Below are 55960 nucleotides of genomic sequence, written 5' to 3'. Positions count from 1 at the left end.
AAATACCGTTCCAACAAAATGCAGCTTACTTGAGCAAAGCGCCTATCTGAACGGCAGATTAACGCGCCGTTCTATTTACCCCGAGCGTGGCCGACCGTTCAGGGACTTGCCCTGCTCGAGAAAGGACTGGTTGGCCGGAACTGCCAAACGGTGTTCGGCCAGAATCTCCGCCAATCCTGAACCGTCAGGAGAGAGGCGCGAGCGGGCAGGAACGACGATTGCCGTTTGACCGTTCCACGCCGACATCGCGGGGGCTTCGCGCGTTCACGCGCCGTCGACACCGAAAGCGGCTTTGCCGCTCTCAGTCCCTCACACACCGAGGTCTGAGGCAGAACGCCGGATCCGACCCTTATCCCTTGGTCGAGCCGGCACGGGAGGCGAGTTCGCGCAAGGTGCGGCCGGCGGCGACGCCCTTGACCGGGAGCTTGCGGTCACGCTCGAATTTCTCGATGGCCGCTCGTGTGCCGGGGCCGAGGACGCCGTCGGCGACGAGCGGTCCGTAACCGAGTTTCACCAGGGCGCGCTGTGCCTGCGCCACGGCCTGATCGGGTTTCGGCGTCACCGACGCCGTGGTTTCCCCGGCCTTGATGATGTCGGCGATGACATCGCGCTTGGTCGACGCTGCCGCCGGCGCGGGCTTGGGCGCGGGTTTGGCCGCCTCGATGGCCAGCGCGGCTTTCGGCTCGGGAGCGGTCTCGGGCTTCGGCACCTCGATCTTGCGCGGCGCGGCTTCCGCCAGTTTCGCCGGCTCGGCTGTCTGGCCGGATGCCGGCTTGGCGGCGGTGGTGCCGGCACCCTTGCCGAGGGTGGGGAAGAGCGGCGCGGGGTGGCGGCCACCCTGGTAGCCGAGCGCATTCAGGGCGACGGCCGCCACCGCGCCGATGGCAACGACCGAGCCGAGGACTTCTCCCGGCTGGCGCAGGCACAACCGCCCGAACCCGCCGACGGCTTGCACGACGTTCCGGAGCCAGCCGGAGGCGGGCCGCCGGGAGGGACCGGAGGCGGGTTTGCGGCGGGGCGCGGAGGCCTGCGCCGCCCTGGTCGGCACGACGATCTCGCGCTGGTCGCGCTTCGGCAGCGGTTCGCGCATGGTCTATCCCCTCGAACGCAGACGACGGCCCGACAGATCGAGCCGGGAACGGAAAACCGGCCCCGGCGAAACGCCGTGCCGGTACGGAATGCGCGCGCCTCGTCCGGGGCATCGAAGCCGGGACGAGGCGCGCGTGGGGCCTTGGAGGTCGCGGAGATTTCTCATCCCGCGCGCTGCATCGGTATGTAGCGTTCGCTCACCGCCTCGGGTGCGGGGTCGAACAGCCCCATCGGTCGGCGCACCGGCACCACCGTCCCGTCGAGGCTCGGCAGCGGCGCCGAACGGCGGATGCCGGTGCGGATCGGGGCCGGCGGTGCGGTGCTGGACCCGCGCCGGCAATCGAGGGGAAGCGTCACGGTCACGCTGGTGCCCTGGCGTTCGGCGCTCTCGATGGAGATGCTGCCGCCATGGAGGCCGACGAGGCCCTGCACCACCGAAAGACCGAGCCCGGTTCCCTCATGCGTCCGGTCGTAGCCGCTGCCCGCCTGGAAGAACGGCGCGCCGATACGCGGCAGGTCGTCCGCGCCGATCCCGATCCCGGTATCGGCCACGACGATGTCGAGATGCGCCGCGCTGCGCCGGACGGAGACCTCGATCCGCCCGCCGGGCGCGGTGAACTTCACCGCGTTGGAGAGGAGGTTGATGAGCACCTGACGGCAGGCGCGCGGATCCGCCATGATGTCGATCCCCAGCCCGTCGGTGCCGCGCACCAGGGTGATCCCGCCCTGGTCGGCCCTCAGCTGCATCAGGTCGCAGCAGGTCCGCACGAGCGCGCCGACATTCACCACCTCGGGGACGTAATCGAAATTGCCGCTCTGAATGCGCGACATGTCGAGGAGCGCGTTCACCACGTCGAGGAGATGGCGACCGGAACTGCCGATGATCTCGGCATATTCGCGGCTGCGCTCGGGCCCGAGCGTCATGGAGCTTTGCCCGGCGAGGACCTCCGAGAAGCCGATGATGGCGTTGAGGGGCGTGCGCAATTCGTGGCTGACGGTGGCGAGGAACCGGCTCTTGAGGTCATCGGCGCGTTCGGCCTCGGCGCGGGCGCGCTCCAACTCTTCGGCGTGGCGACGATGCTCGCTGACGTCGCGGGTCACGGAAACCACACTCGATCCCTCGATCCCCGACAGGGTGCCGACGATGCAATGGGCCCGCATCTCGGCGAAGATCACCCGCGGCTCGCCTTCGGCGCGCTGGGCGGCCGCGTCGAGATGCAGCCGGAACTGGACGGTGGCGGGCTTGCCGCTGGCCGCCACGTCGCTGATCGTCTGCAGCAGGGCCGGACGGTCTCCCACATGGACGCGGTCGAGCAGGCCGTGTCCGCGCAGGCGCCCCGGTTCGATTCCGACGAAACGTGTCGAGGAGGCGCTCGCATCGATGACGCGACCGTTCCGGTCGTGCCAGGTCACGAGGTCGTCGATGGCCGAGAGCAGCATGCGGTCGCGCAATTCGTTGTCGCGCATGCGGGCCAGCCAGCGGTCCTCGTGGCGCAGATGCTCCAGGGCCTGGGCGGCCACGTGACCGATGGCCGTGATGGCGAAGACCGGCATCGCCAGGGAGCGGGACAGGTCGAGGAGGGGCAGCGATATGCTGCCCGGCGGCAGGAAGGCGACGACCAGGGCGCCGATCATCGCGATGAGGGCGGCGGCCAGCGTCGCGCGGCGTGAGCCGGACACGACGGCCTCCAGCGGGATCGCCACCAGCCAGATCGCGGCGGCGGAATTCACCCCGCCCGACATCTGGGCGAGGCAGACCACGAGGCCGGTGAGACCCGCCGACGAGATCGCATGGGCGACCCAGAGGATCCCGGTCCGCGACAGGAACACGGCGGCGAAGATCGGCAGGATCAGGCTGGCGATGGCCAGCACTTCGAGACCGCTGGGGACGCCCCGCCAGAGCAGATAAGGCGGGAGGCAGGCCATCATCACGATCCCGGTCGCGAGGCGCGACACCAGGAACCGCTCGTGCCGGAACCGCACGGCATCGTCGTCGATCACCGACTCATGCACGAGTCCGGCGAGCCGGAGATCGATCAGGGAAGCCAGGCCGCTGTAGATACGCAATACGCACACGCACAGCGCGAAGTGCCAAACAGGCCGCTTCGTCGCCCCTTGCTCGACTTTGACTCGGGTTCGACTTGAACTCGACTGATGCCAAACCTCGCAGACCCGACTTAAGCGAGTGTTGCGCAGACCCCTCCGATTGTTCGCGGATGCTTTCCGGTCCGTAACCAAGCCTATTCGGCGGAAGGTCCCTTTCGGGGCACATCGCCCGCTATCCACAGGGCCGGGCACCACATGCCGGTTCGCTGAAGGGTGCTGGCAAAGCCATGTTCACCATGGTTCTGGATTTCAGGGCGTGCGTGATGGGGGCTTTACGTTCTGCGCGGAGGCTCGGTCGCACGGGCCCGCTCACGGCCGACACCGAACCAGTCCGGAAAGCCCATGTCGTTCCTCATCCGCGTCTGCCTCGCCATCGGCGCCCTCTCCTACCTCGCCGCCCACCGCGACGATCCCGACCTCGCGGCGCGCATGACGGCGCTGTCGCTGGAGAAATCCGTCTCCGTCGCCTGGGGAGCGTTGCCGGCCGATACGCGCGAGAAGGCCCTGAGCCAAGCCACCGACGGCTTGGTCCGGCAGGTGGCGGGATCTCTCGCAGGCTCGTCGCGCGACACCCTGGCGGAGACGGATCGCCGTCCGGCCTGGCGCGGCGTGGACGACCGTTGATCGGGACGGGAGCTGCCAGACCGGACCGCCTCCCCTTGCCTCAGATCTCGTAGGACGCGGCCTGTCTTCCGCGCAGGACGTAGAGCGAACGGGGATCGAGGCGCAGGCGCGCATTGGGGGGGAACAAGGCCTGCCCGGCCGGGACCGCGCCCGTCGGTCGGGTCGTGTCGAACACGACCATCCACGGCCCGCCGATGACCGGGGCCAGGGTGAAATCGATCGCGTCCTCGGCGGCGTTGATGAGGATCAGCAGGCGGTCCGCGCTCGGTAGGTCGTTGCCGATCTGCATGCCGAAGGCCTGCCGGTGTCCGTCGGCCCAGGCCTCGTCGTCCATCTCGGCACCGCAGGGCGAGAGCCAGTGGACGTCGCGCAGCGGCCCCTCCCCGATCACGGCACCGGTCAGGAAGGTCAGGCGGCGCAGGGCCGGTTGCTCGCGGCGCAAGGCCGTGAGGTTGGCGACAAAGGCCGTGAGGCCGGGATCCGGATCGGTCTCCCAATCGACCCAGTTGATCGCGTTGTCCTGGGCATAGGCGTTGTTGTTGCCGTTCTGGCTCCGCGACCGCTCGTCCCCGGCCAGAAGCATTGGGACGCCCTGGGCCAGAAAGGTCGTCGCCAGCAGGTTGCGCTTCTGCCGCGCGCGAAGGCTCAGAATCGCAGGATCGTCGGTGGGACCCTCGACGCCGTAATTGCGCGAGAGGTTGTGACCGTGGCCGTCGCGATTGTCCTCGCCGTTGGCGTGGTTGTGCTTCTCCTCAAAGACGACGACGTCGGCCAGCGTGTAGCCGTCATGGCTCGCCACGTAGTTGATGCTGGCCAAAGGCGAACGGCCGGAGCCGGAGAAGATCTCCCGCGAGCCGGACAGGGCCTGCGTGAGCTTCGGCAGGATGCCGTGGTCTCCGCGCCAGAAGGCGCGGACACCGTCGCGGAATTGGTCGTTCCACTCGGCCCAGCCGCGCGGATAGGCGCCGAGCTGGTAGCCGCCCATGCCGATATCCCACGGCTCCGCGATCATCTTCGCCCGCGACAGGATCGGATCCTGCGCGATGGCCTGGAAGAACGCCGCCCTGGGGGTGAAATCGTGCGGCGTGCGCCCGAGGCTGGTGGCGAGATCGAAGCGGAACCCCGCCACACCATAGGCGGTCACCCAATGCCGCAGGGAGTCGAGGACGAGCTGCATGACCCGCGGGTGGTCGAGGTCAAGGGTGTTGCCGCAACCGGTGCAGTCGATCTCCTGCCGCCGGTTCTCCGGGTTGAGCTTGTAATAGCTTGCATTGTCGATGCCCCGGAACGACAGGGTCGGTCCGGTATGATCGGCCTCGCAAGTGTGGTTGTAGACGACGTCGAGAATGACCTCGATCCCGGCGGCGGCGAGTTCGCGGATCGCCGCCTTGAGACCACCGGCCCCGGCCGCCCCGAGATAGCGCGGCTCCGGCGCGAAATAGCCGAGCGGCGAGTAGCCCCAGAAATTCACCAGCCCCTTCTCCACCAGGAACCGGTCGTCGGCGAAGGCCTGGATCGGGAGAAGCTCGATCGCCGTCACACCCAGCTTCAACAGGTGCTCGATGATCGCCGGATGGGCCAGGGCGGCGTAGGTGCCGCGCTCCGCCTCGGGAATCGCCGGGTGAAGCTGCGTCAGCGCCTTCACATGGGCTTCGTAGATCACGGTCTGCCCGAGGGGACGACGGATCGGCGTGATCGCGAGTTCGGGCAGGTCGGGGGCCGTCACCACGCCGCGCGGCATGAGGGCCGCACTGTCACGCCGGTCGATCTGGTCCTCGCGCTGGAGGCCGCGACGGTGCCCGTAGAGGGAATCGTGCCAACGGATCCGGCCATGGATCTCGCGCGCATAGGGGTCGAGAACGAGCTTCGCCGGATTGAAGCGGTGGCCGTTGGCCGGGTCCCAGGGGCCGTGCACCCGGTAGCCGTAGAGCTGGCCCGGAAACACGCCGCGCAGATAGCCGTGCCAGACGTCGTCGGTGCGGCAGGGGAGCGGGATGACGCGATGTTCGTGGCGTTCGCCCGGCTCGAACAGGCACAGGTCCACACCGGTGGCGTTCCCGGAAAACAGCGCGAAATTGACACCGCGACCATCGAAATGCGCCCCGAGAGGTCCGGGTACGCCTTCGTCGATGCCGATCATGGAGGCCTTTCGCAGGTGCATAGGCCCAACGAATGCGGGCCGATCGTCGGCGCGGGTCACGCAAGAACGGTACCCCGGAGCCCTGTCCCGCAACCGGCCTGATTGGCCGGTACCGCTCGCCCCGCCGTTAGCAGGACGACGGGGGGCTACTCTGCGGCAGCAGCGGCGCGGGGTGGCTCGCGCTCGACGGTGCGGAAGTTCTCCAGGTCCGTCAAGAAATTCCGCGCCCACCAATCCACATCTTCGCGCGTCATCCGCTCGACCATGGGCTTCCAGCGCTCGATCCGCTCGCCGCGCGGCATGTAGAGCGCCGTGCGGATCGCCTCCGCCACCTCGAACCGGTCATAGGGATTGACGAGAAGGGCCTCGGGCAGCTGCCGGCACGCACCGGCGAATTTCGACAGCACGAGCACGCCCGGATCGTCCGCCGTCTGGGCGACGATGTATTCCTTGGCGACCAGATTCATCCCGTCGCGCATGGGCGTGACCAGGCCGACGCGGGCGGCGCGATAGAGACCCGCCAGGACAGGACGCGGATAGGCCTTCGTCACGTACTGGATCGGAGTCCAGTTCGGCTCGCCCAGCGCGCCGTTGATCTCGCCGACGGTCTCGTTCACCTCGCGGCTGAGTTCCTCGTATTCCGGCACCTCGGTGCGGGATTTAGGCGTGATCTGGAGGTAGACGACGTTGCCGCGCTGGTCGGGATTCGAGGCGAAGAAGCGGTCCACCGCCTCCATCCGCTCGGGCACGCCCTTGGAATAATCGAGCCGGTCGACGCCGATGAGGAGCTTGCGGGTGCGCAGGCCCGCCATCGTCTCGCGGACAGTCTTGTTGGCGCCGGCATTCTCCGCCGCCTCTTTGAACCCGGCGACATCGATGCCGATGGGGAAGCTGCGGATGCGGGTCCGGCGCCCATCGACCATTAGCGAGCCGCCGCCGAGCGGAATGGCCCGCAATTCGTCGATGAGATTGCGCGAGAGGTTGTGGACGTCCGGGTCGGTCTGCAGTCCGATCAGGTCGTAATCGGCGATGCCGCGCAGGAGGTCACCGCTGGCGGGCAGCGTGTTGAACACGTCCGCCGCCGGCCAGGGAATGTGGTGGAAATAGCCGATGGGGTTGGCGATCCCGAGGCCGCGCAGCTCCGATGCGAGCGGCAGCAGGTGGTAATCGTGGACCCAGATGATGTCGTCGGGCTCGATCAGCTTGGCGAGAGCCCGCGCAAAGGTCCGGTTCACACGCTGGTAACCGGCGTAATCCGAACGGGAAAACGCCCCCAGGCCGAGCCGGTAGTGCATGATCGGCCAAAGCGCACGGTTGGCGAACCCGCTGTAATATTCCCGGTGATCCTGAGGCGACAGGTCGACCACCGCGTACTGGACGCGACCGCGATCGATCAGTTCGGGCTCTTCGGACGGATCCTCGACGACTTTGCCGCTCCACCCGAACCACAGACCCTCATAGGACGTGAAGGCCTCCTTGACGGCGACCGCCAAGCCTCCCGCGGCAACGGATTTCCCGCTGTCTTCAGGGATGGCCACACGGTTCGATACGATGACAAGGCGTGCCACTCAGCGGGCTCCGGTCCTCAGCGTGCGGCGCACCATGGGCGCACCGGACAAGATGATTCCGACAGTCAACGCGCGTAACCCGGCGGTGATCCGTCGGATACGGCTACGTATGTTGATAATCCGCCGACCAACCTAGCCGACCGCGCCGCCCGCGGCCAGAGTTCAGCACCATGAATGTCGGTTCGGCGGTGGATCGCCGGTCGGTTCGGCGGCTGTCGAGCGCCAGGATGGGCCCGGTCCGGCACCCAACGTAAGCTTAGGTGAATCCCGTTGGGTCGGCGGTTCCGACCGTTGGCAGCGCCACCGTCCGAGCATTGCATACGCAGCACATTCCCTTCGGAACCGCGTCTGTTTCCGTGATGTTGAAGAGCCACAGGTGACACAGACCACAAGTGATCGAGGAGTATGCGCGTGAACGCAAATCAACCCACTGGCCCGGCATCCGCGGCGAACGCCCCCGGGATCGGCTCCGGCGAGGCTGCTACTCCGACCGGCGATTGGCGGACGCTGAAGGGCGATGTCGAGGGCATCGCCGACGTGGCCGTCGAGCGTGGACGGGGATTCGTCGCCGCCGCACGCGCCCATGCCACCGACTATGCCGACCGCCGCAAAGGTGACGCGGCCCAGTCCGTCAACGACCTGGCGCAGGGCCTGCGGGATTCGAGCAAGTCCTTCGAGGAGCAGCCCAACATCAAGGCGTTCTTCGACAGCGCCGCCGAGGGACTCGAGCAGCTCGGTTCCTCCATCGAGAACCGCAGCTTCGCCGAGTTCTACGACGAGGCGGAAGCCTTCGCCCGCCGCGCGCCGGTGGCCGTCGCCGTCGCCACCTTCGTGACCGGCTTCGTCGTCTCGCGCTTCATCAAGTCGTCGAGCATCGCGCATGACCGCGATGCCCGCGATTCCTTCCGAAGCTAGGCGGGCGCCATGTCGAACGCCCCTCAATCCAGCATTCAAAGCCTCGTCGGTGATGCCCTGCGCGAGACCAGCGAACTCGCGCGTAAGGAGATGGCGCTCTTTCGCAACGAGATGACGAGCAACGTCCGCACGCTGTTCATCGGCCTAGCGCTGATGGTCGGCGCCGGCGTCTTCGGGGTCGTCGCCCTGTTCGTCCTCGTGGACGCCCTGGTGAAATGGCTCGCGACGGTGGTGCATTCGGAAGCCTTGTCCGCTCTCATCGTCGGCGGTGTGCTTCTGGTCATCGCCATCGTCTTCGCCCTGATCGGGCGGAGCACCATGTCACTCTCCACCCTGGCGCCGACCCGCACGACACGGCAGATGCGCCAGGACGCGCGTGCGTTGTCGGAAAGGGTTTCGGGATGAGTGAATCGTTGAACGATCTCGAGAAGGACATCGAGGCGAGCCGTGCCCGCCTCGATCTGACCATCGATCGCATTCAGGACAGGCTCTCTGTCCCGAGCATCGTCGATGACATGCTGGGCAATGTCCGCCGGACCCCGCTGAGCGGTGCCTATGACGGCGCTCTCGATGCGATACGGCGCAACCCGGTCCCCGTTCTGCTCATCGCGGCCGGCATCGGCTGGCTTCTGCATCGCACCGGCAAGGATCGGCAGACGCTGACGAAGCGTCCGGTCATCGATCCCAACGGTGCGCTGCCGGTGACGCCGGGCGTGGCCGCGAAGGCCTACGATCCCGACCAGCCGACCCGCCAGCCCGTGAAGGACCTGGCCGAAGCAAACCAGATCTGAGCCATCACGGGCCGATCGACACCCGACTGATCCGGCAGCGGCATCGCCGCCCCATCCCCATTCGACAGGAGTCGCATCCATGAGTTCCAGCAGCATTCCGGGCGGGCCGAAGAGCTCCCTCCCCGACGATATCGCCGTCTCCGCCGGCCTCCCCCACGGCGACGAGACCGCCCGTTCGCTCCACGACATCTCCGACCGCGCGCGCAGCGAAACACGGACCACGGCCGGCGACCTTCGCCACCAGGCCGGCCACCTCGCCGACGATGCCCAGTCGAAGGCCGAGGGCTATGCAGACCGCGCCAAGGCCGCAGCCCTCGACGCGCGCGACACCGTCAAGGACAAGGCGGAATCGTTGCTCGACCGCGCGTCCGGGACCTATGACGACGCCCGTGAATGGGCGTCGGATGCCCACCGCTCCGGCCGTCGCAGCATCGGCGAGTTCGCCGAGCGCGGAAGCCAGCGCCTCGACCGCGGCAAGACCAATGTCGAGCAGTTCGTCACCGAGAACCCGCTTCTCGTCGGCGTGGTCGGCCTCGCGGCGGGAATGCTCCTCGGCGCCCTGCTCCCCAGGACGCGCCGCGAGGACGAGACGGTGGGACATTGGTCCGACGAGGTGAAGGACCAGGGCATCCGCTACGCCCGCGACTTCGCCGACCGTGGCCGCGAGTTCGTGGAGAGCGCGCTCGACCCAGAGAATCTCAACACCACGACCCAGGGTGGTTCAGAGCCGTTCCGCAAGCCGGATGTGCCGCCGGTGCGGCAGCACTGAGCGCGCAATAGATGCATTCATCCAATGCGGCACCTCATCCTGAGGTGCCGCGTAGCGGCCTCGAAGGAGGCTTCCAGGTATCTCGTCGGCATCTGGAGGGCTCTTCGAGGCCCTTTGCTCATGCAAAGGGCGCCTCAGGATGAGGAGGTCTGCTGGGATGATCTACTTCGGCATGGGCATCCGCTGTTAGATCCAATCACATTGGATTTGAGGGTGGGCTTCCTGTGCGAGCTTCAGGATGAAAGAAGGGGCGGCGCTCGACAGCGCCGCCCCTTCGTGTTGGGACTGGGGAGACTATCCGACGAGCGAGGCCTTGCGACCCGTGGCAGCCCCTCAGCCCCGCCTGCTCTGGTGCGGCGACACCGCGATCAACGTCGAGTTCGGTGAGGCCATCGACCCCGAGGCCAACGCGCTCGTTCTGGCCCTCGACCGTGCCGTGCGGGCATCCGGCATCCCGGGGCTCGTCGAGACCGTTCCCACCTACAGGTCGCTCACCGTCCATCTCGATCCCTGCGCGGGCGAGCCCGGAGAAATCGAATCCGCGCTTCTCGCCCTCGTCGGCACGGTCTCCACCGAGACGACACCGCGCCGGCTCTGGCGCATCCCAGTGGTGTATGGCGGGTCCTTCGGCATCGATCTCGCCGATGTCGCCGCCCATCATGGGTTGAGCGCCGACGAGGTCGTGTCCCGGCATGCAGCAGCCGATTACCGGGTGGCCATGAACGGCTTCCTGCCGGGCTACGCCTATCTCTCCGGTCTCGACCCCAGCCTCGCTCTCTCGCGCCGGGAAAGCCCGAGGCCGGTAACGCCGGCCGGTACGATCTCCATCGGCGGCGTGCAGGCTCTGGTGGCGAGCATCGCCGCCCCGAGCGGATGGCACCTCCTCGGGCGGACCCCCGTGCGCGCCTTCCTGCCGGGCCGCGACCCGGTCTTCCTGTTCGAGCCCGGCGACGCCATCCGCTTCCTGCCCATCGAGCCGGAAAGATGGGACGAACTCGACCGGGCAGCGGGGGCCGGTGAGTGCATCGTCGAATGCGAGACAACGCCGTGACCGGGCGTCTCGTCATCCGCAGATGCCATGGCGCGCTCAGCCTCCAGGATGGCGGACGGCAGGGCTACCAGCGCTACGGCCTTTCCGGCTCCGGTGCGATGGACCGCCTCGCCATGGCGACCGCCAACGCGCTGGTGGGCAATGCCCCTGACACACCGGTCCTCGAATTCGGCCTCGGCGGCGGCAGCTTCGTGATGGAGGCCGGACAGGGATGGTTCGCCTGCGCTGGCGCGCCCGGCACGCTCCGTATCGACGGCGCCCCCCTTGCCAGTCACCGCACCGCGACCCTGGCGCGAGGCGCCGAACTCATCGTGGACCCGCCGCGTGAGGGAGCGTTCGTCTACCTCGCCGTGGCCGGCGGGTTCGAAGCGGGTGCCGTGCTCGGTAGCGTCTCGCTGCATCTCCGCGCCGGTATCGGGGGCGTCGAGGGACGTCTGTTCCGATCCGGCGACCATCTGACCTTCGCCGCGATGGAGAGTACTGCACTGGGTGACCGGACCATCGATGCCGTTCCCCTCGACCGGGATGCACCGATCCGCGTCATGCTCGGCCCCCAGGCCGAACGCTTCACCCAAGGCGGGATCGACACGCTGCTGGGCTCGACTTTCACCGTGTCGCATCGCGCCGACCGGATGGGATACCAGCTCGACGGCCCCGTGATCGCCCATGGCGCGGGCGGCTACAACATCGTCTCCGACGCCACCGTCATGGGCTCGATTCAGGTGCCGGGCAACGGCCTGCCCATCGTGCTGATGGCGGATCGGCAGACCACGGGCGGCTACCCGAAGATCGCAACGGTGATCTCGGCCGATCTGCGCCGCATCGCCCAAAGCCGGCCGGGCGATCCGGTCCAGTTCGAGGCCGTCACACTGGCAACTGCACGGGAGGCCGCGCTCCGGCGGCAGCGCGACATCGCCGACCTGCCCGGCCGCCTTCGGCCGCTGGGGGGCTTCGACGCGGAGCGGCTCCTGGGGGCAAACCTCGCCGGTCACGCCGTCGATGCCCTGCGGGAAGGCCCATAAGACGTGACGGCATCCGGTCTTACCGAAATTGATTCGTTCGGCAGTGCGCGACACCCCGATGCCGAAGGGCGTCTGTGTGCGGGAGGAGGGCCAGGATGCGGATCGCCGCGTTGATCTTCGGCCTGGCGTTGCTCGTGGCGACGGCTTTCTGGTTCTTCTACCTCGTCCCCCTGGGATGCGCGATGAACACCACCGGCTGCAACGAGCGGTTCACGGTGTGGAGCAGCCTGGGCCTGGTCCATTTCTGGACGCCCTTCCTCATCGCCGTGTCGGCGCTGGCCTATGGTCTGGGACGGCCGTGATCTTATGTGCCTGGCCGACGAAAGCCGCGCCGGCAGCGAGGGGAAGCCGTCGCCCCCTCGTCTCGTTGAGGCTTTATGGGGCCTGCCATTCGACACCGGCATGCTCGCGGATATCGCCGGGCGCGGACCCGGTATCGGCATCGCTGACCCAGTCGCTCGGCTCGACCACATCGACGATCTCGTCGTCGGGATAGGCCGCGGCGAGGAAGACCTTGGCCTCCCCCTCGGCAGCAGCCCGGACCGTGACCAGCGGGCGAAAACCCTTGGCGGCGCGGATATTGGCGATGAAGAGCTTCGTCATGTGCATTCTCCCGGCCACGCTGACGAGCGCGACACTCGGCTAACGCGGGAAACCTCGATCCGCGCGGGCCTTCGATGAAAATGATGGGCCGCCACCTCTCGCAGCCCGGCGGCACTTCACCCAATGCGGCGATGCCTGCCGAATTCCCCCCATCCGTCTCGACGCCGCGCGAGCGAGCCGCTATCGGGGCAGAATGAAGCTCGCCGATTGCGACATCCTCATCCTCCCCGGCTATGCAGGCTCGGAAGACGGCCATTGGCAGGCCGGCTGGGCCGCTCGCATGGCCAATGCCCGCATCGTCGAGCAGGAGGACTGGCACCATCCCGAAGCCGGCTCCTGGCGTGCGCGCATCGTCGAGGCGGTGGAGGCGGCGACGCGGCCGGTGATCCTCATCGCCCACAGCCTCGGCGTGGTCGCCTCCGTGCAGGCCGCGCCCGCCTTCCCCGAGGGCAAGGTGCGGGGTGCCCTGTTGGTGGCGTTCCCGGATGTGGAGCAGACGCCGAACCTGCCATCCAGCGTCACGGATTTCGCGCCGGTGCCGCGCGATCCCCTGCCCTTCCCGTCCTTGCTGGTGGCGAGCCGCAACGACCCCTATTGCGCCTATGACCGGGCCGAGGACTTCGCCTATTCCTGGGGTGCCGCCCTGGTCGATGCGGGCGAATCCGGCCACATCAACGTGGCGAGCGGGCATGGTCCCTGGCCCGAAGGGCTGATGCGCCTGGCGGGCTTCCTCAAGGGGCTCTGATTCACGCCTTCTCGGCCCCGCCCATCGGCTTCAGCAGCTCCCCGGCCACGTCCGACAGGCGCGGCGGCTCTTCCCTGACGAAGGGGAGCGGGCGGCAGACGGCCAGGGCGGCGAGGCCGAACCGGGCGGTCATCAGGCCGTTGAGCACGCCCTCGCCGAGCTTCGCCGAGACCCGCGCGGCGATGCCGAGGCCAAGGACCTGCTGGATCATGCTCTCGCCCACCGCCATCCCGCCCGTGACGGTGAGATGCGCGAAGGCGGCGCGGGCAAGACGCAGGAATCCGAGAAAGCCCGGACGCCCGCCATAGATCGTCGCGATCTGGCGCAGGAGGCGCACCGCGGCAAAGACCACGAAGGCCACGTCGACGATGGCGCGCGGGCTGAGCGCCGTCACCGCCGAGACCTGCTTGGCGGCCGAGGCGATGGCGTTGCGGGCCTGCCGGTCGAGGGGTTCGAGCAGCTCGTGCTCGGCGAGCCGGATCCGGTCGTCAACATCGAGAATCGTTTCGCCCAGGGCTTTCAGGCGCTGGCGGCCGGCCGCGAGCCCGGTCCTCGTGGCGTAGAGGTCGCAAAGTTCGGCCACCACCGCCTGCGCGCCGGTGTGATCCCGCGTTGCGATGGCCTCGATGGCCTTCGCCCGCAGCTTCTCGATCCGGCGCTCGCGCCAGATGCCCGCGAGTTCGCGCATCACCAGGGCGAGAAAGGCGATGGCCGCGAGGACGAGCAGGGCCAGGGCGACGCCGCCGAGCCAGGGCGCGGCAGAGAACAGGTCCGCGATCATCCGCTCCAGCGACAGGCCGATGCCGAGGGAGACGAGGCCGCCCAAAGCCAGCATCAGCACCGACAGCCACGGCGCCCGCGATTTCGGAGCCACCGGCACGGCGGTGCCGTCCGCCGCCTCGACGATCTCGAACGGCTCTTCGACGATCCTGACCGCGTTCGGCGGCACCGGCGGCGGAACGATGCCCTCCAGGCCTTCGGCCGGCTCGGCGGCGGGGATGCGGAAGGCGCGGGGACGGTTCGGAGAGGTCATGGGCGGACCTTGTCTGAGGCGTAATCGGCAAACTGCGAGACCAGCCTTCCCCCATCCACCCACCTCATCCTGAGGTGCCGGAGCGGAGCGGAGGCCTCGAAGGAGCATTCCAGTTCGCGCAGGGGAGCCTGGAACCCTCCTTCGAGGCCGCTGGCGCGGCACCTCAGGATGAGGTCGGCGAGCGGGATGGGATGATGGGCGGCGGCGCTCACGTCAGCTTGTCGCCGATGAGGAACTGCATCGCCCGGTCGAGGCGTATCTGCGGCAGGTGGCCGGGGCGGCCATGGGCGTCGGGCCGGATTAGCGGGGGGCGGAAGCGGGGAAAGCGGAGCGATCCGGGCGGGACCGCGCCGTCGAGGACGGATTCGGGTCGCGAGGGCAACTCACCGGGGAACACCGCCGCCTCGCTCCGACCATCGAAAATCTCGTCGCCCACATGCTCGCCTGCCTCGGGCGTTCCCGAGACCGCGCGCAGAGTCATGCCGTCATCGTGGACGGTGGTCTCCCGCGTCGCCCGCACGGAGGCGAGGGCGACGGTACCGACGCGGGCGCCGGCTGCCTCGGTCCGGCGCATGGCGCGCGAAACGAGGAGTCGCAGCAAAGCCTCCAGGCGGTCATGGCTGGTCTGGTGCAGGTGATCCGCTTTGGTGGCCGCGAACATGATGCGGTCCGCCCTCGGCGCGAACAGGCGCGACAGGATGGTATTGCGGCCGATGCGGAAGCTGAGGAGCACGGTGTCGAGCGCCTCTTCCAATTCGGCGAGGGCGGCCGGCCCGGCATCGACGGCGGCGAGCACGTCCACGAGGACGATTTGCCGGTCCACCCGCTGGAAGTGGTTACGGAAGAACGGCTCCACGACTTTGGCCTTGTAGGCCTCGAACCGCCGTTCCATGAGCCCCGCGAGGCTGTTCGGGACGATGGTCTCCGGCAGGCCGTCGAGGGGCGCGAAGGTCAGAGCCGGCGATCCGGCGAGGTCGCCCGGCATCAGGAAGCGGCCCGGCGGCGTGGTCGCCACCGATTCCGGCCCGGCGCGCAAAGCGGTGAGATAGGCGGTGAAGGCGATGCTCGCCCGCTCGGCCACGACCTCGTCGAGGGGGCCGGACGGGTCGAGATCCTTCAGCACCGCCAGCCAGGGCGCCGCGATGGCGGCGCGCCCGGTGCGCCGGGTGCCCGCGATGGTGGCGGCGGACCATTCCGCGTAGCTCTGGCCGATCAGAGCGAGGTCGAGGAGCCATTCGCCGGGATAATCCACCACGTCGAGCATCAGCGTGCCCGGCCCGGAGCGCCAGCCGCCCTTGCGCTCATATTCGATGGCGAGGCGGAACTGGCTGATCCGGTCGGTGGAGCGTGGCCACAGGCGCTGCTCCGTCAGGGCCGCGAAATGATCCTCGTAGGGAAAGCGCGGAATGTCGTCGTCGGGTTGCGGCACGAGGCGGGCCCGGCGCAGCCGTCCCTCATGCGCCGGAGCGAAGGCCGGCAGCGCATGGGTTTCCACCAGATGATGGATCAGCGCGGTGGTGAACACCGTCTTGCCCGACCGCGCGAGACCGGTGACGCCGAGCCTCAGGGTCGGCTGGATCAGGAGATCGCTCGATGCCTCGGCGAAGGCCTGGATCGCGGAGCCCGCGCGCGAGGCAAAGCTGATCATGAAGCGAGGGTCTCGTTTGGCCGGAGGGGAGGATGGGAGGCGAATGCAGGGGTGAGGTGGCGCGCGCGTCAAGCGAACGCAAGAACCGGACGCGTCATCGGTCCACCGCGCCGGGATCGACTTGACCAGGATCGACCTGGGCGGCGGCGAGCCGTCCGATGGCGGCCTCGACCAGATCCGGCCCCGCCCCCAGCACGCCGAGTTCCACCGCTGACATGGCGAGCATCACCGGAGCGAGACGGGGCGAGGGCCGACCATCGGCATCGAACAACGCCAGATCGTCCTCGATCTTGAGGCCGACGCTGGCGGCGATCCGGGTGGCGTAATTGCGGATGCGGACCTCGTCATTTCCACAGAGGGGTGCCGGAGCCGCCAGATCCTGCAGCCGTAGACCGGGTAGTCCAGCCGCGAGGGCGGGCAAAGCCGCGGATTCCGCCGCGAACCGGTCTGCCAGCCGGGAGGACGGCGATGTCGCGACGGATTCGGTGGGGCTCGCGATGATCGGCGTGATCGCCGGCCGGCCGATCGTCTCGGCCGCCCCGGCGACGCGGATGGGCCGGGGCTTCGGCCCACCCGCCATCCTCGCCAGCGGCGACCAGGGCTGAACCCGCAGCGGCCCGCCCCGCGCGACCATGCGGGGCTTGCGCATTCCTCCGCGCGCATGGCGGGCGAGGTAGCGGGCCCGGAGCGTCTTGCCGAGACCGAGCGGCGCGAGACCGGTGGAGACCTTTCCGCCCGAAACCCCGGCGCTCGAAACAGCGCATTCCGCCGGCGCCCATCGACGGACGATGGACAGGGCGTTGCGGCGGCCGAACTCGCGGTAATAGCGCCGGAGCAGGGAGGCCGCCGCATCGGCGCCGTCGCCGGCTTTGGCGAACCCGGTATGCCCCTCCGCATCACTGCCGATCTCGCCCCGCCAGCGGGCGCTCTTGATGCACCAGTAATTGTTGAGCTTGACGCAGCGCGCCACGAAAGCGGGCGGGACCGGCGCGTAGCGGGCGACCACGGCGAGGGACGCCGGACGCAGGGCCGCCCCCGCTTCCGCCCGCCAGTTCGACACTGCCCGCTCGCTGGCGAGAAAACTCGGGGCGTCGGAGGGAGGGGCTACCATCGCCACGGCAGATTCCGCGCTCGCGACGCCGGACTTCACGGCGTCGAGGCCGATACCCATGCGCGGCATCAGGGATGTCAGGACGAGAAGCGTGGTGACGAACACGGGATCAGCGGTGGCGGGCCATGGCACTGAGCAACGGCCCAGCCGGTGATCCGTTCAATCTCGCCACATAGGCTCAGGCGGCGTCATCGCGGTCGAGGCCCTTGGGCGTGACGAACCGTTCGAGCCGGCCCGCGCCGGGGCGGAACCCGGTCCAGGCATCGCCCTCGATATCGATGATGGCGAGCGCCGCGGTCGGGAATTCCACCGAGAGCCGCGCCCTCGCCTCGCGGGGGCCGTCGCCCACGAGATCGAGGGAGAGATCCTGCAGCCCGGGATTGTGCCCGATCATGAGCAGGGTCCGGATTTCGGCCGGCGTCGCCCGGATGACCTTGAGCAGCGCGCTTTCCGGCGCTTCGTAGATCGCGTCGACGATCTCGACCTCGGGATTGCCGAGGGCGGCGAACAAGCCCTCCCAAGTCTGTCGCGTCCGCAAGGACGGAGAGACGACGACCTTCTGGGGGATCAGATTCTGCGCCGCCAGATAAGCCCCCATCTGCGGCGCGGCCTTGAATCCGCGTGGGTTCAGCGGACGGTCGATATCGCGCACGCCCGGCGAACGGTCGGACTTGGCGTGGCGCAGGAGCATCAGGCGGCGCATGGACGGAGAACCTTCCTAGTCTAAAGGCCTTACTGGAAGCCGACGACGGGGTGCGGCGTGTAGAGCGATTCGAGGGCGGAGATCTCGTCGGCATCCAGCGCCAGATCGAGGGCCGCCACGGCATCGGTCAGGTGGCTGGGTTTCGACGCCCCGATGATCGGCGCGGTGACGATCGGTTTCTGGATCACCCAGGCCAAAGCCACCTGCGCCCGCGACACGCCCCGCGCTTGCGCGATCTCCGCCACCTTGCCGACGATGGCCCGGTCCGCCTCCTCTGCGGAAGCATAGAGCCGCTTGCCGACCTCGTCGGAATCCTGGCGCGCGCTGCCCTCGTCCCAGTCGCGGGTCAGGCGCCCGCGCGCCAGCGGGCTCCAGGGCAGGACACCGATGCCCTGGTCGGCGCAGAGCGGCAGCATCTCGCGCTCCTCCTCGCGATGGAGGAGGTTGTAATGGTCCTGCATCGTCGAGAACCGGGTCCAGCCATGGAGATCGGCGGTGAACAGGGCCTTGGCGAATTGCCAGGCGTACATGGAGGATGCGCCGATATAGCGGGCCTTGCCGGCCTTCACCACGTCATGGAGCGCCTCCATCGTCACCTCGATGGGCGTGCCGTAATCCCAGCGATGGATCTGGAAGAGATCGACATGGTCGGTGCCGAGCCGCTTCAGGCTGGCATCGATGGAGGCGAAGATCGCCTTGCGGGAGAGGCCGCCGGCATTGGGCTGGTCCTTCAGCGGATAATAGCACTTCGTCGCGAGCACGACGCTGTTACGGTCGGCGAAGTCCTTGAGGGCGCGCCCGACGATCTCCTCGCTGGTCCCGTCGGAATAGTAATTCGCCGTGTCGAAGAAGTTGATGCCGAGTTCGATCGCCTGCCGGATGAGCGGGCGGCTCTCCTCCTCGCGTAGGGTCCAGGGATGGGGGCCGCGCTCGGGAATGCCATAGGTCATGCAGCCGAGGCAGAGCGGCGACACGTCGAGGCCGGTCCGGCCGAGTTTCTTCAGTTTCATGGACAATCCTCCGATGACATGTCGGCCCTATCCGGGCCTGCCTTCGCTCACCCCAAGGCCCGGCCTCGATGGCGACGCCCTGGTTCATGTCCCCGCGTCATCCTGGGGCCGCGTAGCGGAGCCCAGGATCCAGAAACGCAGGTCCGGCCCATTCCTGGCATCGTCACGGCTCTGGATCCCGGGCTCGCCTCCGGCGCCCCGGGATGACGGCGCGGCTCGATACCCGCCCGCTTCAGCCCCCTCTTCCCTCGCGACGCATCATGAAGGCCAGCTTCTCGAAGAGGCTGACATCCTGCTCGTTCTTCAGGAGCGCGCCGTGCAGCGGCGGGATCAGCTTGCGGCCGTCGCGCTCGCGCAGGGTCTCTGGCGAGACATCCTCCGACACGAGGAGCTTGAGCCAATCCAGCAATTCCGAGGTGGAGGGCTTCTTCTTCAGACCCGGCACCTCCCGCGTCTCGAGGAAGACCCGCAGGGCCTCCTCCACGAGGCGATGCTTGATGCCGGGGAAGTGCACCTCGACGATGGCCTTCAGCGTCTCGGCGTCGGGGAACTTGATGTAGTGGAAGAAGCAGCGGCGCAGGAACGCGTCCGGCAGTTCCTTCTCGTTGTTCGAGGTGATGATGACGATGGGGCGGCGCTCGGCGCGGATCGTCTCTCCGGTCTCGTAGACATGGAACTCCATCCGGTCGAGTTCGGTCAGGAGGTCGTTGGGGAACTCGATATCGGCCTTGTCGATCTCGTCGATGAGGAGAACCGGGCGCTCGGGATGCGTGAACGCCTCCCACAGCTTGCCGCGCCGGATGTAGTTGCCGATCTCCGACACGCGCGGATCGCCGAGCTGGCTGTCGCGCAGGCGCGAGACCGCGTCGTATTCGTAGAGGCCCTGCTGCGCCTTGGTGGTTGATTTGACGTTCCAGGTGAGGAGTGGCGCACCGAGCCCCTTGGCGATCTCCTCCGCCAGGACGGTCTTGCCGGTGCCGGGCTCGCCCTTCACCAGAAGCGGCCGTTCCAGCACGATGGCCGCGTTGACGGCGGTGGTGAGGTCCGAAGTGGCGACGTAATCGGCGGTACCGGTAAAGCGCATGAGGCGTCGGCTTTCTGTTGCGGCTTCATCCATTGGGAAGCTTCAGCCTCTGCGGAGCAGCCGATGCGCGTTTCCCCGAAGCGGGATGGCGACGGGTGCCCTCCCACTACCGAAATTCGGCTGAAGCGTAGAGCCCTCAGAGCGACTTCCCGTCGCTCCAGACGCAGTTCGAGGCCAGGATCGCGAGGTTCACGTCGGATTTCTGCGGCTGCGGCAGAACCTTGCCGTCCATGGCGAGATCGATCTTCATCTCGACCTGGCCCTTGGCCTCGTTGGTCCGGCGGGAGAAGTAGCAATATTGCTGGAAGGGCACTTCCTCGTTGGCGCGGAAGTTCCAGCCGGTGACGATCTGGCCGTCCATGTACGGCACCTGTTTGAACACTGTGAAAGTGGTGTTCACCGTGGCCTTCGAGGCAGGGGCGGCGTCCTTGCCGAGCTGGGCCTGGGTCGGCGACGGAGAGGAGCGGACGGGGCCGCCTTCCAGTTTCAGGACGTTGTCGGTGAGCGTCACCTCACCCTTGGTCTTCAGCGTCACGTCGGACAGCGCGGCCTGCATGGCGGCGGCGATCTTCTCCGCCGCCGAGTCGAACTGGTTCATGTAGGCGTAGCCATAGGACGCCGCGCCGATGCCGATGCCGGCGAGCGCCGCGAAAGCACCCGCCCCGATGGCCCGGAACAGGAAGGCGCGCGCGGCGGTGATCCTCGTCTCGGCCCGGAGCCGGCCGTTGACGCTCTGGGCCAGGACGACGTTTTCCGGCGTCCCCGATGCATGGATGCTCATGCGCCGGCTCCCGCATTAGCCGCGGGCGGGATGTGGATATTGGGCGCGGTGCGGCGGTCCAGCGGGATCACCTCACCCGTTGGCGTCACGTCGCGCACGGGCTTGGGCGGCGCTAGGCCCATCTCCTGGCGAATGGAATCGGTGATCGAGTCGAGCATGTAGGGCGTCGCCTCGAGGTTCACGGCCGCGCCGAGATCGTCCTCGTCCATGAAGGTCTTGCGCACCGAGACCGCGCAGAGCGCCAGGATCGTCGAGGCGAAGGCGGCGCAGAGGGCCGGCACGAACACGAAGATACGCAGGAACGCGTGGACCTGCGCATCCGTCACGTCGATCGGATCGACGCCGTAGACCATGGCGGTGAAGGAGTGGAGCTGCGAGCGGTTTACCGAATTGCGATAGGCCTGCTCGGCATCGGCGACCTTGCGCTCGGCCACGCCACGGTCGAGTTCGGCCCGCGCCTTGCGGGCTTCCTCGAGAGACTTCGTCACCACCGCCCGGTCGGCGCCGGCCTTGCCGACACTGGCATTGAGGGTGGCGGTGCGTGGATCGGTGACGCATTTCAGGTTGGAATAGCGCTGGCCCTTGCTGTTGGTGCCCGAGACGCGCTCACAGCGCTGGGCGGGCAAGGCCGAAAGCTGGCTCGCATTCTCGGCGGCGCGCTTCTCGATCTGGTCGAGTTCCGTCGTGTACTGGGCCACACGGGCATCGGCGGCGGCGATGCGGTTGTCGATGGTCGAGCGGTCGGCCTGCGCGTCCTTGAGGGCGGTCTTGGCCTTGGCGGCATCCATGAGGCGCGGGTGGAACATCATCTCGCCGAGCTGCGACACCGACTTGGTGGTGACGCCTGCGGCGAAGATGATGCCGACGATGGCCAGCGCCCGGATGAAGTAGGAGCGCTGCGTGCGGGCCAGGATGCCCAGCGGCACGCGGCAGAGCTCCACCGCCGCGTAGACCAGCGGCGCGAGGAGCATGAAGTAGAAGGCCTTGTCGTCCCCGTCGCTGTAGACCCCGGCGAACAGCCAGGCGCCCCAGAGGGACGCGCCGATGACCATGAACTCGACGAGATACGCGATCCCGACATAGCCCCACTTGATCCGGTAGCCCTTCTCGAGATGGCGCTCGTGCGTCCAGCGCTCGGACTCACGGATCCAGTCACGTCGTTCGCGCTGAACATCCCGGTTGGGCGGCGACTTTCGCATGAGGCACTCGTGTCTTCAAAAAACGCGACGAACGACGCAACAAACCGTGAGGTAAGCTGGGGCTTAACCGATCGTTAAGTTCCGCCCTATGCGGCCATTGTGCCGTTTTTGCGCCATTCCGTATCGCAGCGCAAAACCCCTTCCGCGCCAGCGCGTCCCGCATGCATGGCTGAGTGCGGCGAGGGATGAAATCCGCATGGGCCGGCAAAAAGCAGGTTGCCCAGGCGGTACATGGGCTTGCATGCTCTCCTCGCTGCCGGCGACCCGATGGATTCCCGCGGCCGGAGTTCCCTGTGCAGAACTTCGGCTGCCCCGTCTCGGCCAGCGTCGCGCGCACCACTCTCGGGAGATTGCCCAGCTCGATGACGGACGTTCACGCCGGATCCTACAAGGAAGCGATCATCTTTCTCGTCACCGCAGGCGTGGTGGTGCCGCTGTTCCACCGGCTGCGCATCAGTCCGGTGCTGGGCTTCATCGGAGCGGGCGCGATCCTCGGGCCGTTCGGCCTGGGGCGACTGGCCGACACGGTGCCATGGGTGTCGATCTTCACCATCGGCAATCGGTCCGAGATCGCGCATCTGGCCGAATTCGGCGTGATCTTCCTGATGTTCATGATCGGCGTCGAGCTGTCATGGGAGCGGCTCCGCACCCTGCGCCGCCTCGTCTTCGGGCTCGGATCGGCCCAGGTGCTGGCCTCCTCCCTCGTCATCGGCATCATCCTGTTCGCCCTCGAAGTGCCGTTGGCCGCCTCCGTCATCGTCGGCCTGGCGCTCGCCTTGTCCTCCACCGCCGTGGTCCTGCCGGTCCTGGCCGAACAGAAGCGCCTGAACACGCCCGCGGGCCGCGCCAGCTTCGCCGTGCTGCTGTTCCAGGATCTCGCCGTGGCGCCGATGCTGTTCGCCATCGCCGTACTCGGCCGCAGCGACGGGGCGGATGTCGGCGGCGCTCTCGCCCTCGCGCTCGGACAGGCGGCCATCGCCCTCGTCCTCATCGTGGTCGCCGGCCGCCTCGCGCTACGGCCCCTGTTCCAGCTCGTGGCCCGGACCCGCTCGCCGGAACTGTTCATGGCCGCCTGCCTCCTCGTCATCGTGGCGACCGCCCTGACGGCGGCGGCGAGCGGCCTCTCGATGACGCTCGGCGCCTTCGTCGCGGGCCTGCTCCTGGCGGAGACGGAGTATCGCCGGGCGATCGAGGCGACGATCGACCCGTTCAAGGGGCTGCTGCTCGGGGTCTTCTTCGTGTCGGTGGGCATGAACCTCGACCCGGCCCAGCTGATGGCGGCGCCGAAAACCATCCTCGGCCTGTCCATCGGGCTGATCCTCATCAAGGGCGCGGTGATCCTCGTGGCGGCCCGGTTCCTCCGCATCCAGCGCGGTGTCGCGCTCGAAGCGGCGCTCCTCCTCGGCCCCGGCGGCGAATTCGCCTTCGTCCTCATCGGCGGCGCCATCGCGGGCGGGCTCGTGCCGGATGGCCTCGGCCAGGCGGCGCTGATCGTCACGACGGTGACGATGATCGCGATTCCAGGGTTGGCGAGCCTCGCGCGCCGTCTCGGCAAGCGGATGTCCCGCTCCAATCTCGGTCGCGCCCGCGCCGAGCCGGTGCCGGACAAGCAGCAGAACCGCGTCATCATCGCCGGCTACGGCCGCGTCGGACGGCAGGTCGGCGAGATGCTGGCCCGCCACAAGATCCCGTATCTCGCCCTCGATGCGGACGCGGCACGTGTCTCCGAGCACCGCCGCCTCGGCAACCCGGTCTATTTCGGCGATTCCTCCAACCCGGAACTGCTGCGGCGCTGCGACATCGCCAATGCCCGCGCCCTCGTCGTCACCCTGGACAATCCCCGGGCCGTGGAGGCCGTGGTGGAAGCGGCGCGCGCGGAGCGCCGCGACATCACCATCGTCGCCCGCGCCCGCGACGCCCGCCACGCCACGGCGCTCTACGAACTGGGCGTCGACGACGCCGTGCCCGAGACCATCGAAGCGTCCCTGCAGCTTTCGGAAGCCGTGCTGGTGGATGTGGGCGTCCCCATGGGCCTCGTCATCGCCTCGATCCACGAGCGGCGCGACGAGTACCGCGCCATGCTCAAGCGCAAGGAGACCGAGGTCAGGCCGGCTTTCCGCGCGCGGCGCACCGTAGGCAAGAACCTCGAGGCAGGAAAGGTGATGGAAGCTCGGGAAGCACCGTCGAAAGAAGAGCAGCCCGCAAAGAGCGCCTGATCGATCTGGCGAAGCGTATCGTTCCATACGAACCGCCACGCCACTTACGTCGAAGTAGTGGATAATTCTAACGCGCGTCTGAAATTCGGCGGATCGACCAACGAATGCTCTTGCGATGGCCTGAAAGCGAAGTAGCCTCAGCTATCGACGTTGGTCGAAGACATGGTGCTGACTGGGCGATGCGGGCCGGTCGGTCAGGAATCGTGCTTGGGGCGAGCGGTACGGCAAGGGATCAGAACAAGCGGCCCTGTCCGCGCTCGGGCATGGTCGGCTTCGGCTGATCCGTCGGCGCCGCCGGCGCCGGATCGCTGGATTTGGCGCGGGGACGAGCGGGAGCGCGAGCCTTCGGCTCCGATCCCGGTGAGAAGCTACAGCGATAGATGATTTCGTCGGGCGGGCCGACGCCGGTATTGAGCGGGACCGCCAGGGTGTCGCCGGAATAGCGCCAGTTGCGCGTACCCTTGTCCCAATAGAGCCAGACCGTCGAGGGATGGCCCTTGATGGCGAAGACCGCCGCCTTCTTCGAGATCGCCTGGACGGTGCGCGGTTCGTACATGCCCTTCTGGCGATAGGCTTCTTGGAACGAGGCTGGCTGGCGCTCGATGAAGGTGTTCCTCACGATCTGAATCGTCGCGCCCGGTTTCGCCAGAAACCGCTTGAAATCACTCAAGGAGCGCAAGACGAGCGCCATAACGTCCACCCTTACTCTGCCAAATACCCCGGCCCTGACTTGACGTTCACTCTGCCTCTCAGCTGTTTGATTCCAATGACAGTGTTGAAGGTGCAACGAACACAGTTTGCGGCGATATCAACAGAATTCCCGACTTATACCCAGCTTCGTCGATGCCGAACGACGAAAGCGCGCCGCATATCCTACTGAATTCAAGATTATTTCCGTTATCCGGCTCACGACATCGGCCCGCGAACCGTGGCACCGGGACGCGCTCCCACCGATGCGGATGTGGCCTTGACCCGAGCGCCGGGATCGCGCGTTCTCCGCCCATGCTGCTGCATTTCTTCACGGCCCTGCGCGATGCCAAGGTTCCCGTCACGTTGCGGGAGCATCTCATGCTGCTCGACGCCCTGGACCGCGACCTCGCGGACAAGCGCGTGGAAGAGTTCTATCTTCTCGCCCGCGCGGCCCTGGTGAAGGACGAGCGCCATCTCGACCGGTTCGACCGGGTCTTCGGCACCGTGTTCAAGGGCATCGAGACCCTGGGCGAGGCCACGGAATCGACGGCGATCCCAGAGGAATGGCTCCGCAAGCTGGCGGAGAAGTATCTCACCGATGCCGAGAAAGCGGAGCTCAAGTCGCTCGGATGGGACAAGCTGTTCGAGACGCTGAAACAGCGGCTCGCCGAGCAGAAGGAACGCCATCAGGGCGGCAACAAGTGGATCGGTACCGGGGGAACCTCACCGTTCGGCGCCTATGGCTACAACCCCGAAGGCATCCGCATCGGCCAGGACGGCAACCGGAATTTTCGCGCGGTGAAGGTGTGGGACAAGCGCGAATTCAGGGATCTCGATGACAGCGTCGAGCTCGGCACACGTAACATGCGGGTCGCCCTGCGCCGCCTGCGGCGCTTCGCCCGCACCGGTGCGGCCGAGGAGTTCGATCTCGACGGCACCATTCGCGAGACCGCCAATAAGGGCTATCTCGATGTTCGCCACCGGCCGGAGCGGCGCAATGCCGTGAAGCTGCTGCTCTTCCTCGATGTCGGCGGCTCGATGGACTGGCACATCGCCCTGGCGGAGGAACTGTTCTCCGCCGCCCGCGCCGAGTTCAAGCATGTGGAGCATTTCTACTTCCACAATTGCCCCTACGAGCGCGTGTGGAAGGAGAACCGCCGGCGCCACGACGAGGCGATCCCGCTTTTAGACGTCCTGCGTACCTATCCGGCCGATTACCGTGTCGTCTTCGTCGGCGACGCCTCCATGAGCCCCTACGAGATCGTCATGCAGGGTGGCTCCGTGGAGCATTGGAACGAGGAGACGGGCCAGGTCTGGCTGGAGCGGGTGCTGGAACGTTTTCCGAAATCGGTCTGGCTCAACCCGGTTCCCACCGAACACTGGGCCTATACCCAGTCGATCGGCATGATCCGTGGCATCGTGGCGAACAGGATGTTCCCGCTGAACCTCGAAGGGATCGACGGCGCCATGCGGTCCCTGGTGAGATGACGGACGACCGGATGCCCCAGGGCGGGTTCAGCCCGCTCGTTCCGGAACTCGACATCCGCGACCTTCCCGCCTCGCTCGCCTTCTGGTGCGGGGCGCTCGGGTTCGCGGTGGCCTATGCCCGGCCGGAGAACGGCTTCGCCTATATCGAGCGGGGTGGAGCACAGGTGATGCTTAACCTCGTCAACGGGAACTGGCAGACGGGCTCCCTGGAACCGCCGCTCGGTCGCGGGATCAACCTCCAGATCGCGGTGGATGCCCTCGATCCGATCCTGACGGCCCTGGACGCCGTGCCCTGGCCTCTCTTCCGGCCAGCCCACGAGGCCTGGTACCGGGTCGGTGAGACGGAAGTCGGCGTCAGGCAATTCCTGGTTCAGGATCCCGACGGGTATCTGCTGCGCTTCAGCGAAAGCCTCGGTCGTCGTCCGCTCAGCCTTGGCGAGCCGGCGTAATGACCTTCAGCCCGTCGAGTTCGGGCTTGATCCGAATCTGGCAGCACAGGCGGGACGTCGCACGCACGTCGGAAGCGAAATCGAGCATGTCCTGCTCCATCGGCTCGGCCGGCCCGACCGCATCGACCCAATCGGCATCGACATAGACGTGACAGGTGGCGCAGGCGCAGGCGCCGCCGCATTCGGCATCGATGCCCGGCACATTGTTGCGGATCGCCGCTTCCATGACGGTCGATCCTACGTCGGCTTCCACGGTCCTGGCCGTACCAGCATGGTCGACGTAGGTGATCTTGGGCATCAAAGACTCCAGGCTCGGACAACACGTCTGTGGCCGGTTGTGCAGCGCGACTGCCTTGAAGGCGCGGCCCATCGAATGCAAGCGTCACCGGACCTATCGCCCCACATTCCTGCGCTTACGTCGCAGATGCCGTCCCGTTCCCTCCAAGCGTGGCAAGATCAGCCAAGTGCGTCGATTTCCGCCAGGGTGGCTGTCACCGCCTCGTCGAGGCGGGCGACCGTCTCCACCGGAACCTCCCTCCCCTCGCGCAGGCGATCCTCGATGGACGCGGCGAGGTCGGCGACCGGCGCGGAGCCGATGCCGAGGGCCGAGCCCTTGAGCGTATGGGCGAGGTCGGCCCGCCGGTCCGGATCGAGATCCGCGTCGACGATTCCGGGCATCAGCCGGCGGCATTGGCCGGCGAAGAGCCCGAGCAATTCGCGGGCGAGGTCGACGTCGCCGAATGTCTGTCCGGAGAGGTAGGCATGGTCAATCAGAGGGGTCACGGGTCTCCTCGCCTTAACCGAACCGGGCGATCGGGCCCGACTCGAGCAGTCTATCCACAGGAGCGGCCGAGATCGTTCGCTTCCGTTTAAGCCTTGGGGCATCATGCAGAATGCCGACGGAATGAAACCGGCGCCAAGCTTGGTAACCATTCCGTTAAGGTTTTTTGGACGGTTCGATCCACTCGGGTATCCGGGTCTCGCGCCGAGGTCTAAACTTCCTTGGTAAATTGGTAAAAATGTCGTCGATCACCGGGTGCGGCCGGCTTCGACGATCTGCGTAACGAGGCGTTGAATGGCCACGGAAAAGAAGCTCAAGGACCCGGCCGAGGCGGCTCTTTCCGCCATCGAGCAGGCCCTCAACCTGGACTTCCCCTCGACGCAGGCGGCGGAGCCCCGGGTCGAGCCGCGGCTTCCCGATGTGGGCGACAACGATCTGCTGAGCGAGCAGGGTGGCCGCCTCGCGCCCCCTCGCCTCGATCTCGACCAGCCCCTCGCTTCCGACCTGCCGCCGCCGGACCGCAACCGGCCGCGCCGCGAAGGAGGTCTGCTGCCGCCGGACCGCTCCATGGTGGCCAATGACGACCGCCAGAACATCGGCATCCTGCAGCAGACCCTGCGCGTGCGGCCGTCCGGCACGCCCTACATCGTCGCCTCGATCGTCTCCGCTGTCTGGTTCGCCGCCCTCCTCGCCCTCGCCTGGAACCAGTCGGGGGGTGAGCTGAAGGGCTTCTTCGCCGGAATGACGGCGCTTCAGGCCGCCGTCGGCGCCACCGCCATCGTCGGCCCCATCGTCCTGTTCGCGATCATGGCGATGCTCGCCGTCCGTGCGCAGGAGATGCGCCTCGTGGCCCGCGCCGTCGGCGAAGTCGCGATCCGCCTCGCCGAACCCGAGAACTTCTCCACCGATGCCGTCCTCACCATGTCGCAGACGGTCCGCCGCGAGGTCGCGGCCGTGGGCGACGGCGTCGAGCGGGCGCTCGCCCGTGCCGGCGAGCTGGAAACCCTGGTCCGCGGCGAGATCGCCACCCTGGAGCGGGCCTATTCCGACAACGAGATCCGCATCCGCTCCCTGGTCGACGAGCTCGTCGCACAGCGCGAATCCATCGTCGCCAATGCGGAGCGCGTTCGCGGCGCGATCACCGGGTCGCACCAGAACCTGACCCAGGAGCTCGATGGCGCAGCCGAACGCATCGTCGCGGCGGTGACCGGCGCCGGTGAACGGGTGACCGGTGCCCTCGACGCGCGCGGCGACGCCATCACTTCGGCGCTCGGCAACCGTGGCGACGCCATCACGGCGGCCCTCGGAGAAGCCGGCGACCGCGTGGTCGGCCTCGTCACCGACCGTGGCGACGACCTGGTGCAGCGCCTCGCCAGCACCAGCGAAGGTGTGCGCAGCAGCCTGACCGAAGTCGGCAACACCCTGACGCAATCCCTGGAAAGCCGCGCGGCGGACGTTACCCTCGCCTTTGAGCGGACCGGCGGCATGCTCACCGCGACGCTGGCCGACAATGCCGGCCAGGTCGCCCGCACCCTCGCCCAGACCGGGATGGAGGTGATCGAGAGCCTGAACCGCCAGGGCAGCGAAGTTCGCCAGACCTTCGAGGAATCCGCGCGCGGCCTCGAGAACACGTTCCTCGCACGCGGCACCGAACTGACCACGACCTTCTCCAATACCGGCGGCCAGATCACCGCCCGGTTCGCCGAGACCGGCACGGCGCTCCGCGAGCATTTCGCCGCCACGGGCGCCACCATCACCGACGACATCGCCGCTCGGGGCGCGGCCCTTCGCGCTGAGATCGAAGCTGCCGGCAGCGGCGTATCCGAGACCATCGAAACCCGTACCCGCGAGGCGCAGGCGGGTCTGGCCCAGGCATCCGAGGGAATCGTCGAAACGTTCGCGGCCCGGACCACGGCCCTGCGCGACGATCTCATCCGGTCGATCGAGACCGCCGGCAGCGGGATCGACGATCGCGCCGGTCTTCTGGCCGAGCGCATCGATACGGTGGCCAACCGCCTGCACGAAACCCTCACCGTCCAGGGCGGCTCGCTCGAGAGCAACCTGACCTCCGCCGGGGAGCGCGTGGGGGATCTCGTCACCCAGCGTGCCGAGGAGGCCGCGCGGGCGATGGATGCGGCCCTGGCGGCCCTCGGCACCCATTTCGAAACCCGGGCCATGGGTACGGTGGAGAACCTCCGGGGCACCGTGGCGGGCCTCAACGGCGAGATCGACACCCGGTCGGCCGAGGCAGCGGCCGCGCTCCGCAGCAGCGGCGAGGATACGGCCTCCGTCGTCAATGCCAGCATCCGCCGCCTGACCAAGGCCGGCGAGCAGGTCGGCGGTCTTGTTACCCAGCGTGTCGAGGACGCGACCCTCACCCTGACCGGAGCCTTCGGGGTTCTCGGCAGCACCTTCGATTCCCAGTCCGGCACCGCGATCGAGAGCCTGCGCGCCGTCCTCGACACCCTGGCCAGCGAGATCGGCTCGCGGACCAGCGAGGCCGCCGACATCTTCCGCCGCAGCGCGGAAGAGACCACGGTGAGCCTCGGCGCCAGCACGGCGGAAGCCGCCCAGGCCCTGCGGCGTTCCTCGGCGAGCGCCACCGGCGAACTCGAAGCCCGCACGGTGGAGGCGGTGCAGATCTTCGAGCAGCGCCTGTCCGCCACCTCCGCCGAGCTCGCCGCCCGCACACAGGAAGCCGCCGAGCTCCTCCAGCAGGCCGCCAGCGGCCTCAGCGGAGAGGTGGGTGGGCGCGCCCAGGACGCGATGGAAGCGCTGCGCCGGACCCTGTCCGAGATCGACCAGACCCTGGTCAGCCGCGCCACCGAGGCGACAGGCGCGATCGCCCGCGCGGCCGAGAATGTCGGCGGCGAACTCGCCGCACGGATCAAGGATGTCGAGGCTTCCTTCGGCACGCATAGCCGTGGCCTCACCGACCTCATCACCACCCATGCCGAAGAGGCGCATGGCCAGCTCGCCAATACCGGCCGCGAGATCGTTCTGGCGGTGACCGCCCAGAGCGCCCGCGTCAGCGACGCCCTCGCGCAGAGCGGCGCCACCTTCGCCGACACGACGGAAAGCCGCGCCAAGGCCATCGACACCGTGCTCAACGACCGCCTCGCGGCGCTCCAGGAGACGATTGCGCGCGGCGATATCCTCGCCGACCGCATCGCCCGCGACACCTCCGCCCTCAGCGAGACTGTCACCGGTCAGCTGCAGGAGATGGACCGCGTCATCACGGTTCAGGGCAAGGCGGTGGCCGACACCATCGCCGAGCGCACCCGCGAAGCCCGCGAGACCGTGGAGAGCCAGCTCGGCGCCCTCGAGGAACGCTCCGTGAAGCGCTCCGCCGAGATCGGCGAGACCTTCACCCATCTGGTGAGCCAGATCGACGGTCAGCTCGGCTCCCGCGCCACCGCCCTCAACGAGGCCCTGATCCTGCGCACCGGCGAGATGGCGCGCATCATGGTCGAAGGCAGCCGCGACCTCGTACAGACCCTCGATGCCCGCGCCGACGGCATGGCGCAGGACATCGCCAACCGCAGCCTGGCCCTGGGCGATACCCTCGGCAGCCGCTCTACCGAGATCGCCGAGCGCTTCGAGCAGCAGGCGACCGACCTGTCCCGCCGCATCGAAGAGGGCGTCGGCCGCTTCGACACCAGCGTCGTCGGGCGTCTCGACGGCATCGCCGCCGCGCTGGAAGAGCGCAGCCGCCTGATCGACGAGACCTTCGGCTCCCAGGCCTTCGAAGCGATCCGCCTCATCGAGAGCCGCACCCGCGCCGTGGACGAGGATCTCGCCAACCGGACCCGCGAGCTCGTCGAGATGATCGAGAGCCGGACGGGCCATGCCAACGAGGCTCTGGCTGGACAGGCGGAGGCGATCCGCTCGTCCTTCTCGCACCGCGCGGAAGCCCTGGCCGCCCTCATCGACGAGCGCACGGCCGCCATGGGCCAGGAGCTCGACGAGAAGGGACGCGTCGTGTTCGGCGCCCTCGGCACCCGTATCACCGAGTTGGCGCAGCTGTTCGATCGCGGCGGCTCCTCCCTGGCGGAGCTTCTGGAACAGCGCGGCGACACCATCATCGCCCGCCTGCGCGACGTCGTCGCCGATGCGGACCGTCTGCTCAGCGAAGGCGAAGGCCGCCTCGGCTCCACCCTCCAGACGCGGACCACCGATATCGGCAGTCTGCTCGACGAGGGCGTGCGCACCGTCCACCAGCTCCTGGACAACCGGACCAACGAGATCCGGACCATGCTGGACGATCATTCCCAGGTGCTCGCCAGCAGCTTCGAGGACCGGCTGGCTCCGTTGCACGATTCGCTCGGCCAGCACGGCCGGACCTTCGTCGACACGATCGAGGCCAGCCTCGGCGGCGCGGCCGGCGCGGTGGAAGCCCGCACCCGCGACCTGGTCGCGCTGTTCGACCAGCGCATCGGCGCCCTGGACGAACTCGTGGACGGTCGCGGCGCGAGGATCGCGGAATCGGTGGAAGCCCGCACCCACGGGCTCCGGACCCTGTTCGACGACATCCTCACCGCCCTCGACGGCCTGGTGGACAGCCGCGCCGAAGCCCTCACCGACCGGGTCGATGCGCGCACCCACGCTCTGAGCGCCCTGTTCGACGAGCGCCTGCGGGCGATCGATGATCTGGTGGAGAACCGCGCGGCCGAACTCGTCCGCACCATCGACACCAAGGGCACGGCCCTCACGCAGACCGTCGACGACCGGACCCACGCGATGGGTGCCCTGTTCGACGACCGCATGCAGGCGCTCGACGCCCTCGTGGCGGAGCGTTCGGCCGATTTCGCCCGGACCATCGACACCAAGGGTACGGCCCTCACGCAGACCGTCGACGACCGGACCCACGCGATGGGCGCTCTGTTCGACGACCGCATGCAGGCCCTCGACACCCTCGTGGCGAACCGTTCGGCCGATTTCGTGCACACGCTGGACACGAAGGGCTCCGTCCTGACCCGCTCGGTCGATGCCGGCACGGCCATGCTGAGCACGCTGTTCGACGAGCGTCTGCGCGCCCTCGACGAGCTGATCGAGAACCACGCGACGCAACTCATCCATACGGTGGACGAGCGCGGCGGCAGCCTCACCCGGTCCCTCGACGACCGCACCGGCTCCCTGCGCGCTCTCTTCGACGAGCGCCTGCGCGAGCTCAACGCCCTCGTGGAGAACAGGACGGCGGACTTCGCCCAGACGGTGGACGACCGGGGCGGACACCTCACCCGGTCCCTCGACGACCGCACCGGCTCCCTGCGCGCCCTCTTTGACGAGCGCCTGGGCGAGCTCAACGCCCTCGTGGAGAACCGGACAGCGGAATTCGCCCGTACCATGGAGATGCAGGGCAGCACCCTGTACCAGGCGGTGGACGATCGCACCCAGTCCATGGGGACGCTGTTCGACGAGCGCCTGCGCGCCCTCGACACCTTGGTGGACGACCGCGCGGCGGCGTTCGCCCGCACCATCGAGCATCAGGGCACGTCGCTGACCCAGGCCGTCGAGGCTGGCGCCCAGGCCATCGGCACCGTCTTCGACGAGCGTCTGCGCGCCCTCGACCATCTCGTGGACAACCGCGCGGCCGATCTGACGCAGACCATCGACAATCGCGGCATCTCCTTGAGCCAGGCCGTCGAGGCCACTGCCCAGGCCATCGCGACCGTCTTCGACGAGCGCCTGCGCGCCCTCGACCACCTCGTGGACAACCGCGCCGCCGATCTGACGCAGACCATCGACAATCGCGGCACGTCCCTCAGCCAGGCCGTCGAGGCCACCGCTCAGGCCATCGGGAATGTCTTCGATGCGCGGATGCGTGCCCTCACCGATCTCGTCGAAGACCGGACCGGCGCGTTCACCCGCACGGTGGACGATCAGGGCCAGTCACTGACCCAGTCGGTCGATGCTCGTACGCAGGCCATCGCAGCTTTGTTCGACGAGTGCCTGCGCGCCCTCGACCAGCTCGTGGACAGCCGTGCGACCGCTTTCGCTCATGCGATCGACAACCACGGCGCCGCCCTGACCCAGGCCGTGGATGCCCGCAGCGAAGCCTTCACGAACCGGATCGACAGCCGGATGAAGGTGTTCGCCTCCCTCGTCGCGTCACGCGGCGATGCTCTCGCCAATGCCTTCGACGACCGCCAGGACGCCTATGCGGCCCTGGTCGACGAGCGCAGCGCGACGATGCTCTCCGCCTTCGACGAGCGGGTGAACCGCCACGCCGCCCTCGCCCAAGCCCATGCCGATGCGCTCGCAACGGCTCTGGACCAGCGCAACGAGGCCGTGGCCGCCCTCATCGACGGGCGCAACCAGGACATGGTCGCCGGCTTCGATCGCCGCTCGACCGCCCTGGCCTCTCTGATCGAGGCGCGCGGGCAGTCCCTGGCCCGCCGGCTCGCCGAGAGCGCGGAGACTATTACCCGCGCGATCGAGGAGCGTGGGGGATCGATCGTGGAGACGATCGACACGCGCGGCACCCATATGGTCGAGGCGATGGCGACGCATTCCGAGCGCCTCCGCGAGATCGTCGAGGGGCCGGCCTCCCAGCTCGTCGCCTCCCTGGGCGAGCGCAATCAGGAGATCGCACGTATCCTCGACGAGAGCGGAAAGCCCCTCGCCGACACCTTGCGTGATCGTGTTCGGGACCTCGCCGAACAATCCGAGGCGTCCAGGAACGCCTTGCTCGCAGCCATCGACGGTGGCGCCTCCCGTGCGCTGGCGAGCCTCAACGAGGCGAGCAATCGTCTCCGCAGCGAACTCGCTGGCGTCTTGGACCGGGTCGAGGGGGCGAATTCGGCCCTGCGCGAACTCGTCACCGATGCCGGAGAGAATCTCGGCGCCATCGAGAACGGCCTGTCGGGCCGGGTCGAGCAGGTGCAGGCGACGCTCTCCGCCATCGGCACCGAGACGGAGCGCGCCAGCAGAAGCGTCGCCGAACAAGTCGACCAGCTGAAGGCCGTCGCCGAGGGCGCCCTGCGCGATGCGGCCGACCTCGCCGCCTCGCTCGATGCCCGCGGGACCTCGCTCACCGAGATCGCCCGCGCTCATTCCGGCACGCTCACCAACGCGGCCGGCTCTCTGGAAACCGTCGAGACGCGCCTCGTCGATCTTCTCGCCAGCCGCGACAAGGCGGTGGAAGAGGTGCTGACCCGCATCGAGGCGCGGTCGGGCGTCCTCGAGGAGCAGACCGCGCGGTTCGACACGCAGATGGCCGAGACCCTTCGCTCCGCCGAGGAGCGGGCGCGCGGCATCGCCAGCAGCCTGTCCGATGCGGCGCAAAGCGCGGGCGCCAGTGTGACCGGAGCCTTCGAAGGCCTGCGCAAGGATGCGGGCAGCGAAGGCGAGCGGACGGCGACCGCTGTTCGCACGGCGATCTCCGGCGCATCCGAGCAGATGATGACGGTGTTCGAGAGCGCAGCCGGCCGCTTCGGCGACTCGGTGGCGGGGATGCGCGAGATGGCGGCGGAGATCCGTCGCGAACTCGAAGCGACGCGGGCGGACCTGCAGCGCGGCGTTCTGGAAATCCCGCGGGAGACCCAGGAAGCCACCAGCGAGATGCGTCGGGTCGTCTCCGACCAGATCAAGGCGCTGAACGAGCTGTCCTCGCTCGTCTCCCGCTCGCGGCGCAGCGTCGACGTGACCGAGGCGGTGGCCCCTGCCCCGCGCAAGGCGGACGTCCAGCCCGCCAAGCAACAGGACGTGCAGGTCTCGGAGGCCGCTCCGGCCAAGCCGAAGCAGAATGGGGCCAACCCGGTCGCGGCACCGGTCGCCGCAAAGCTCTCCGAGCCGAAGGCCCGCGAGGACAAGTCGTCCGACGCTCGCCCGACCCAGCAGATGACGATCGTCTCCGCCCCGGCGGCCCGAGCCGGCAACCAGCCCGCCCTGCGTCCCGGCGAGACTGCGCGTGCGGGTGCCCCGTCGGGCCGCGACAATCGCGGCTGGCTGTCGGACCTGCTGACGCGCGCCTCCCTCGACGACGACACGGATGGGGCCGATCCGGCGAACGCGGCCGCCGGCCCCAACGGTCAGGCCAAGCCGGACGCGACCAAGGCCGGCTCCAACAAGGCGGAGCCCGCCAAGGCCGGTTCCGCGAAACTGGAAGCGGGCAAGGGCGCTGCCGTCGACCGCAGCCGAACCGCCCTCGAGACGATCTCCAACGACATCGCCAAGATGATCGAACATCAGACGGCGGTGGAGTTGTGGGAGCGCTACCGTCGCGGTGAGCCGAACCTGTTCGATCGCCGTCTCTACACGGCGCAGGGTCGGCAGACCTTCGAGGAGATCCGCCGGCGCTACGCGGCCGATGCCGAGTTCCGCCGCACGGTGGACCGCTATGTCGGCGAGTTCGAGCGGCTCCTCGGCGAAGTCTCGAAGAACGACCGCGACTCGCGTCGTGCCGATGCCTACCTCACCTCGGAGACGGGCAAGGTCTACACGATGCTCGCCCATGCGAGCGGCCGCTTCGAAGGGGCCTGACATCCTTCGGCGACGGGGCGGCCGACGCCGCTCCGTCGTCTTGTCATGGTGAGATTGGATAAGGTCAGATCAGGCCGAGGACGGAGAGCTCGCGCCGCAGCGATTCGGGCATGTCGGCGAGGCCGTCGGCGCGGCGCATGTCGAGATCGGCCGGCGCGGACCGCACCGTCAGGTAGCGCCAGCCCTGGAAAGGCCGGCATGGGCGCGGATTGACCGGGACCACGACCGAATCGAGGACGAGGCGACAGCGGCCGACGCCGTCCGTATCGGTGAAGGGCTCGATGGCCGTGATGGCCTGGCGGCAGCACAGCGTGCCCTTGATGACCCAGTAGATCGAGCCCTGCCCGGCAATAGCCGAGGCACGTTTGGGCACCATTCGGGTCACGTGGAACGTGGACGGGTCGCGCCCGGCCTGCAACGCGTCGTCCCGGTTGCGGGAGATGCGTTGTTCGAGGTCCTCGATCGTCGCGGGTCCGACGCAGAGCTTCAAGAGGTGAAGGGCCATGACGGCCCTCTTATCAGTGCCGTCGACGATGCGCGCGGGGCATTCGTCTCGCTCAGGAAAACAGGGCGAGTTTCTCTTTCTCGCTCAGGCCGTCGATATCGGCGAAGGCCGTGGCGATGTCGGTCTTCCCGGAAGCCGGTGACGTCGTCGTGTCCTCGGTGCTCTCGTCGTCGGAAACGACCTCGTCGGCCGGCTCGTCGTCGAAAGGCTCGCTCGTGTCCTCGGCGATAGCGTCCTCGGCGACGGTGTCCTCGGCGACAACATTCTCGCCCGTCTCGGATGCGTGCGGCTCGGTGAACGGGGCGTCTTCGTCCGTCGTCTCCGTGGCGGAGGAAAGCGGCATGTCCGGGCTCAACGTCTCTTCCGCCTGCTGCTCGACGACGGCCTCCATCTCCCCCGTCACCTCGTCCTTTGCTTCCCGAACACTCTCCGATCGCCCGGAATCCATGTCGATGAACCGGTCCACATCGCTCTGGTCGAGGTCCTGGGCGACAGTCGCCGCCGTCGAGCCAGGCGCCGGCGGGATCGCCTCGACCTCGCCGCCCCAGATCGCGATCATCGCCGCGAGGCGCTCTTCGAGATAGCGCAGGGTATGGATGATCCGGGCCGTGCGCTGCGCCGTGAGATCCTGGAACGAGCAGGCGGTGTAGATTTCCGTCGCCCGGCGGTCGAGCACGTCGCAAATCGTCGCATCCGCGCCGGTTTCGCGCATTGTCCAGGCGGTCTCCTGGACTTCCTCCGCAGCGCCGAGGATGTCCGACGTCGCGCGCTCGGTGGCCCGGACGATGGCGTCGAGGGCGACGGAGGCGATGCCAAGGCGGCTGTGGTCCTGATCCACGGTGCTGATCGCCGCGATCTCGGCCTTGGTTCGGGCGATGGCGTGGGCCATGTCCATCAGGTCGCCGCGCATGCGTCCGACCCGCTCGGTTTCCCGGTCGGAGGGGCGATCCGCCGTCACCGCGCTTTCCAGGCGTGAGATGGCGCCGAGCAGCATGTCCGTATCGGCACTGCGGTTGCGCCTGGTATATTCGGCGAGGAACCAGCGGCCGCGTTCGCTCTCGCTCATCGCCGCTTCGATACGGTCGTATTCCGACTCATCGACCGGGGTGAGCGAACGCATGACAGACATAGAACTCGTGTCCTCGATGGTGCCTCGCGCCGTTGCGCGAAGTCGCGGGTACCAGCACCAGTAGATTGACACGATGGTTTTAACGCCCCCTTTACGGGTCGAATCATCGTCAGCGGCCGGCAACGCTTCGGCTTGAGGTCGCTTCGCCCCTCGATCGAGCGGTCCCCCTTGTCTCAATCCTCTCCGACGGAGCCGAACGCGACGCGTCTGTCGCTGCTCTATGCCGTCGTCTTCGTCGAGATCGGCATCGCCATGCCGTTCATGCCGGTCTGGCTGAAGGCGCTCGGCCTCGATGCGCGGATCATCGGCGCCCTCCTGGCGCTGCCCATCGCCATGAAGATCATCGCCACGGCTCCCCTCGTGGGGCTGATCGACCGGGGCGTGGCCGCGCGCCGTCTCCTACTGGTCGGCAGCGTGGCGGTGGCGGCGACCTATGCGCTGATGCCCGCCGGTGCCGCCATCGGCTGGCCCATCCTCGCTGTGCTCGTCGCCGTGAATGCGGCGGCCGGAGCGCCACTGGTGCCGACCATCGACTACCTCACCCTGGCCGCCGTACGGCACAGCAAGCGGCTCGACTACGCCCGTATCCGCATGGCGGGGTCCATCGGTTTCCTCATCGCCAGCCTGCTCGGGGGGGCGGCCCTCAGCGCCATGGGGGAACGCCTCGCCGTGCCGGTCCTCCTCACCGGCCTCGCCCTCGTCGCCGCGGCCACCATCTTCGCCAGCCCGGTGGAAGCTCATATGGCGCAGCCGCGCATCGCGCCCGGCACACGCCCGAAGCTGCCCCGCGTGCTCTGGCTCTGCATCGGCGCGCAGGCGACGATCCAGGCGAGCCACGCGGCGACCTACGCCTTCGGCAGCATCCACTGGCAGGCCAGCGGGATCTCGCCCTCGTGGATCGGCGTGCTCTGGGCGACGGGCGTCGCCGCCGAGATCGTCTTCTTCGCCACGGTGGGGCGCTGGCCCGCCCATTGGCGTACGCCGTTCCGGCTCATCGGCCTCGGCGCCGCCGCGTCCCTCATACGCGTCGTCGGCCTGTCCCTGATCGGCGGCGAGCTCGTCCCGGCCCTGTTCCTGCAGACCCTCCACGCATTCAGCTTCGGGGCGACTCAGCTCGGCGCCATGACGGCGATCTCGGCCTTCGCGCCCGATGGGGCGCGGGGGCGCGCGCAGGGCATGTCGAGCGCCGTCAATGCCTGCGCCTCGGCGAGCGCGACGATTCTCTGCGGTGTCGCCTACCAGGCCGGCGGCGGCTCGCTCGCTTTCGCCCTGATGGCGCCGCTCGCCCTGTCCGGCCTGTGCCTCGTGTCACTTTCCGCGAGAGCAGCGACACTTGCCCCCTTCACACCGCCCCGTTTGTAGGTCAGCACTCCGCCGCTTGTCGCGGGTCTTGACCAATCCGTAACCTTGATCTGCGTTTTAGTTGCGCATGAACCGGGAGTCGCGCTTCGTGCGCCACGCTGCTGCCAAGCCGAACCCTGACGCCGCCGAAGCCGAGTTTCTCGGCGAGGGCGGACGCGTGGTCCTGAGCGGCCGCTGGACGGCGGATCAGGGTGCCTCCGTGGAGAGGGCCGCCGCGCGCATCGCCAGCGACGCAAAGGGCGCTCCCATCCTCGTCGACCTGTCGAAGGTGGCGCGGCTCGACACGCTCGGCGCCTGGGTCCTGGAGCGGACCCGTGGCGAGATCGAAGCCGCGGGCGGTCGCCTCGCCTATGCGGGGGCCACGGCCGAGCACCGTATCCTGCTCGGCGAAATGAATCTGCCGGACGAGGATTATGCCGGTCCGCCCAAACGCGGCCGCCTCATGGGCTTCCTGCACGATCTCGGGGTCCGGGTCGTCGGCGCGAAATCGGACATGGTCAGCGGCCTCGCCTTCCTCGGGGAGGTGGTGACCGCCTGTATCCGCGTCGCCTCGCGGCCGAGCACCTTCCGCGGCACGGCCCTGGTCAACCAGCTCGAACAGGTCGCCTTCCGGGGCGTACCGATCATCATGCTGATCTCGTTCCTGGTCGGCGGCATCGTCGCGCAGCAGGGCATCTTTCAGCTTCAGCGCTTCGGGGCGCAGAGCTTCGTCGTCAACCTGATCGGCCTGCTCATCCTGCGCGAACTCGGCGTGCTCCTCACCTCGATCATGGTGGCGGGGCGTTCCGGCTCGGCCTTCACCGCCGAAATCGGCTCGATGCGGATGCGCGAGGAGGTGGATGCCTTGCGGGTGATGGGCCTCGATCCCATCGAGATCCTCATCGTCCCGCGCATCCTGGCCCTGGTGATCGGCCTGCCGATCCTCGCCTTCCTCGCCTCGCTGGCAGCCCTGGCCGGGGGCGGCCTCACCGCCTCGCTCTACGGCGGCATGACGATCGACGCGTTCCTGGCGCGGCTCCAGGCCGCCGTGTCCTTCCACCACGTGGCGGTCGGCCTCATCAAGGCGCCCTTCATGGCCCTCATCATCGGCATCATCGCGACAATCGAAGGTTTCGCCGTCGAAGGATCGGCAGAATCGCTCGGACGTCACGTCACGGCCTCAGTCGTGAAGTCTATCTTCATGGTCATCGTATTGGATGGACTTTTCGCCGTGTTCTTCGCGGCCATCGATTTCTGATCGCCGTGAACCAAATGTCCCCGCCCCCCGCGCCGTTCGACCGCGCCCCACCTCGCGACGTCATCATCGGCGTGCGCGACCTCGTGGTCGGCTTCGGCAGCAAGGTCGTGATGAAGGGGCTCGACCTCGACATCTATCGCGGCGAGATCCTCGGCTTCGTCGGCCCGTCCGGCCAGGGCAAATCCGTCCTCACGAGGACGATCCTCGGCCTGGTTCCGAAGCGTTCGGGCACGATCGAGGTGTTCGGCGAAGACGTCGACACCATGACCATGGCCCGCCGCCGGCAGATCGAGCAGCGCTGGGGCGTGCTGTTCCAGCAGGGCGCCTTGTTCTCGGCGCTCACGGTCAAGCAGAACATCCAGATGCCGATGCGCGAGCACCTGAACCTGTCCGAGCGCCTGCTCGACGAGTTCGCGCGCCTCAAGATCGAGATGGTGGGCCTGAAGCCCGATGCGGCCGACAAGCTCCCCTCCGAATTGTCGGGCGGCATGATCAAGCGCGCGGCGCTGGCCCGGTCCCTCGCCCTCGACCCTGAGATCCTGTTCCTCGACGAGCCGACTTCGGGCCTCGACCCGATCGGCGCCGGGGAATTCGACGAACTCGTCGCTACCCTGAAACAGACGCTGGGGCTCACCGTCTTCATGGTGACGCACGATCTCGACAGTCTCTACACGGCCTGCGACCGCATCGCGGCGCTCGGCGACGGCCAGATTATCGCGCAGGGGCCGATCGACGCCATGCTGGCGAGCGACCACCCCTGGCTGCGCTCGTATTTCCACGGCAAGCGCGCCCGCGCGATCGTCCCGCAGGGAGGCCGGCATGCAACCGCCTAACGCCGTCCTGACGATGCGGGCGCCGTTCGGTTGGACCGGAGCCCGTGTCATACCGATCCGAGTCCGTACACGATTCGAGGGCATCGCGGGTCCCCTCTCCTGGAAGGAGAGGGACAGGGTGAGGTGTGCGATCTCTCCGGAGATGGACCACACCTCACCCCAACCCTCTCCTTCCAGGAGAGGGAGCCTCGCTGAGCTCCACGCCGACACATCCGAGTTTTATAAAAAGCCTTCGGGCGAATCGGCGCGTCCCGTTGCGCTCCCGAAAAGGGAGCCTGCGCCGAGCCGATCGGCCGGAATGCCTCTCAACCAATCTGCGCGGCACCCGAGCGGAGCCATGCGCCACATAGCCCAGCGATCGATCGGAGCTCGCGCACCGTGTGCGTCCCCGCACCGCACTCGCCCCGCCACGCCGAGGTATCGCTGATCCAATGGAGACTCGTGCGAACTACGCCCTCGTCGGGGCTTTCACACTCGCGGTCGTCGTGGCGGCCTTCGGCTTCGTGTTCTGGCTCCAGGGCGGATCGCGCAGTCAGGTGCGCGAGAGCGTGCGCATCGTCTTCTCGGGCAGCGTTGGCGGCCTCGCCAAGGGTTCGACCGTGGCCTTCAACGGCATCAAGGTCGGTGAGGTGATGGATGTCCGCCTGCTGCCGCAGGACCCGCGCCGGGTCGTCGCGATGGTGGAAGTCGAACGGACCACGCCCCTGCGCGCCGACACCCGGGCCCGCCTCGATTCCGCGATGCTGACCGGCGTCTCCACCATCTCGCTCTCCGGCGGCAACGCCGATTCGCCGCCCCTGACGCCGGGTTCGGGCGACCAGACACCCACGATCTTCGCCGACAGTTCCGACATCCAGGACATGATGGCGGCGGCCAAGCAGATCGCCCAGCGCGCCGATGACGTGCTGCAGCGCCTCGACAAGCTGGTGGCCGGCAACGAGGGCGCCATCACCCGCACCCTCGCCAATGTCGAATCCTTCTCCAAGACCCTGAACGATGCCGGGCCTGCCGTGAGTTCGCTGGTGAAGGCCATCGACGGGCAGAAGCTCAACCGCGTCATCGACAATGCCGAGCGCTTCTCCGCCGCGCTCAGCACGGCGAGCCCCGACATCGAGGGTGCGGTGAAGGACGCGCGCTCGCTTGCCGGCAAGCTCAACGCCTCGGCCGACCGCGTCGACAACGTGCTGAAGGGGGCCGAAAGCTTCCTCGGCTCCGCCTCGGGCCAGGCCGGGAGCAGCACCTTCGCCGAAGTCCGTGAGGCGGCGATCTCCGTGCGCGATGCCGGCAAGGCCTTCCGCACCCTGTCGGAGAATCTCGACAAGCGCACCTCCACCATCGCGTCGAGCTTCAGCCGCCTCAGCGGGACCGGACGGCGCGAGGTCGAAGCCCTGTCCTCGGACGGCCAGCGCACCCTCAACACCCTGAACCGGACGGTGAAGAGCCTGGAGCGCGACCCGTCGCAGGTCATCTTCGGCGGCAAGCCATCGTTGCCAGAATACAACGGTGGCCGCTGAACCCGGCAAAGCCTAGCCGCATGTGTCCGGCGTCACGGCACGGAAACCGCTATGGCGTAGTTTACGGTTGCGCTTCTTGCAGCGCTGCACAGGTTTCCAGGCCCTTCGGATGACGTTTCGCTCGCATGCCCTGGCGCTCGCCTGCCTCTCCGCCCTGCTCGGCGGTTGTGGCGGCGGCGCGCCCATGACCTTCGACCTCGCCGCCCTGCCGAGTTCCGGCCGGCCGAGCGTGGCGGCGCGGTCGATCTCGGTGGCCGAGCCCGTCGGCCTCCAGCCCTTCGAGCAGGATCGCATCATCGTTCGTCAGGCCGGCGGTGCCCTGTCGTTCCTCGGCGGCGGACAATGGGCCGACCGCCTGCCGCGCCTCGTCCAGACACGGCTGATCCAGAGCCTCGAAAATTCCGGACGCCTGAAATCCGTGAGCCGCCCCGGCGACAAGATCGTGGCCGATTACGCGCTCATCAGCGAGATCCGTGCCTTCGACATCGCGTCCGGCTCTGGCGAAGCGGTGGTGGACATCTCGGCCAAGCTCATCACCGACGGCACCGGCAAGGTCGTCGCCGCCCGCATCTTCACCGCGCGCGTGCCGGTGGCCAAGGTCGAGGCGGGCAACGCGGCCATCGGTCTCGATGCCGCTCTCAGCGTCGTGCTCGCCGACATCGTCCGCTGGGTCAATTCCGGGCATTGACCGTCGTGTCGCGGTAATCCCCCGTGGAGTACCGCAGGTCGAGACGGGCAAGGACGCTCGGCGCTCCTACTCCATCACCGCCGCTTTCATGATCACGACCATGATCGCCTTGGCGGGTTCCGTTCCGACGCAACGCACCGTGTGCGGCCTGTCGCAGCGATAGCGCAGCGTTTCACCGACCCGCGCCCGCTGGAAGGTGCCGGCCACCTCGACTTCGAGCGAACCCTCGGTGACGGTGAGGGATTCCACCGAGCCGCGCTGGTGCGGATCGGAATCGAGGACGCCGCCCGGATCGGCCGTGACCTCGTACCATTGCAGCCATTCCACCGTCTTGATCCAGCCGACGATGGCGAGGCGGATCTTGCCGTCGTCGGAGAGCAGGATCGGCGTGTCGGCGCGCGACGTCTTCTCGATGAACGGCTCTTCGTCGCTGGTGGCCAGCACGCGCTCGATGGAGACGTCGAGGGCCTGGCTCAGGCGCCAGATGGTCGCCAGGGTCGGGTTGGTCTCGTTGCGCTCGATCTGGCTGATGATCGATTTCGCCACGCCGGACTGCTCGGCGAGTTCGGAGAGTGAGAGGTTGTAGGCCTTGCGCAGCCGCTGGATGGTCTTGCCGAGCTGGCCCGAGAGAACCTGTGCTCCGTTCAGGATATCCCGCTGCCGTCCCCGTTCGGGCGTCGTCGCCTGATCTTGCATTGTCCCAGAACCTATCGCGTCGTTCCGTACATCGAACGATCGTGCGGTACTTCAAACGCAATCAGGCATCCGATGCAAGGCGAAGGAGGCCAACTTCTCCCTCGTGTCAGTGCCAAAGGGCGTGGAAATGATGGACCGGTCCGTGCCCTCGTCCCACCGTCACGGAATTGGACGCGGCAATGGCGGCGGTGACGTATCGTTTGGCCTGGGTGACGGCCTCCGTCAGGGAGAGGCCACGGGCCAAGCCCGCCGCCACGGCCGAGGACAGGGTGCAGCCGGTGCCGTGCGTGTTGCGGGTGTCGAGGCGCGCCGATGCGAAGCGCCGCAGCGTCCCGTCCGTGCTCATGAGGTGATCGACGCTCTCGGTGCCCTCCGCATGGCCTCCCTTGATGAGCACGGCGCGGGCCCCCATCGCGAGCAGCTTGCGTCCCTGCACGACCGCCTCGTTCTCGCTCTGCGCCACGGGAGACTCGATCAGGGTGGCGGCCTCGGGAAGGTTCGGCGTCACCAGATCGGCCAGGGGAAGGAGGTGCCGGCGCATGGCGTCCACCGCCTCGTCGGAGATGAGGCGGTCTCCGCTCGTGGCCACCATGACAGGGTCGAGGACGATCGGTATGCGGGAGGCATGACGGCTGAGCCCGGCGGCCACGGCCTCGATCACCGCGGGCTTCGACAGCATGCCGATCTTCACCGCCTTGACGTCGAGATCGGAGAAGACGCTGTCGATCTGGGCGGCGATGAAATCGGCCGGCACGTCGTGAATCGCCTGCACGCCGAGGGTGTTCTGCGCCGTGAGCGCGGTGATGATGCTGGCGCCATAGACCTTGAGTGCCGCGAAGGTCTTGAGATCGGCCTGGATACCGGCGCCGCCGCTGGAATCGGAGCCCGCTATGGTCACGGCGATGGGTGTCATGGCGTGTCTCGTCCCTTGCGTTGCGGCAACCCTAAACCATCGTCCGGAACGAGGGAATCCGGCCCGATTGAAAATGATTTTAGAACAGAGACTTAGAGAATTTTACCGCTCATTCGCCTGGCTCGCTGCCTAGAGCGCTCTCCGCCAAAGCGGATGCCGGTTCGGCGAAAAAGAGCGCGGCGAAACAAAGGTCTCGAGATGTGCCCCGACCCAACGTGGTCGGGCGCAGCTCTAGACGGCCGCGCCCCTCGCCGCGAGGGCCGAATCCACCCGGAAGCGCAGGTCCCTGGCGCGCGCCTCCACCTCCTCGGTGGAAAACAGCGCGGAGATCAGGGCGATGCCGTCGGCGCCCGCCGCGATGATGGCGGCGGCGTTGCTGCCGTCGATCCCGGCGATGGCTCCCACGGGAAAACCGGTGCCCCGGGCGAGCCGCGCCCGGAAGGCGATGCGCGAGAAACCGTCGAGCCCGACGGGCGGGTCAGGATTGTCCTTGCTCGTCGTGGCGAAGACGCCGCCGATGCAGGCATAATCCACGGGCAGGCGATAGAGCTCGTCCGCCTGGGCCGCCGATTTGAGAGTCAGTCCGATGATGGAGCGTAAGCCCAGAATGCGCCGCGCATCCGCCGGGTGCAGGTCCGACTGGCCGAGATGCACGCCCTCGGCCTCGGCAGCCAGAGCGAGATCGCAGCGATCGTTGACGAGGAGCGGCACCCCGGTGCCCGCGATGGCCGCGCGGATGGCGCGGATGCGCGCCAGCGACTCGCGCGCGTTCTCGATGGACTTCTCCCGGTATTGAAGAATGGTACATCCGCCCGAGACGGCCTCGGCCGCCATATCGGCGAGGTCATCGCCGTCATCGCCACAGACGTCCACGTCGAGGATACCGTAGAGCCTCACGTCGACCGGCACGGTCGAGCCCAAGGCGGTGTCGCGTCCGATCACGTCGTTCCTCCGGTAAGCCCCAGCGCCCAGGTTCGAGCGGCGGCAATCTAAACGGGTGGCCGTGCCACGCAAAGCCGATCCGCACCGCTTCGCTTGCCGGCCCCGGCCCATCGGCCTACTCCCCGCCTCGACGAAGCACGGAGATTGGCATGACCACCGAAGCCGGGCGCACGCCGAAGCAGAAGATGATCGCGGGGGAACTCTACCACCCCGACGACGCGGAACTCGGTGCCGACCTGCGCGCCTGCCAGGTCTGGCTCGCGCGCTACAACGCCATGCTCGGCCGCCCCGCCGACGAGCGCCGGGTTCTGCTGCGCGAGACGTTGGCCAATGTCGGCGACGGGGCGGTGATCCGGCCGCCGTTCCATTGCGATTACGGCTTCAACATCAGCATCGGCGCCCACGTCTTCCTGAACTTCAACTGCGTCATCCTCGATTGCACCACGGTGACGATCGGCGAGCGGACACAGATCGGGCCGGGCGTCCAACTCCTCACGGCGGACCATCCCCGCGAGGCGGAAGCGCGCGAGGCCGGGCTGGAATTCGCACGCCCCATCGCCATCGGCCGCAATGTCTGGATCGGCGGCGGCGCGCTGATCCTGCCCGGCGTCACGGTGGGCGACCATGCGATCATCGGGGCCGGCGCCGTCGTCACCCGCGACGTGGCGCCCGGCGCGACGGTCGTCGGCAACCCGGCGCGACCGGTGTCCACCAAGGCGTGAGGCGACGCGCGCATCCTTTCGCGCGTTGATTCCGGCAGGCAATCTGCCATGAGACCCATTCACGGACCGGGGGGCGGACAGGTGACGAGGGGGCAGGACGGATTTGTAGCGGAGGCGGCCGATGCGCTTCCCAATCCGTCGGCGGTCGGGCTCGTCGCCGTCATCGTCGCGGCGACGGATGGCGAGCCGCGCGCCCTCACCGTGAAGGTGCCGGGCCAGGCCGCGAGCCGCGAGACCGGATTGCCGTCAGGTCCCCTCGTGCCGGAGCATCCTACGCTGGAACGCGGTCTGCGCGCCTGGGTGGAGCGCCAGACCCAGCAGCGCCTCGGCTATGTGGAGCAGCTCTACACGTTCGGAGACCGAGACCGGCAAGGCGACGATTCGGGCGGCCTTCACTCTTTGTCCGTGGCCTATCTCGCTCTGGTCCGCGAAATGCGGTCGGCGGCGCTCGCCGAGGCGTCGTGGCACAATTGGTACGCGTTCCTTCCCTGGGAGGATTGGCGCGCGGGCCGGCCCGGGACCCTGGACGAGATCGAGGCCAAGCTCCTGGCCTGGGCGGCCGGGACATCCGATGCCAAGGTCCGGCGGCGGCGTGAGGACAGGCTCGGCCTCACCTTCGGCATCGGCGGCGGGGCCTGGAACGAGGAGCGCGTGCTCGAACGCTACGAACTCCTGTTCGAGGCCGGTCTGATCCCCGAAGCGCGGGGACAGGCCGGGGAAGCGAATGCCACCGAATTCGCCACGACGGGCCGGCCCATGACGTTCGATCACCGCAGGGTGCTCGCCACGGCGATTGGACGCTTGCGCGGCAAGATCAAGTATCGCCCCGTGGTGTTCGAGCTGATGCCGCCGACCTTCACCCTGTTCCAGCTGCAGCGCACCGTGGAGGCCCTGTCGGGCGCCAATCTCCACAAGCAGAATTTCCGTCGACTCGTGGCCCAGCAGGGACTGGTGGAGGAGACCGACGAAGTCACCAGCGGCGCGGCGGGGCGGCCCGCCCGCCTCGTCCGTTTCCGCCGTGAAGTGCTGTTGGAGCGCCCCGCGCCGGGATTCCGGCTGACCCCTTCGCGACGGTCGCCCTGAGGCATCGCGTGTCAGCCCTGGCGACGCGGCAATCGCGGGTGGGGCCTACATTGCCGCCAGGATCGATTCCAGCATGGCGCGGCTCGTCTCGAGCGCCGCGATGCGCTCGTCCACCTCGCCGATGTGCCGGCGTAACGTTTGGCGAAGCTCGTTGCAGGGTTCGAATGCGCTGCGCCCGGCGAGCGCGCAGGGCAGGAACACGCGGATGACCGGCAAGGTCATTCCGGCCGCGCCGAGCGTCCTGATCCGCCGAACCGTGTCCTCGTCCAGCAGCGTGTAATCGCGATACCCGGAGGCGGTGCGCTCCGGCGCGAGCAGCCCCTCTCCTTCGTAATAGCGCAGCATGCGCACGCTGACGCCCGTGCGCTTCGATAGCGTCCCAATCCGCATTGGCCGTTGACCCTGACAGTGCTGTCACGGATTAAGGCTGGCGCTCTTCGATGGAAACCAATCGAGAGCGTGATTCATGACAGACGTCTTCGGTAGCCACGCCTGGATCGACGGGCGGCCCGCCACCGCCTCCGACCTCGCCCCCCTCGCCTTCGCCGGGTTCGCGCATTTTACCGCCATGCAGGTCCGTGACCGGCGCGTGAGAGGGTTGGACCTTCATCTGGAGCGCCTTCGCGACGGGTCGCAGGCACTGTTCGGCTGCACCATTCCTGAGGAGCGCATACGAGACGCACTTCGGACCGCCATCGCGGGCGCCCCCGGCGACCTGTCGCTCACCGCGACAGTGTTCTCGCGCAACGGCGAGTTCCGCCTCGACTGCGCAGCGGAAATATTCTCGATTCTGGTTCGAACCTTTCCGCCGAGTGACGGCCCCGCCGGCCCGCTGAAACTGGCCCTCACGCCGCATGAGCGTTGGCGCCCGGAGGTCAAGCATGTGGGCGAATCGGCAAAGACCCATCTCCTGCGCGAGGCTGCCCGGATGGGCTTCGACGATGCTGCGTTCGTCGATCGTCAGGGGAGTATCGGCGAAGCGACGATCTGGAACCTGGCCTTCTGGGACGGAGTGTCGGTGACATGGCCGAAGGCCAACATCCTGGCCGGGGTCACGATGGGAATTGTCCGCCGTCGATTGACCGCCCTCGGTGTCCCCCAGCGCGAGGCGGTCGTAGCGGCGGACGGGCTCCACGAGTTTGCTGGAGCCGTCGCGATGAATTCATGGACGCCCGCCATCGCCATCTCATCCATCGGCACCGTCACCCTGCCGCGATCCGACGAACTCACCGCCCTGCTGCATCGTGCCTATCGGACCGAACCGGCACTCGACCTCTGAACGTCCTTGTTCCTGCATGCGATCTGGAACTATCGCGCTCGACCACGAGGGAAGGGACGGCGATGGCAGAGGATGACGTTTGCACAATATCGCAATGCAAAATGAATATGCTCAGGCTCAGCATATCTAGACAAGCGTATCTCACACGCCTACGTTAGTCGGCACAATGCTCAGATTGAGCATAATTGAGGACGCGACCATGGCGGCCACGAGTTTCCCGATCGACAGGGTTTCGACCCTGCCTCTGCCCGATATCTACGCCCGCGTGAGCCGGCATGTTCCGGCCATCGAATGGCCGGCCCTGGCCGATGACGTCGCGGCGATCCTGGAGCTGAAGAAGACCCGCAACGCGGTGATCCTCGCTCACAACTACCAGGCGCCCGAGATCTTCCACACGGTGTCGGACATCGTCGGCGACAGCCTGGCGCTGGCCCGCGAGGCGATCAACGTGGATGCCGACGTGATCGTGCTCGCCGGCGTCCATTTCATGGCGGAGACGGCCAAGCTGCTCAATCCGGGCAAGACCGTCCTGATCCCCGACATGCGGGCCGGGTGCTCGCTCGCCGATTCGATCACCGCCGCCGACGTGCGGGGCTTGCGCGAAAAGTATCCCGGCGTGCCGATCGTGACCTACGTCAACACCTCCGCCGCCGTGAAGGCGGAATCGGACGTGTGCTGCACCTCCGGCAACGCGGTGGACGTGGTGCGCTCGCTCAATGCGCCGCGCGTCCTGATGATTCCCGACGAGTTCCTGGCGCAGAACGTCCAGGTTCTGGTGCCCGAGGTCGAGATCCTCACCTGGGCCGGCCATTGCGAGGTCCACGAGCAGTTCACACCCGCCGATATCGACGAGGTGCGCGAGAGCTATCCCGGCGTCACCGTCATCGCCCATCCGGAATGCCCGCCCGACGTGGTGGCGGCATCGGACTTCTCGGGTTCGACCGCGATGATGATGAACTTCGTCGCGGAGAAGCGGCCGCGTCAGGTGGTGCTCGTGACCGAGTGCTCCATGGGCGACAACATCGCCGCCGCGAACCCGGACATCGAGTTCATCAAGCCCTGCAACCTGTGCCCGCACATGAAGCGGATGTCGCTGCGGAACATCCGCCACGCCCTGGAGACCCTCACCCACGAGGTGACGGTGGAGCCGGAACTCGCCGAGCGCGCCCGCGCGGCGGTGGAGCGCATGCTCGCGGTGCGTCCGCGATGAACGCACACTCCCCGTTCTCCTTCACCCTCCCCGGTTCGGACCGTGTGATCGTCGTGGGAGCCGGCGTCGCCGGTCTCGCCACGGCCTTGCGGCTCAGCCCTCGCTCGGTCACCCTCGTCACCGCTTCTCCCTTGGGAAGCGGCACGGCGACGGGCTGGGCGCAGGGCGGCATCGCCGCCGCCATGGCCGAGGAAGATGCCGCCGCATTGCACGCGGCGGACACGGAAGTCGCCGGCGCCGGCCTCACCGATCCGGCCGTCGCCTTGCGCGTGGCCGAAGCCGGTCCCGGCCTGATCGACTGGCTCGTCAGCCTCGGCGCGCCCTTCGACCGGGATGCCGCCGGTGCCCTGGCGCTCGGCCTCGAAGCGGCGCATTCGCGCCGCCGCATCGTCCGGGCGGGCGGTGATTCCACCGGGCGGATGGTGCTCGACACGCTACTGAAGGCCGTCGCGCTGACGCCCTCCATCGAGATCCTGGTCGCCAATGTGCGCGGCCTGGTGCAGGACGAAAGCGGCGCCGTGGCCGGCCTGATCTGCGAGCGCGATGGTAACACGGTGCGCCTCGAAGCGAGGTCGGTGGTGCTCGCCACCGGAGGGCTCGGCTCCCTCTACGCCTCGACCACGAACCCGCGCGGCGCCACCGGCCGGGGTCTGGCGCTGGCGGCCCGCGCCGGGGCGACCTTGCGCGACATGGAGTTCGTGCAGTTCCACCCCACCGCCATCTCGGTGGGACTGGACCCGATGCCGCTCGCCACCGAGGCCCTGCGCGGCGAGGGCGCGCGGCTGATCGATGCGAATAGCGAGCCGGTGATGGCGGGCATCGCCGGGGGCGATCTCGCTCCCCGCGACGTGGTCGCCCGCGCGATCTTCCAGGCGAGGCGACGCGGTACCGAGGTCTTCCTCGATTGTCGCGGTGCTCTCGGCGCCCGCATGGCGACGCGGTTCCCCACCGTGGCGGGCCTCTGCGCCGCCTCCGGCATCGACCCGCAGCGCCAGCCGATCCCCGTGCGGCCGGCGGCGCATTACCATATGGGCGGCATCGAGGTGGACGGCACCGGCGCCAGCACCGTGCCCGGCCTGTTCGCCTGCGGCGAAGTCGCCTCCACCGGACTGCACGGCGCGAACCGCCTCGCCAGCAATTCGCTCCTCGAGGCGATGGCCTTCGCCCCCTGGATCGCCGAGGCTGTTGCGTCCGTCCCCGCCCCCGGTCCGGCTTCGATCGCCGAGCCGTGCCGGCGCGACGACGCTGATCACGATGCGATCCGCCGGATCATGGAAGCCGATGTCGGGGTGGTGCGCGACGCCGAAGGCCTGACCGACGCTGTGCGCCGCCTGGCGCCAGCGGCGAGGCAGGGCTCCGACTCGGCCCTCACCGGATTGATGGTCGCGACCTCCGCCCTGTCCCGCCTGGAGAGCCGAGGCGCCCATTGGCGCAGCGACCACCCGGATCAGGCGCCGGCCCGGCACAGCGAAGTGACCCTGGCCGAGGTCTGGCGGATGGCGGAGACCGTCTCGGCCGATGCGGTCGCTCCGGTTTAGATCGGACGACCGGAACTTTCGCCCCCCTTTCAACGAGACTCCTACGAGCGACCCCATGAGCGATGCCCGTCTCGTCCCCCTCCCCCGTCTCCTCGTGGAGCCGATCGTCCGCGCGGCTTTGCTGGAAGATCTCGGCCGCGCCGGCGACATCACCACCGACGCGATCGTGCCCGCCGAAGCCCACCTCTCCGGCGTCATCGCCGCCCGGCAGGACGGGGTGATCGCCGGCGTCGATGCGGCCGTCATCGCCTTCGCGCTCATCGACCCGGCCGTGTCGGTCATCGTCGAACGCGGCGACGGCGCGCGGGTCTCCCCCGGCGACGTGGTGATCCGGCTCGACGGTCCGGCGCGCGCCATCCTCACCGCCGAGCGCGTGGCGCTGAACCTCCTGTGTCGCATGTCCGGCGTAGCCACCGCCACCGCCGGCCTCGTGGAAGCGGCCCGGCCGCACGGCAAGGCGCGGATCGTCTGCACCCGCAAGACCACGCCGGGCCTGCGCTCCCTGGAGAAACACGCGGTCCGGGCCGGGGGCGGCTCCAACCACCGCTACGGCCTCGACGATGCCGTGCTCATCAAGGACAACCACGTCGCCGTGGCCGGCGGGATCGTCCCGGCCATCGAGCGGGCGAGGGCCTATTCCGGGCATCTCGTGAAGATCGAGATCGAGGTCGACACGCTGGAGCAGCTGGCCGAGGCACTTTCGGTCCGCGCCGATGCGGTGCTCCTCGACAACATGTCACCGGACCAGCTGCGCGAGGCCGTGCGGATGATCGGCGGGCGCGCCATCGCGGAGGCCTCGGGCCGCATCAACTGTGAGACCGTGGGTGCCATCGCCGCCTCCGGCGTCGACCTGATCTCCAGCGGCTGGATCACGCATAGCGCACCGATCATCGATCTCGGCCTCGACGCGGTCTGATCTGGCGTATTCGGACGTCCGACGCGGGTCCGGTTCCGCCGCGTCGGATATTGTTCCCGGCTGACAGGGTCCCCTAATAATAATCCCTGCGAATACGGCTAAGCCGCCACACTGTGGCCACGGAGTCACGACCCCGCCACAACCATCGCTTCATCGCGAATTCAGCTTGGCTTTGGGGCGGCAGCGTTTACGTCTTGGCGATCGGAAAACGGTATCCTGCGTTGCGTTACCGACCGTGTTTCCCCAACGTTTCGCCTGCCTTCGAGAGGCTTTGATGCGCCGTATCGCCCCCGCCCTGTCCGGGCTCGTCTGCATGGTTGGTGTCTGGGCCTCGCCCGCCGCCGCCTATGAGATCGACCCGCTTACCCGTCAGCCCCTGGACAACGCGCTGGTGCTGCGCGTGCGTCCGCAGGCGGAGCCTGCCCCGGCCGTCGTGGCGGTGCCCACCGCCAACGCCTCGCTCAACCCGGCCGACCCGATGGCCTCGGCCGTGCCGCAGATGTCGGCGATCCAGCGCGAGCAGGTCGCCTTCGGCGGCAATTACGCTCCCGGCACCATCGTGGTCTCCACGGCCGAGCGCCGGTTGTACTACGTGCTCGGCGGCGGTCAGGCACTGCGCTACGGCGTCGGCGTCGGTCGTCCCGGCTTCACCTGGGGCGGCACCCAGACCATCACGATGAAGCGGGAATGGCCCGATTGGCGTCCCCCGGCCGAGATGCTGCGCCGTCGTCCCGACCTGCCGCGCTTCATGAAAGGCGGCATCGAGAACCCGCTCGGCGCCCGCGCCATGTATCTCGGCGGCTCGATCTACCGCATCCACGGCTCCAACGAGCCGGAGACGATCGGCACCGCCGTCTCGTCTGGCTGCATCCGCATGACCAACGACGACGTGGCCGATCTCTACACCCGCGCCAAGGTCGGCGCGAAGGTCATCGTCCAGCGCTGATCGTCTTCGACACGCTTCGAACTGAAAAAGGCCGGCGGAAACGCCGGCCTTTTCCATGTCCTTCGGTAGAGTGCGTTCCGGCCTGGCTATTTCGACACCGAAAGGAACCGCGACAGCAGCCAAAGCGGCACCACCACCACGGCACCGGCGAGGATCCAGCGGCCGAAATCGTGGAAGGTCTCGAATCCGAGATCGATGAGCGCGCGGCCCGCATCGTAGATGTGCCAGAACAGCAGGCCGGGCGTGACACCCAGCATCGCCATGATGGCGCCGACGAGGATGGACAGGAACAGCAGCTTCACCAGCACGGCCATGGGCGAGCCGCCGAGGAAGCGGCGCAGGGCCGAACGCGGTTCTCCATCGGAATAGCCACTGCCGACCGGGGGACGGCCCTGGTACGGTCCCTGTCGGCGGGGGTCGTTGTCGACGATCATGCTGTCATCCTCTGGCCGTGGTCCGACGGCCGAACTCTCTCGGACATATGGGGCCTCATCGGCTTCTCTGAAGCCGGCGAACCCGGCGGAAGCGTGACCGATGCGACACACCCGAACGAAACCGTCTGTCCATTGGGGCGTTAGGCCGTCTCGTGCCGGCAAGGCGACTGGCATCGGTGCGGGCTTCGCCCACATTCGACCCTCCCGCCCGAACGCTGCTTCGGCCCCACACTGGATGAGACGAACCGTTCCATGATCGACCACGCCCTCTTCGACCCGGCGACGATCGATCCGGAGACCCACCGCCTGAACGCCGAGATCATCGCGGCCCATGCGGCCCAGGCCGATCCCTGGTCGATTCCCCTTTCCGAAGTGCGCGCACGCCGTCGGCAGGGAACCCAGGCCTCTCCGGCGATGCCGCGCAGCGCGCGCGCCGAGACGGTGATCATCGACGGCCCGGGCGGCCCGCTCTCTCTGAGGGTCATCCGCCCCGACGCGAAGAAGTGGCAGAAGCTCCGCGGAGCCTATCTCCACATCCACCGGGGTGGCTGGGTCTGGGGCGCCGCCGACGAGCAGGATCCGTGGTTGGAGCGCATCGCCGATACCTGCGGCTTCGTCTGCCTGTCGGTGGAATATCGCCTTGCCCCCGAACATCCCTATCCGGCGGCTTTGGAGGATTGCGAGGCGGCGGCCCTGTGGCTCGCAGGCCCCGGCAAGGCCGAGTTCGGCATCTCGGCGCTCACCATCGGCGGTGAATCGGCCGGCGCGCATCTGGCGGTCATGACCCTGCTGCGCCTGCGTGACCGGCACAACCTGCCCCGCGCCTTCCGCGGCGCCAACCTCAATGCCGGCTTCTTCGACCTCGGTTTGACCCCCAGCGTCCGCAACTGGGGCGACACCCGCCTCGTGGTGAACACCAAGGACCTCACCACCTTCGCCAACGATTACGTCCGCGACGGCATCGACCGGCGCCGGCCCGACGTGTCGCCGCTCTATGCCGATCTGAAGGGCCTGCCGCCCGCCCTGTTTTCGGTGGGCACGCACGATCCGCTGCTCGACGACACGCTCTACATGTCGTCCCGCTGGGCAGCGGCCGGCAATGGCGGCCATACCGCGATCTATCCCGGCGGCTGCCACATCTTCGTGCGCTATCCCGGTGCGATGACCGGGCGCGCCCTCGAACTGATCGACCGGTTCCTGATGGCTCTGGCTTGACGATCCTTGCCTGAGGGCCGGCTTCCCGCGCCGTTCGAGGCCTGGTTCGCCTCGCGCGGCTGGGCGCCCCGTCCGCATCAGCTTGAGCTCCTCAGCATCGTCGGCGAAGGGCGCTCGGCCCTGCTGGTGGCGCCGACAGGGGCCGGCAAGACGCTGGCGGGGTTCCTGCCGAGCCTCGTCGCCCTGTCCGAGCGCGCGCCATCGCGAAAAGCGCGGGGGCTCCACACCCTCTACATCTCGCCGCTGAAAGCGCTCGCGGTGGACATCGCCCGGAATCTCGAAGCGCCCATCGCCGAGATGGGCCTGCCGATCCGGGTCGAGACCCGCACCGGCGATACGCCCTCCCACAAGCGCACGCGCCAGATCGAGCGCCCGCCCGACATCCTGCTGACGACGCCGGAGCAGCTCGCTTTGCTCATCGCCCATCGCGAGGCGGCCGAGCTCTTCGCCACCCTCTCCTGCGTGGTGCTCGACGAGTTGCACGCCCTCGTCACCTCGAAGCGGGGCGACCTGCTGTCGCTCGGATTGGCGCGGCTCCACCGCCTCAGCCCGAACCTCACCGCCATCGGGCTGTCCGCCACCGTGCGCGAGCCGGACGATCTGAGGCGGTATCTCGTGCCGCAGAACGCCAACCCTCCCCCCCCTGCGGGGGAGGGTGGCCCTCGCGTGAGCGAGGGTCGGGAGAGGGGAGCGCCGTA

Annotated in this window: 51 protein-coding genes; 27 read left to right on the top strand and 24 right to left on the bottom strand. The window is 68.1% G+C overall.

All coding sequences use genetic code 11. The features are described 5' to 3' along the window. Positions 1 to 349: 349 nt before the first annotated feature. Positions 350 to 1090: a peptidoglycan-binding domain-containing protein gene (locus RQI43_RS19870; RefSeq protein ID WP_311276329.1), complete on the bottom strand. Its 741-nt coding sequence runs from the start codon at positions 1088 to 1090 to the stop codon at positions 350 to 352. A gap of 161 nt (positions 1091 to 1251) precedes the next feature. Continuing rightward, on the bottom strand, positions 1252 to 3165 hold the full coding sequence (locus tag RQI43_RS19865; protein WP_311276328.1) for an ATP-binding protein: 1914 nt from the start codon (positions 3163 to 3165) through the stop codon (positions 1252 to 1254). Positions 3166 to 3537: 372 nt separating this feature from the next. Here RQI43_RS19865 and RQI43_RS19860 point away from each other — a divergent pair, with 372 nt between their 5' ends. Further along, a complete protein-coding gene (locus RQI43_RS19860) occupies positions 3538 to 3819 on the top strand; it encodes a hypothetical protein (RefSeq protein WP_311276327.1) in 282 nt (93 codons plus the stop codon). A gap of 40 nt (positions 3820 to 3859) precedes the next feature. Here the strand turns inward: RQI43_RS19860 and glgX are convergent, their stop codons facing one another. Both glgX and RQI43_RS19850 read right to left on the bottom strand, forming a co-directional pair. Continuing rightward, the gene (gene glgX / locus RQI43_RS19855; RefSeq protein ID WP_311276326.1) at positions 3860 to 5959 is read right to left on the bottom strand and encodes a glycogen debranching protein GlgX; all 2100 of its coding nucleotides are present in this window, start codon (positions 5957 to 5959) and stop codon (positions 3860 to 3862) included. 146 nt (positions 5960 to 6105) lie between these two features. Beyond that, positions 6106 to 7527 (bottom strand): trehalose-6-phosphate synthase, encoded by a 1422-nt coding sequence (locus RQI43_RS19850; RefSeq protein ID WP_056426081.1) that lies wholly within the window; start codon positions 7525 to 7527, stop codon positions 6106 to 6108. Positions 7528 to 7932: 405 nt separating this feature from the next. On the opposite strand from RQI43_RS19850, the gene RQI43_RS19845 reads away from it, so the two are divergent. The 7 genes from RQI43_RS19845 to RQI43_RS19815 all read left to right on the top strand — a co-directional run bounded on the left by RQI43_RS19845 (position 7933) and on the right by RQI43_RS19815 (position 12377). Continuing rightward, positions 7933 to 8442, top strand: coding sequence for a hypothetical protein (locus tag RQI43_RS19845; RefSeq protein WP_156467727.1), 510 nt, complete (start codon positions 7933 to 7935; stop codon positions 8440 to 8442). Between the two features lie 9 nt (positions 8443 to 8451). Continuing rightward, positions 8452 to 8847: a phage holin family protein gene (locus RQI43_RS19840; protein WP_056426085.1), complete on the top strand. Its 396-nt coding sequence runs from the start codon at positions 8452 to 8454 to the stop codon at positions 8845 to 8847. Continuing rightward, positions 8844 to 9233, top strand: coding sequence for a DUF3618 domain-containing protein (locus RQI43_RS19835; RefSeq protein ID WP_311276325.1), 390 nt, complete (start codon positions 8844 to 8846; stop codon positions 9231 to 9233). The genes RQI43_RS19840 and RQI43_RS19835 overlap by 4 nt, the downstream gene beginning before the upstream one ends. Before the next feature lie 79 nt (positions 9234 to 9312). Continuing rightward, complete coding sequence (locus tag RQI43_RS19830) at positions 9313 to 10002, top strand: hypothetical protein (RefSeq protein WP_311276324.1); 690 nt, start codon at positions 9313 to 9315, stop codon at positions 10000 to 10002. Positions 10003 to 10324: 322 nt separating this feature from the next. Then, the gene (pxpB, locus tag RQI43_RS19825) at positions 10325 to 11053 is read left to right on the top strand and encodes a 5-oxoprolinase subunit PxpB (protein ID WP_311276323.1); all 729 of its coding nucleotides are present in this window, start codon (positions 10325 to 10327) and stop codon (positions 11051 to 11053) included. Beyond that, positions 11050 to 12075, top strand: a complete 1026-nt coding sequence (locus RQI43_RS19820) for a biotin-dependent carboxyltransferase family protein (protein ID WP_405030670.1) — start codon at positions 11050 to 11052, stop codon at positions 12073 to 12075. Before pxpB ends, RQI43_RS19820 begins: the two co-directional genes overlap by 4 nt. A 95-nt stretch (positions 12076 to 12170) precedes the next feature. After that, positions 12171 to 12377 carry a hypothetical protein gene (locus tag RQI43_RS19815; RefSeq protein WP_311276321.1) on the top strand — a complete coding sequence of 69 codons (207 nt, stop codon included), beginning with the start codon at positions 12171 to 12173 and terminating at the stop codon, positions 12375 to 12377. A gap of 73 nt (positions 12378 to 12450) precedes the next feature. Here RQI43_RS19815 and RQI43_RS19810 read toward each other — a convergent pair whose 3' ends face one another. Beyond that, positions 12451 to 12678 (bottom strand): hypothetical protein, encoded by a 228-nt coding sequence (locus tag RQI43_RS19810; protein ID WP_056426098.1) that lies wholly within the window; start codon positions 12676 to 12678, stop codon positions 12451 to 12453. Between the two features lie 193 nt (positions 12679 to 12871). Here RQI43_RS19810 and RQI43_RS19805 point away from each other — a divergent pair, with 193 nt between their 5' ends. Further along, complete coding sequence (locus RQI43_RS19805) at positions 12872 to 13423, top strand: alpha/beta hydrolase (RefSeq protein WP_311276320.1); 552 nt, start codon at positions 12872 to 12874, stop codon at positions 13421 to 13423. A 1-nt stretch (position 13424) separates the two neighbouring features. On the opposite strand, the gene RQI43_RS19800 is transcribed toward RQI43_RS19805, so the two are convergent. From RQI43_RS19800 to RQI43_RS19760, 9 genes are all read right to left on the bottom strand, one after another. Next, entirely contained in the window at positions 13425 to 14456 is a 1032-nt protein-coding gene (locus RQI43_RS19800) for a TIGR01620 family protein (RefSeq protein WP_311276319.1), read from the bottom strand. After that, positions 14453 to 14668, bottom strand: a complete 216-nt coding sequence (locus RQI43_RS19795) for a hypothetical protein (protein WP_311276318.1) — start codon at positions 14666 to 14668, stop codon at positions 14453 to 14455. Before RQI43_RS19795 ends, RQI43_RS19800 begins: the two co-directional genes overlap by 4 nt. Beyond that, positions 14665 to 16104 carry a YcjX family protein gene (locus tag RQI43_RS19790; RefSeq protein ID WP_311276317.1) on the bottom strand — a complete coding sequence of 480 codons (1440 nt, stop codon included), beginning with the start codon at positions 16102 to 16104 and terminating at the stop codon, positions 14665 to 14667. The genes RQI43_RS19795 and RQI43_RS19790 overlap by 4 nt, the downstream gene beginning before the upstream one ends. 94 nt (positions 16105 to 16198) lie before the next feature. Continuing rightward, a complete protein-coding gene (locus RQI43_RS19785; protein WP_311276316.1) occupies positions 16199 to 17320 on the bottom strand; it encodes a hypothetical protein in 1122 nt (373 codons plus the stop codon). Between the two features lie 73 nt (positions 17321 to 17393). After that, positions 17394 to 17918: a histidine phosphatase family protein gene (locus RQI43_RS19780; protein WP_311276315.1), complete on the bottom strand. Its 525-nt coding sequence runs from the start codon at positions 17916 to 17918 to the stop codon at positions 17394 to 17396. Between the two features lie 29 nt (positions 17919 to 17947). Then, a complete protein-coding gene (locus RQI43_RS19775) occupies positions 17948 to 18928 on the bottom strand; it encodes an aldo/keto reductase (RefSeq protein WP_311276314.1) in 981 nt (326 codons plus the stop codon). Positions 18929 to 19160: 232 nt separating this feature from the next. Then, positions 19161 to 20012, bottom strand: a complete 852-nt coding sequence (locus RQI43_RS19770; RefSeq protein ID WP_207411681.1) for a MoxR family ATPase — start codon at positions 20010 to 20012, stop codon at positions 19161 to 19163. A 136-nt stretch (positions 20013 to 20148) separates the two neighbouring features. Further along, a complete protein-coding gene (locus RQI43_RS19765) occupies positions 20149 to 20793 on the bottom strand; it encodes a hypothetical protein (protein WP_056149950.1) in 645 nt (214 codons plus the stop codon). After that, positions 20790 to 21992, bottom strand: a complete 1203-nt coding sequence (locus RQI43_RS19760) for an ATPase (RefSeq protein WP_207411680.1) — start codon at positions 21990 to 21992, stop codon at positions 20790 to 20792. The genes RQI43_RS19765 and RQI43_RS19760 overlap by 4 nt, the downstream gene beginning before the upstream one ends. A gap of 362 nt (positions 21993 to 22354) precedes the next feature. On the opposite strand from RQI43_RS19760, the gene RQI43_RS19755 reads away from it, so the two are divergent. After that, complete coding sequence (locus RQI43_RS19755) at positions 22355 to 24208, top strand: cation:proton antiporter (protein ID WP_311276313.1); 1854 nt, start codon at positions 22355 to 22357, stop codon at positions 24206 to 24208. A gap of 232 nt (positions 24209 to 24440) precedes the next feature. Here RQI43_RS19755 and RQI43_RS19750 read toward each other — a convergent pair whose 3' ends face one another. Further along, positions 24441 to 24899: a hypothetical protein gene (locus RQI43_RS19750; RefSeq protein ID WP_207411678.1), complete on the bottom strand. Its 459-nt coding sequence runs from the start codon at positions 24897 to 24899 to the stop codon at positions 24441 to 24443. A gap of 311 nt (positions 24900 to 25210) precedes the next feature. Between RQI43_RS19750 and RQI43_RS19745 the strand changes: the two genes are divergently transcribed. Together RQI43_RS19745 and RQI43_RS19740 are read left to right on the top strand one after the other, a co-directional pair. Next, on the top strand, positions 25211 to 26386 hold the full coding sequence (locus RQI43_RS19745; RefSeq protein ID WP_311276312.1) for a VWA domain-containing protein: 1176 nt from the start codon (positions 25211 to 25213) through the stop codon (positions 26384 to 26386). Continuing rightward, positions 26383 to 26835 carry a VOC family protein gene (locus tag RQI43_RS19740; RefSeq protein ID WP_311276311.1) on the top strand — a complete coding sequence of 151 codons (453 nt, stop codon included), beginning with the start codon at positions 26383 to 26385 and terminating at the stop codon, positions 26833 to 26835. Before RQI43_RS19745 ends, RQI43_RS19740 begins: the two co-directional genes overlap by 4 nt. On the opposite strand, the gene RQI43_RS19735 is transcribed toward RQI43_RS19740, so the two are convergent. Next, positions 26813 to 27133: a 2Fe-2S iron-sulfur cluster-binding protein gene (locus tag RQI43_RS19735; protein WP_056426135.1), complete on the bottom strand. Its 321-nt coding sequence runs from the start codon at positions 27131 to 27133 to the stop codon at positions 26813 to 26815. The genes RQI43_RS19740 and RQI43_RS19735 overlap by 23 nt on opposite strands. A 158-nt stretch (positions 27134 to 27291) precedes the next feature. After that, on the bottom strand, positions 27292 to 27618 hold the full coding sequence (locus tag RQI43_RS19730) for an Hpt domain-containing protein (RefSeq protein ID WP_311276310.1): 327 nt from the start codon (positions 27616 to 27618) through the stop codon (positions 27292 to 27294). Between the two features lie 292 nt (positions 27619 to 27910). Between RQI43_RS19730 and RQI43_RS19725 the strand changes: the two genes are divergently transcribed. Then, positions 27911 to 36100 carry a hypothetical protein gene (locus RQI43_RS19725; RefSeq protein WP_311276309.1) on the top strand — a complete coding sequence of 2730 codons (8190 nt, stop codon included), beginning with the start codon at positions 27911 to 27913 and terminating at the stop codon, positions 36098 to 36100. A gap of 64 nt (positions 36101 to 36164) precedes the next feature. Here RQI43_RS19725 and RQI43_RS19720 read toward each other — a convergent pair whose 3' ends face one another. Beyond that, positions 36165 to 36605: a DUF1489 domain-containing protein gene (locus RQI43_RS19720; protein ID WP_311276308.1), complete on the bottom strand. Its 441-nt coding sequence runs from the start codon at positions 36603 to 36605 to the stop codon at positions 36165 to 36167. A 52-nt stretch (positions 36606 to 36657) separates the two neighbouring features. Further along, positions 36658 to 37734 carry a hypothetical protein gene (locus RQI43_RS19715; RefSeq protein ID WP_311276307.1) on the bottom strand — a complete coding sequence of 359 codons (1077 nt, stop codon included), beginning with the start codon at positions 37732 to 37734 and terminating at the stop codon, positions 36658 to 36660. A 168-nt stretch (positions 37735 to 37902) separates the two neighbouring features. Between RQI43_RS19715 and RQI43_RS19710 the strand changes: the two genes are divergently transcribed. The 5 genes from RQI43_RS19710 to RQI43_RS19690 all read left to right on the top strand — a co-directional run bounded on the left by RQI43_RS19710 (position 37903) and on the right by RQI43_RS19690 (position 43368). After that, positions 37903 to 39096, top strand: coding sequence for an MFS transporter (locus tag RQI43_RS19710; RefSeq protein WP_311276306.1), 1194 nt, complete (start codon positions 37903 to 37905; stop codon positions 39094 to 39096). A gap of 67 nt (positions 39097 to 39163) precedes the next feature. Then, positions 39164 to 40333, top strand: coding sequence for an MlaE family lipid ABC transporter permease subunit (locus tag RQI43_RS19705; protein ID WP_311276305.1), 1170 nt, complete (start codon positions 39164 to 39166; stop codon positions 40331 to 40333). 14 nt (positions 40334 to 40347) lie between these two features. Beyond that, on the top strand, positions 40348 to 41166 hold the full coding sequence (locus RQI43_RS19700) for an ABC transporter ATP-binding protein (protein WP_311276304.1): 819 nt from the start codon (positions 40348 to 40350) through the stop codon (positions 41164 to 41166). Positions 41167 to 41597: 431 nt separating this feature from the next. After that, a complete protein-coding gene (locus RQI43_RS19695; protein ID WP_056426158.1) occupies positions 41598 to 42680 on the top strand; it encodes an MlaD family protein in 1083 nt (360 codons plus the stop codon). A 109-nt stretch (positions 42681 to 42789) separates the two neighbouring features. Continuing rightward, positions 42790 to 43368 (top strand): ABC-type transport auxiliary lipoprotein family protein, encoded by a 579-nt coding sequence (locus tag RQI43_RS19690; protein ID WP_056426259.1) that lies wholly within the window; start codon positions 42790 to 42792, stop codon positions 43366 to 43368. A gap of 66 nt (positions 43369 to 43434) precedes the next feature. On the opposite strand, the gene RQI43_RS19685 is transcribed toward RQI43_RS19690, so the two are convergent. From RQI43_RS19685 to thiE, 3 genes are all read right to left on the bottom strand, one after another. Then, entirely contained in the window at positions 43435 to 44064 is a 630-nt protein-coding gene (locus RQI43_RS19685; RefSeq protein WP_056426161.1) for a helix-turn-helix domain-containing protein, read from the bottom strand. Positions 44065 to 44170: 106 nt separating this feature from the next. Next, positions 44171 to 44977 carry a bifunctional hydroxymethylpyrimidine kinase/phosphomethylpyrimidine kinase gene (gene thiD / locus RQI43_RS19680; RefSeq protein WP_311276303.1) on the bottom strand — a complete coding sequence of 269 codons (807 nt, stop codon included), beginning with the start codon at positions 44975 to 44977 and terminating at the stop codon, positions 44171 to 44173. Between the two features lie 231 nt (positions 44978 to 45208). Further along, positions 45209 to 45916 carry a thiamine phosphate synthase gene (gene thiE, locus RQI43_RS19675; RefSeq protein WP_405030669.1) on the bottom strand — a complete coding sequence of 236 codons (708 nt, stop codon included), beginning with the start codon at positions 45914 to 45916 and terminating at the stop codon, positions 45209 to 45211. Between the two features lie 152 nt (positions 45917 to 46068). Here thiE and RQI43_RS19670 point away from each other — a divergent pair, with 152 nt between their 5' ends. Together RQI43_RS19670 and RQI43_RS19665 are read left to right on the top strand one after the other, a co-directional pair. Further along, positions 46069 to 46641, top strand: coding sequence for a sugar O-acetyltransferase (locus RQI43_RS19670; RefSeq protein ID WP_056426169.1), 573 nt, complete (start codon positions 46069 to 46071; stop codon positions 46639 to 46641). Between the two features lie 48 nt (positions 46642 to 46689). Next, positions 46690 to 47724, top strand: coding sequence for an NrtR DNA-binding winged helix domain-containing protein (locus RQI43_RS19665; RefSeq protein ID WP_311276301.1), 1035 nt, complete (start codon positions 46690 to 46692; stop codon positions 47722 to 47724). Positions 47725 to 47769: 45 nt separating this feature from the next. Here the strand turns inward: RQI43_RS19665 and RQI43_RS19660 are convergent, their stop codons facing one another. After that, entirely contained in the window at positions 47770 to 48114 is a 345-nt protein-coding gene (locus RQI43_RS19660; protein WP_311276300.1) for a MerR family transcriptional regulator, read from the bottom strand. Between the two features lie 76 nt (positions 48115 to 48190). On the opposite strand from RQI43_RS19660, the gene RQI43_RS19655 reads away from it, so the two are divergent. The 5 genes from RQI43_RS19655 (at position 48191) to RQI43_RS19635 (ending at position 53613) form a co-directional block, all read left to right on the top strand. Continuing rightward, complete coding sequence (locus tag RQI43_RS19655) at positions 48191 to 49003, top strand: aminotransferase class IV family protein (RefSeq protein ID WP_311276299.1); 813 nt, start codon at positions 48191 to 48193, stop codon at positions 49001 to 49003. Positions 49004 to 49202: 199 nt separating this feature from the next. Beyond that, positions 49203 to 50213 (top strand): quinolinate synthase NadA, encoded by a 1011-nt coding sequence (gene nadA, locus RQI43_RS19650; RefSeq protein WP_311276298.1) that lies wholly within the window; start codon positions 49203 to 49205, stop codon positions 50211 to 50213. Then, entirely contained in the window at positions 50210 to 51751 is a 1542-nt protein-coding gene (locus RQI43_RS19645; protein ID WP_311276297.1) for an L-aspartate oxidase, read from the top strand. Before nadA ends, RQI43_RS19645 begins: the two co-directional genes overlap by 4 nt. Before the next feature lie 55 nt (positions 51752 to 51806). After that, positions 51807 to 52667 (top strand): carboxylating nicotinate-nucleotide diphosphorylase, encoded by an 861-nt coding sequence (nadC, locus tag RQI43_RS19640; protein ID WP_311276296.1) that lies wholly within the window; start codon positions 51807 to 51809, stop codon positions 52665 to 52667. A gap of 274 nt (positions 52668 to 52941) precedes the next feature. Continuing rightward, on the top strand, positions 52942 to 53613 hold the full coding sequence (locus tag RQI43_RS19635) for a L,D-transpeptidase (protein WP_056426189.1): 672 nt from the start codon (positions 52942 to 52944) through the stop codon (positions 53611 to 53613). 86 nt (positions 53614 to 53699) lie between these two features. On the opposite strand, the gene RQI43_RS19630 is transcribed toward RQI43_RS19635, so the two are convergent. Then, positions 53700 to 54047, bottom strand: a complete 348-nt coding sequence (locus RQI43_RS19630; protein WP_056452303.1) for a DUF6460 domain-containing protein — start codon at positions 54045 to 54047, stop codon at positions 53700 to 53702. A 252-nt stretch (positions 54048 to 54299) separates the two neighbouring features. Here RQI43_RS19630 and RQI43_RS19625 point away from each other — a divergent pair, with 252 nt between their 5' ends. Then, positions 54300 to 55262: an alpha/beta hydrolase gene (locus RQI43_RS19625; RefSeq protein WP_311276295.1), complete on the top strand. Its 963-nt coding sequence runs from the start codon at positions 54300 to 54302 to the stop codon at positions 55260 to 55262. 6 nt (positions 55263 to 55268) lie between these two features. Further along, on the top strand, positions 55269 to 55960 hold a 692-nt coding region (locus RQI43_RS19620), incomplete at its 3' end, for a DEAD/DEAH box helicase (RefSeq protein WP_311276294.1).

The sequence above is a fragment of the Methylobacterium sp. WCS2018Hpa-22 genome (assembly GCF_031843785.1).
In the GTDB taxonomy this organism is placed as follows: Bacteria; Pseudomonadota; Alphaproteobacteria; order Rhizobiales; family Beijerinckiaceae; genus Methylobacterium.
This window is presented reverse-complemented; position numbering and strand designations above follow the sequence as displayed.

What these genes read in the sequence shown, in the direction of transcription:
- RQI43_RS19870 (WP_311276329.1), bottom strand. Translation starts at nt 1,090, where the DNA reads ATGCGCGAACCGCTGCCGAAGCGCGACCAGCGCGAGATCGTCGTGCCG.
- RQI43_RS19860 (WP_311276327.1), top strand. Translation starts at nt 3,538, where the DNA reads ATGTCGTTCCTCATCCGCGTCTGCCTCGCCATCGGCGCCCTCTCCTAC.
- glgX (WP_311276326.1), bottom strand. Translation starts at nt 5,959, where the DNA reads ATGATCGGCATCGACGAAGGCGTACCCGGACCTCTCGGGGCGCATTTC.
- RQI43_RS19845 (WP_156467727.1), top strand. Translation starts at nt 7,933, where the DNA reads ATGCGCGTGAACGCAAATCAACCCACTGGCCCGGCATCCGCGGCGAAC.
- RQI43_RS19840 (WP_056426085.1), top strand. Translation starts at nt 8,452, where the DNA reads ATGTCGAACGCCCCTCAATCCAGCATTCAAAGCCTCGTCGGTGATGCC.
- RQI43_RS19835 (WP_311276325.1), top strand. Translation starts at nt 8,844, where the DNA reads ATGAGTGAATCGTTGAACGATCTCGAGAAGGACATCGAGGCGAGCCGT.
- RQI43_RS19830 (WP_311276324.1), top strand. Translation starts at nt 9,313, where the DNA reads ATGAGTTCCAGCAGCATTCCGGGCGGGCCGAAGAGCTCCCTCCCCGAC.
- RQI43_RS19815 (WP_311276321.1), top strand. Translation starts at nt 12,171, where the DNA reads ATGCGGATCGCCGCGTTGATCTTCGGCCTGGCGTTGCTCGTGGCGACG.
- RQI43_RS19810 (WP_056426098.1), bottom strand. Translation starts at nt 12,678, where the DNA reads ATGACGAAGCTCTTCATCGCCAATATCCGCGCCGCCAAGGGTTTTCGC.
- RQI43_RS19805 (WP_311276320.1), top strand. Translation starts at nt 12,872, where the DNA reads ATGAAGCTCGCCGATTGCGACATCCTCATCCTCCCCGGCTATGCAGGC.
- RQI43_RS19800 (WP_311276319.1), bottom strand. Translation starts at nt 14,456, where the DNA reads ATGACCTCTCCGAACCGTCCCCGCGCCTTCCGCATCCCCGCCGCCGAG.
- RQI43_RS19790 (WP_311276317.1), bottom strand. Translation starts at nt 16,104, where the DNA reads ATGATCAGCTTTGCCTCGCGCGCGGGCTCCGCGATCCAGGCCTTCGCC.
- RQI43_RS19780 (WP_311276315.1), bottom strand. Translation starts at nt 17,918, where the DNA reads ATGCGCCGCCTGATGCTCCTGCGCCACGCCAAGTCCGACCGTTCGCCG.
- RQI43_RS19775 (WP_311276314.1), bottom strand. Translation starts at nt 18,928, where the DNA reads ATGAAACTGAAGAAACTCGGCCGGACCGGCCTCGACGTGTCGCCGCTC.
- RQI43_RS19770 (WP_207411681.1), bottom strand. Translation starts at nt 20,012, where the DNA reads ATGCGCTTTACCGGTACCGCCGATTACGTCGCCACTTCGGACCTCACC.
- RQI43_RS19765 (WP_056149950.1), bottom strand. Translation starts at nt 20,793, where the DNA reads ATGAGCATCCATGCATCGGGGACGCCGGAAAACGTCGTCCTGGCCCAG.
- RQI43_RS19760 (WP_207411680.1), bottom strand. Translation starts at nt 21,992, where the DNA reads ATGCGAAAGTCGCCGCCCAACCGGGATGTTCAGCGCGAACGACGTGAC.
- RQI43_RS19755 (WP_311276313.1), top strand. Translation starts at nt 22,355, where the DNA reads ATGACGGACGTTCACGCCGGATCCTACAAGGAAGCGATCATCTTTCTC.
- RQI43_RS19750 (WP_207411678.1), bottom strand. Translation starts at nt 24,899, where the DNA reads ATGGCGCTCGTCTTGCGCTCCTTGAGTGATTTCAAGCGGTTTCTGGCG.
- RQI43_RS19745 (WP_311276312.1), top strand. Translation starts at nt 25,211, where the DNA reads ATGCTGCTGCATTTCTTCACGGCCCTGCGCGATGCCAAGGTTCCCGTC.
- RQI43_RS19740 (WP_311276311.1), top strand. Translation starts at nt 26,383, where the DNA reads ATGACGGACGACCGGATGCCCCAGGGCGGGTTCAGCCCGCTCGTTCCG.
- RQI43_RS19735 (WP_056426135.1), bottom strand. Translation starts at nt 27,133, where the DNA reads ATGCCCAAGATCACCTACGTCGACCATGCTGGTACGGCCAGGACCGTG.
- RQI43_RS19725 (WP_311276309.1), top strand. Translation starts at nt 27,911, where the DNA reads ATGGCCACGGAAAAGAAGCTCAAGGACCCGGCCGAGGCGGCTCTTTCC.
- RQI43_RS19720 (WP_311276308.1), bottom strand. Translation starts at nt 36,605, where the DNA reads ATGGCCCTTCACCTCTTGAAGCTCTGCGTCGGACCCGCGACGATCGAG.
- RQI43_RS19715 (WP_311276307.1), bottom strand. Translation starts at nt 37,734, where the DNA reads ATGTCTGTCATGCGTTCGCTCACCCCGGTCGATGAGTCGGAATACGAC.
- RQI43_RS19705 (WP_311276305.1), top strand. Translation starts at nt 39,164, where the DNA reads ATGAACCGGGAGTCGCGCTTCGTGCGCCACGCTGCTGCCAAGCCGAAC.
- RQI43_RS19700 (WP_311276304.1), top strand. Translation starts at nt 40,348, where the DNA reads ATGTCCCCGCCCCCCGCGCCGTTCGACCGCGCCCCACCTCGCGACGTC.
- RQI43_RS19695 (WP_056426158.1), top strand. Translation starts at nt 41,598, where the DNA reads ATGGAGACTCGTGCGAACTACGCCCTCGTCGGGGCTTTCACACTCGCG.
- RQI43_RS19690 (WP_056426259.1), top strand. Translation starts at nt 42,790, where the DNA reads ATGACGTTTCGCTCGCATGCCCTGGCGCTCGCCTGCCTCTCCGCCCTG.
- RQI43_RS19685 (WP_056426161.1), bottom strand. Translation starts at nt 44,064, where the DNA reads ATGCAAGATCAGGCGACGACGCCCGAACGGGGACGGCAGCGGGATATC.
- thiD (WP_311276303.1), bottom strand. Translation starts at nt 44,977, where the DNA reads ATGACACCCATCGCCGTGACCATAGCGGGCTCCGATTCCAGCGGCGGC.
- RQI43_RS19670 (WP_056426169.1), top strand. Translation starts at nt 46,069, where the DNA reads ATGACCACCGAAGCCGGGCGCACGCCGAAGCAGAAGATGATCGCGGGG.
- RQI43_RS19665 (WP_311276301.1), top strand. Translation starts at nt 46,690, where the DNA reads ATGAGACCCATTCACGGACCGGGGGGCGGACAGGTGACGAGGGGGCAG.
- RQI43_RS19660 (WP_311276300.1), bottom strand. Translation starts at nt 48,114, where the DNA reads ATGCGGATTGGGACGCTATCGAAGCGCACGGGCGTCAGCGTGCGCATG.
- RQI43_RS19655 (WP_311276299.1), top strand. Translation starts at nt 48,191, where the DNA reads ATGACAGACGTCTTCGGTAGCCACGCCTGGATCGACGGGCGGCCCGCC.
- nadA (WP_311276298.1), top strand. Translation starts at nt 49,203, where the DNA reads ATGGCGGCCACGAGTTTCCCGATCGACAGGGTTTCGACCCTGCCTCTG.
- RQI43_RS19645 (WP_311276297.1), top strand. Translation starts at nt 50,210, where the DNA reads ATGAACGCACACTCCCCGTTCTCCTTCACCCTCCCCGGTTCGGACCGT.
- nadC (WP_311276296.1), top strand. Translation starts at nt 51,807, where the DNA reads ATGAGCGATGCCCGTCTCGTCCCCCTCCCCCGTCTCCTCGTGGAGCCG.
- RQI43_RS19635 (WP_056426189.1), top strand. Translation starts at nt 52,942, where the DNA reads ATGCGCCGTATCGCCCCCGCCCTGTCCGGGCTCGTCTGCATGGTTGGT.
- RQI43_RS19630 (WP_056452303.1), bottom strand. Translation starts at nt 54,047, where the DNA reads ATGATCGTCGACAACGACCCCCGCCGACAGGGACCGTACCAGGGCCGT.
- RQI43_RS19625 (WP_311276295.1), top strand. Translation starts at nt 54,300, where the DNA reads ATGATCGACCACGCCCTCTTCGACCCGGCGACGATCGATCCGGAGACC.